Annotated in this window: 49 protein-coding genes and 1 riboswitch (1 of these 50 running past the window's edge); of the genes, 14 read left to right on the forward strand and 35 right to left on the reverse strand. The window is 71.6% G+C overall.

The genetic code is table 11. The features are described from left to right. Positions 1–16 precede the first annotated feature (16 nt). Together ngcE and ACFYPN_RS13860 are read left to right on the forward strand one after the other, a co-directional pair. A complete protein-coding gene (ngcE, locus tag ACFYPN_RS13855) occupies positions 17–1285 on the forward strand; it encodes an N-acetylglucosamine/diacetylchitobiose ABC transporter substrate-binding protein (protein ID WP_389298260.1) in 1269 nt (422 codons plus the stop codon). Positions 1286–1346: 61 nt separating this feature from the next. Further along, positions 1347–2672: an MFS transporter gene (locus ACFYPN_RS13860; RefSeq protein ID WP_389298262.1), complete on the forward strand. Its 1326-nt coding sequence runs from the start codon at positions 1347–1349 to the stop codon at positions 2670–2672. Positions 2673–2876: 204 nt separating this feature from the next. On the opposite strand, the gene ACFYPN_RS13865 is transcribed toward ACFYPN_RS13860, so the two are convergent. Then, positions 2877–3062 carry a PxKF domain-containing protein gene (locus ACFYPN_RS13865; protein WP_389298264.1) on the reverse strand — a complete coding sequence of 62 codons (186 nt, stop codon included), beginning with the start codon at positions 3060–3062 and terminating at the stop codon, positions 2877–2879. Between the two features lie 1172 nt (positions 3063–4234). Here ACFYPN_RS13865 and ACFYPN_RS13870 point away from each other — a divergent pair. From ACFYPN_RS13870 to ACFYPN_RS13880, 3 genes are all read left to right on the forward strand, one after another. Further along, positions 4235–5779, forward strand: a complete 1545-nt coding sequence (locus ACFYPN_RS13870) for an endo-1,4-beta-xylanase (protein ID WP_358760920.1) — start codon at positions 4235–4237, stop codon at positions 5777–5779. A gap of 167 nt (positions 5780–5946) precedes the next feature. Then, a complete protein-coding gene (locus tag ACFYPN_RS13875) occupies positions 5947–8715 on the forward strand; it encodes a glycoside hydrolase family 48 protein (protein ID WP_358760958.1) in 2769 nt (922 codons plus the stop codon). A 310-nt stretch (positions 8716–9025) separates the two neighbouring features. Beyond that, the gene (locus tag ACFYPN_RS13880) at positions 9026–11434 is read left to right on the forward strand and encodes a glycoside hydrolase family 6 protein (RefSeq protein ID WP_389298266.1); all 2409 of its coding nucleotides are present in this window, start codon (positions 9026–9028) and stop codon (positions 11432–11434) included. A 125-nt stretch (positions 11435–11559) separates the two neighbouring features. Here ACFYPN_RS13880 and ACFYPN_RS13885 read toward each other — a convergent pair whose 3' ends face one another. Continuing rightward, complete coding sequence (locus ACFYPN_RS13885) at positions 11560–12381, reverse strand: DUF429 domain-containing protein (protein WP_389298268.1); 822 nt, start codon at positions 12379–12381, stop codon at positions 11560–11562. 413 nt (positions 12382–12794) lie between these two features. Here ACFYPN_RS13885 and ACFYPN_RS13890 point away from each other — a divergent pair, with 413 nt between their 5' ends. Continuing rightward, positions 12795–13751, forward strand: a complete 957-nt coding sequence (locus tag ACFYPN_RS13890) for a DUF389 domain-containing protein (protein ID WP_358760923.1) — start codon at positions 12795–12797, stop codon at positions 13749–13751. Positions 13752–13939: 188 nt separating this feature from the next. Here ACFYPN_RS13890 and ACFYPN_RS13895 read toward each other — a convergent pair whose 3' ends face one another. Beyond that, positions 13940–14119, reverse strand: coding sequence for a hypothetical protein (locus tag ACFYPN_RS13895; RefSeq protein WP_358760924.1), 180 nt, complete (start codon positions 14117–14119; stop codon positions 13940–13942). 91 nt (positions 14120–14210) lie between these two features. Between ACFYPN_RS13895 and ACFYPN_RS13900 the strand changes: the two genes are divergently transcribed. Next, positions 14211–14387, forward strand: coding sequence for a hypothetical protein (locus tag ACFYPN_RS13900; RefSeq protein WP_358760925.1), 177 nt, complete (start codon positions 14211–14213; stop codon positions 14385–14387). Positions 14388–14601: 214 nt separating this feature from the next. On the opposite strand, the gene ACFYPN_RS13905 is transcribed toward ACFYPN_RS13900, so the two are convergent. Next, positions 14602–14793: a hypothetical protein gene (locus ACFYPN_RS13905; RefSeq protein WP_389298271.1), complete on the reverse strand. Its 192-nt coding sequence runs from the start codon at positions 14791–14793 to the stop codon at positions 14602–14604. A gap of 189 nt (positions 14794–14982) precedes the next feature. Between ACFYPN_RS13905 and ACFYPN_RS13910 the strand changes: the two genes are divergently transcribed. Beyond that, entirely contained in the window at positions 14983–15216 is a 234-nt protein-coding gene (locus tag ACFYPN_RS13910) for a hypothetical protein (RefSeq protein ID WP_389298273.1), read from the forward strand. A 613-nt stretch (positions 15217–15829) separates the two neighbouring features. Here ACFYPN_RS13910 and ACFYPN_RS13915 read toward each other — a convergent pair. Together ACFYPN_RS13915 and ACFYPN_RS13920 are read right to left on the reverse strand one after the other, a co-directional pair. Then, entirely contained in the window at positions 15830–16219 is a 390-nt protein-coding gene (locus ACFYPN_RS13915; protein WP_358760928.1) for a VOC family protein, read from the reverse strand. Between the two features lie 314 nt (positions 16220–16533). Continuing rightward, positions 16534–17922 carry a peptidase C39 family protein gene (locus tag ACFYPN_RS13920; RefSeq protein ID WP_389298275.1) on the reverse strand — a complete coding sequence of 463 codons (1389 nt, stop codon included), beginning with the start codon at positions 17920–17922 and terminating at the stop codon, positions 16534–16536. Between the two features lie 282 nt (positions 17923–18204). Between ACFYPN_RS13920 and ACFYPN_RS13925 the strand changes: the two genes are divergently transcribed. Together ACFYPN_RS13925 and ACFYPN_RS13930 are read left to right on the forward strand one after the other, a co-directional pair. Continuing rightward, complete coding sequence (locus ACFYPN_RS13925; RefSeq protein ID WP_389298277.1) at positions 18205–18834, forward strand: uridine kinase; 630 nt, start codon at positions 18205–18207, stop codon at positions 18832–18834. Between the two features lie 346 nt (positions 18835–19180). Beyond that, a complete protein-coding gene (locus tag ACFYPN_RS13930; RefSeq protein ID WP_389298278.1) occupies positions 19181–21088 on the forward strand; it encodes an AAA family ATPase in 1908 nt (635 codons plus the stop codon). 110 nt (positions 21089–21198) lie between these two features. Here the strand turns inward: ACFYPN_RS13930 and ACFYPN_RS13935 are convergent, their stop codons facing one another. The 11 genes from ACFYPN_RS13935 to ACFYPN_RS13985 form a co-directional block, all read right to left on the reverse strand. Further along, entirely contained in the window at positions 21199–22308 is a 1110-nt protein-coding gene (locus ACFYPN_RS13935) for a hemolysin family protein (protein WP_358760932.1), read from the reverse strand. Then, positions 22305–23750, reverse strand: a complete 1446-nt coding sequence (locus ACFYPN_RS13940; RefSeq protein WP_389298280.1) for a hemolysin family protein — start codon at positions 23748–23750, stop codon at positions 22305–22307. The genes ACFYPN_RS13935 and ACFYPN_RS13940 overlap by 4 nt, the downstream gene beginning before the upstream one ends. A gap of 261 nt (positions 23751–24011) precedes the next feature. After that, complete coding sequence (locus ACFYPN_RS13945; protein ID WP_358760934.1) at positions 24012–24482, reverse strand: PH domain-containing protein; 471 nt, start codon at positions 24480–24482, stop codon at positions 24012–24014. Between the two features lie 78 nt (positions 24483–24560). Further along, complete coding sequence (gene hisG / locus ACFYPN_RS13950; RefSeq protein WP_358760935.1) at positions 24561–25409, reverse strand: ATP phosphoribosyltransferase; 849 nt, start codon at positions 25407–25409, stop codon at positions 24561–24563. Between the two features lie 95 nt (positions 25410–25504). Beyond that, entirely contained in the window at positions 25505–25777 is a 273-nt protein-coding gene (locus ACFYPN_RS13955; protein ID WP_328722798.1) for a phosphoribosyl-ATP diphosphatase, read from the reverse strand. 34 nt (positions 25778–25811) lie between these two features. Then, entirely contained in the window at positions 25812–26297 is a 486-nt protein-coding gene (gene ribH, locus ACFYPN_RS13960) for a 6,7-dimethyl-8-ribityllumazine synthase (protein WP_389298283.1), read from the reverse strand. A gap of 64 nt (positions 26298–26361) precedes the next feature. Next, positions 26362–27648, reverse strand: coding sequence for a bifunctional 3,4-dihydroxy-2-butanone-4-phosphate synthase/GTP cyclohydrolase II (locus tag ACFYPN_RS13965; RefSeq protein ID WP_389298285.1), 1287 nt, complete (start codon positions 27646–27648; stop codon positions 26362–26364). After that, positions 27645–28289: a nicotinamide riboside transporter PnuC gene (gene pnuC / locus ACFYPN_RS13970; RefSeq protein ID WP_358760938.1), complete on the reverse strand. Its 645-nt coding sequence runs from the start codon at positions 28287–28289 to the stop codon at positions 27645–27647. Before pnuC ends, ACFYPN_RS13965 begins: the two co-directional genes overlap by 4 nt. Beyond that, positions 28286–28924 (reverse strand): riboflavin synthase, encoded by a 639-nt coding sequence (locus ACFYPN_RS13975; protein ID WP_358760939.1) that lies wholly within the window; start codon positions 28922–28924, stop codon positions 28286–28288. Before ACFYPN_RS13975 ends, pnuC begins: the two co-directional genes overlap by 4 nt. Then, on the reverse strand, positions 28924–30042 hold the full coding sequence (gene ribD, locus ACFYPN_RS13980) for a bifunctional diaminohydroxyphosphoribosylaminopyrimidine deaminase/5-amino-6-(5-phosphoribosylamino)uracil reductase RibD (protein ID WP_389298287.1): 1119 nt from the start codon (positions 30040–30042) through the stop codon (positions 28924–28926). Before ribD ends, ACFYPN_RS13975 begins: the two co-directional genes overlap by 1 nt. Before the next feature lie 164 nt (positions 30043–30206). Then, positions 30207–30337, reverse strand: a riboswitch (FMN riboswitch). 133 nt (positions 30338–30470) lie between these two features. After that, positions 30471–31760 (reverse strand): ROK family transcriptional regulator, encoded by a 1290-nt coding sequence (locus ACFYPN_RS13985; RefSeq protein ID WP_358760941.1) that lies wholly within the window; start codon positions 31758–31760, stop codon positions 30471–30473. 134 nt (positions 31761–31894) lie between these two features. Here ACFYPN_RS13985 and ACFYPN_RS13990 point away from each other — a divergent pair, with 134 nt between their 5' ends. Beyond that, positions 31895–33127, forward strand: a complete 1233-nt coding sequence (locus tag ACFYPN_RS13990) for an MFS transporter (protein WP_358760942.1) — start codon at positions 31895–31897, stop codon at positions 33125–33127. A 44-nt stretch (positions 33128–33171) separates the two neighbouring features. Here ACFYPN_RS13990 and ACFYPN_RS13995 read toward each other — a convergent pair whose 3' ends face one another. After that, positions 33172–34305, reverse strand: coding sequence for a DNA glycosylase AlkZ-like family protein (locus ACFYPN_RS13995; RefSeq protein WP_358760943.1), 1134 nt, complete (start codon positions 34303–34305; stop codon positions 33172–33174). A gap of 140 nt (positions 34306–34445) precedes the next feature. Further along, entirely contained in the window at positions 34446–35816 is a 1371-nt protein-coding gene (locus tag ACFYPN_RS14000) for a uracil-xanthine permease family protein (protein ID WP_389298290.1), read from the reverse strand. Positions 35817–36171: 355 nt separating this feature from the next. On the opposite strand from ACFYPN_RS14000, the gene ACFYPN_RS14005 reads away from it, so the two are divergent. Continuing rightward, entirely contained in the window at positions 36172–36900 is a 729-nt protein-coding gene (locus tag ACFYPN_RS14005; RefSeq protein WP_358760945.1) for a DUF5995 family protein, read from the forward strand. A 16-nt stretch (positions 36901–36916) separates the two neighbouring features. On the opposite strand, the gene ACFYPN_RS14010 is transcribed toward ACFYPN_RS14005, so the two are convergent. The 5 genes from ACFYPN_RS14010 to ACFYPN_RS14030 form a co-directional block, all read right to left on the reverse strand. Next, positions 36917–38608, reverse strand: a complete 1692-nt coding sequence (locus ACFYPN_RS14010; RefSeq protein WP_358760946.1) for an NAD(P)/FAD-dependent oxidoreductase — start codon at positions 38606–38608, stop codon at positions 36917–36919. 55 nt (positions 38609–38663) lie between these two features. Further along, on the reverse strand, positions 38664–39470 hold the full coding sequence (locus ACFYPN_RS14015) for a carbon-nitrogen hydrolase family protein (protein ID WP_389298292.1): 807 nt from the start codon (positions 39468–39470) through the stop codon (positions 38664–38666). 201 nt (positions 39471–39671) lie between these two features. Then, the gene (locus ACFYPN_RS14020) at positions 39672–40130 is read right to left on the reverse strand and encodes an Lrp/AsnC family transcriptional regulator (protein ID WP_358760948.1); all 459 of its coding nucleotides are present in this window, start codon (positions 40128–40130) and stop codon (positions 39672–39674) included. Positions 40131–40261: 131 nt separating this feature from the next. Then, the gene (locus tag ACFYPN_RS14025; RefSeq protein ID WP_358760949.1) at positions 40262–41719 is read right to left on the reverse strand and encodes an aldehyde dehydrogenase family protein; all 1458 of its coding nucleotides are present in this window, start codon (positions 41717–41719) and stop codon (positions 40262–40264) included. A gap of 188 nt (positions 41720–41907) precedes the next feature. After that, the gene (locus ACFYPN_RS14030) at positions 41908–43374 is read right to left on the reverse strand and encodes a GuaB1 family IMP dehydrogenase-related protein (RefSeq protein WP_389298295.1); all 1467 of its coding nucleotides are present in this window, start codon (positions 43372–43374) and stop codon (positions 41908–41910) included. Between the two features lie 329 nt (positions 43375–43703). Between ACFYPN_RS14030 and ACFYPN_RS14035 the strand changes: the two genes are divergently transcribed. Next, the gene (locus ACFYPN_RS14035; protein WP_358760951.1) at positions 43704–44756 is read left to right on the forward strand and encodes a terpene cyclase; all 1053 of its coding nucleotides are present in this window, start codon (positions 43704–43706) and stop codon (positions 44754–44756) included. 81 nt (positions 44757–44837) lie between these two features. Here ACFYPN_RS14035 and ACFYPN_RS14040 read toward each other — a convergent pair whose 3' ends face one another. The 4 genes from ACFYPN_RS14040 to fmt all read right to left on the reverse strand — a co-directional run bounded on the left by ACFYPN_RS14040 (position 44838) and on the right by fmt (position 49327). Then, positions 44838–45833, reverse strand: coding sequence for a sugar-binding domain-containing protein (locus ACFYPN_RS14040; protein WP_358760959.1), 996 nt, complete (start codon positions 45831–45833; stop codon positions 44838–44840). A gap of 132 nt (positions 45834–45965) precedes the next feature. Next, the gene (gene rpe / locus ACFYPN_RS14045; protein ID WP_358760952.1) at positions 45966–46649 is read right to left on the reverse strand and encodes a ribulose-phosphate 3-epimerase; all 684 of its coding nucleotides are present in this window, start codon (positions 46647–46649) and stop codon (positions 45966–45968) included. 171 nt (positions 46650–46820) lie between these two features. Continuing rightward, the gene (locus tag ACFYPN_RS14050; RefSeq protein ID WP_389298297.1) at positions 46821–48254 is read right to left on the reverse strand and encodes an RsmB/NOP family class I SAM-dependent RNA methyltransferase; all 1434 of its coding nucleotides are present in this window, start codon (positions 48252–48254) and stop codon (positions 46821–46823) included. 140 nt (positions 48255–48394) lie between these two features. Further along, positions 48395–49327 carry a methionyl-tRNA formyltransferase gene (fmt, locus tag ACFYPN_RS14055; protein WP_389298299.1) on the reverse strand — a complete coding sequence of 311 codons (933 nt, stop codon included), beginning with the start codon at positions 49325–49327 and terminating at the stop codon, positions 48395–48397. 282 nt (positions 49328–49609) lie between these two features. On the opposite strand from fmt, the gene ACFYPN_RS14060 reads away from it, so the two are divergent. Beyond that, complete coding sequence (locus tag ACFYPN_RS14060; RefSeq protein WP_389298301.1) at positions 49610–50161, forward strand: hypothetical protein; 552 nt, start codon at positions 49610–49612, stop codon at positions 50159–50161. A gap of 205 nt (positions 50162–50366) precedes the next feature. On the opposite strand, the gene ACFYPN_RS14065 is transcribed toward ACFYPN_RS14060, so the two are convergent. The 7 genes from ACFYPN_RS14065 to pyrF form a co-directional block, all read right to left on the reverse strand. Then, positions 50367–52511, reverse strand: a complete 2145-nt coding sequence (locus ACFYPN_RS14065) for a primosomal protein N' (protein WP_389298303.1) — start codon at positions 52509–52511, stop codon at positions 50367–50369. A 132-nt stretch (positions 52512–52643) separates the two neighbouring features. After that, entirely contained in the window at positions 52644–53864 is a 1221-nt protein-coding gene (gene metK, locus ACFYPN_RS14070) for a methionine adenosyltransferase (RefSeq protein WP_358764411.1), read from the reverse strand. Between the two features lie 240 nt (positions 53865–54104). Continuing rightward, positions 54105–55310, reverse strand: a complete 1206-nt coding sequence (coaBC, locus tag ACFYPN_RS14075; RefSeq protein WP_389298305.1) for a bifunctional phosphopantothenoylcysteine decarboxylase/phosphopantothenate--cysteine ligase CoaBC — start codon at positions 55308–55310, stop codon at positions 54105–54107. A 188-nt stretch (positions 55311–55498) separates the two neighbouring features. After that, on the reverse strand, positions 55499–55771 hold the full coding sequence (gene rpoZ / locus ACFYPN_RS14080) for a DNA-directed RNA polymerase subunit omega (RefSeq protein WP_003970369.1): 273 nt from the start codon (positions 55769–55771) through the stop codon (positions 55499–55501). Between the two features lie 123 nt (positions 55772–55894). Next, positions 55895–56512: a guanylate kinase gene (gene gmk, locus ACFYPN_RS14085; protein ID WP_327174682.1), complete on the reverse strand. Its 618-nt coding sequence runs from the start codon at positions 56510–56512 to the stop codon at positions 55895–55897. A gap of 38 nt (positions 56513–56550) precedes the next feature. After that, positions 56551–56874 carry an integration host factor gene (locus ACFYPN_RS14090; protein ID WP_266702292.1) on the reverse strand — a complete coding sequence of 108 codons (324 nt, stop codon included), beginning with the start codon at positions 56872–56874 and terminating at the stop codon, positions 56551–56553. A 249-nt stretch (positions 56875–57123) separates the two neighbouring features. Next, positions 57124–57426, reverse strand: partial view of an orotidine-5'-phosphate decarboxylase gene (gene pyrF, locus ACFYPN_RS14095; RefSeq protein WP_389298307.1) — the 3' end only. The gene runs 534 nt beyond the window's last position; only the last 303 of its 837 coding nucleotides appear in the window; its start codon lies off the right edge, out of view; the stop codon is at positions 57124–57126.

Genomic DNA, 57426 nt, shown 5'->3' on the forward strand with positions numbered 1-57426 from the left:
AAGAGGAGAGAGCGGTATGGACAGTCTGTTCGAGGTACCGGCGAACGCGTCCCTGGAAGTCGTGGCGCACAAGGCCGGCTACGACGACGCCTTCATCAGGCTCGCCGAGTCGATCTACCAGGAGCGCTTTCCGGGCTCCGAAGTCCTGCACACCGGCGTCAACGACGTACCCGCCGCCCTGGAGCCCCGGTTCGTCGCCGGGAACCCGCCGGACCTGGCGAGTTCGTCCGGCCTGGCGATGATGGACCTCGGCAGGCTCTCCCACGAGGGGCAGCTCACGGACCTGACCCCGCTGCTCGAATCGCCCTCGGTGGACGATCCCAGCCGGACCGTCGCCGAGTCGTTGCTGCCCGGCACCCTGGAGATGACCACCTTCGGCGGACGCTGCTACGCGATCAACTACGCGTACAAGGTGTTCGACCTGTTTCACGCCAAGTCCATCTTCGACGAGCACGGTTGGGAGTATCCCAGGACGTGGGAGGGGATGCTGGAGCTGTGCGCAGAGATCAAGAGTGCCGGGATCGCGCCCTGGACGTACGCGGGTGACTTCCTGGCACCGCTCTTCCGGGTCCTGCTGTCGATGGCGACGAAGCTCGCCGGCCCGCACATCGTGCGCGACATCGACAACCTGGAACCGCACGCGTGGCGGGCGGACGCGGTCGTCGCCGCGGCCGAGGCCATGTACGAGCTCGTCCGCCGGGACTACATCCTGCCCGGCACCTCCCGGATGACGTACATGGAGGCGCAGGAGCAGTTCGTACGCGGCAAGGCGGCGTTCATCCCCTGCGGCTCCTGGCTGGAGAGCGAGATGCGCGGCATCACTCCGGCGGGCTTCGAGATGCGGCTCGCCCCCGTGCCCAGCATCGGCACGGCCAACGCCCTCCCCTACGAGGCCGTGATGGCGGTAGCCGGTGAGCCGTTCATGGTGCCGACCAAGGCGAAGAACCCCAACGGGGGCCTGGAGCTGCTGCGCATCATCACCTCGCGTCAGGTCGCCCGCACCTTCTCCGGGAGCACCGAGGAACTCAGTGTGGTGGCCGGAGCGGCGGACGGCCTGCCTCCGGGCGGCAGCCTCGGAGTGGTCCGGGACGTGATCGAGCGCGCCGGCGAGAACACCTTCGCCATCGGCTTCCACCTGCGTTACCGGGACCTGTACAAGGGACTGGGCCGCGTCACGGCCGAGCTGATGACCGGCGACATCACCCCGCGCGAGTGGAGCATCCGCTGCCAGCGGGAGTCCGACCTCATCGCTGCCGACCCCACCATCGCCAAGTACCCACGCTGACCCCGCGGGCCCGGCTCCCGCGGGAGCCGGGCCCGTCGACAAGTCGAAGACCGGAGCCATCATGTGCGCGCAGGACAACAGGACCGACCCGACCGGTGAGGGGGAGTACGGGCCCGGGAGCGCGGGCCGCGAACGACTGCAGCGGCGCACGGTGCGCTCCCTGGCACTCACCCAGATCGTGGCGGGCGTCGGGGTCGCCACCGGCTTCGGCGTGGCCACGCTGATGGCGGCGGACCTGGCCGGCTCTCCGGAGCTGGTCGGGCTGGAGCTGACCGCCTCGACGCTGGGTTCCGCCGCCGCGGCGGCGGTCCTGGCAGCGGTCGCCCACCAGCACGGCCGACGGCGCGCGCTGATGTCCGGGTACTTGGTGGGCGCGGTGGGAGCGGCGGTGTGCGTGGCCGCCGCGCTGTCGGCGAACTTCTGGCTGTTCGTCCTGGGCATGATTCTCTACGGATCGGCTCAGGTGGCGGGATTGCAGGCCCGGTTCGCCGCCGGTGACCTGGCCACGGAGAAGGACCGGGGCCGGGCGGTCTCCTTCGTGCTCTGGGCCTCCACGATCGGCTCGATCACCGGGCCCAACCTGTCCGGCGCGGCAGCCGCCGTCGACCACGCCCTGGACATGCCCGACCTCTCGGGCAACTTCCTGTTCGCCCTGGTCGGATTCCTGACAGCGGTCGGCATGATCGGAATCTGGCTGCGGCCCGATCCGCTGCTGCACTCCCGGCAGGGACTTCGACCGCCCGGCGAGCGCGACAAACCCCGCCGCATCGCCCCCCTCAGCACCTACGCCGCCCCCGACGCCAGACTGAGCCTGGTGGCCCTGTCCACCAGCCACCTCGTGATGGTGTCCCTGATGGCGATGACGATGCTGCACATCAGCCACTCAGGAATGTCCATGGGCTGGGTCGGGTTCGCGTTCAGCCTTCACCTGGCCGGCATGTCGGGGTTCTCTCCGGTCTTCGGCCGGCTGGCCGACCGCATCGGACGTCCCACCACCCTGGTGGTCGGGCTGCTGCTCAGCCTGGTCTCGTTCCTGACGCTCGGGACGTCCCCGGCGACCGTGTCCTGGTCGTCCGCACTGGGCCTGTTCCTGCTCGGTCTCGGCTGGTCGTGCGTCATGGTCACCGGCTCCGTACTCCTGTCGGAGTCGGTGACAGCCGAACACCGGCTGCTCGCCCAAGGAGGCTCCGACACCCTGATGCTGCTGTGCGGAGCCCTGGGCAGCGCGGGCTCCGGTGTCGTCGTCGGCACCTACGGCTTCCCCGCACTCAACGTCATCGCCGCGATCGTGGTGCTGCCCGCCCTCCTGCTCGCCCTGTCATCGGTCAGGAGTTCCCGACGTGGCGACGCCGTGAAGATCGCAGCTGTGGAGGAACCCGCCGGCTGAAAGGCATTCCTGGCCCGGACGGGCGCCCTCCTGGCTGCACTTGGTGAAGACCGGCACGCCGTCGGGCGCCGCATGCGACGACGGGTCGACGGGCCGCCCGTACCCCACGGCTCCGGGGCGAGCGGCCCCCTGCGTGGGAGTGCCGTGGTTACTTGGACCTGGTGACTTGGACCCGGCGACGTGAAGCTGGTGACGTGAACCTGTTTACTCGAACCGGAAGTCGGCGAGGTGGTCGGTGCCGTCGGCAAGGGTCAGACGGCACCTGCGGCAGGTGCCCGCCCACGCCTTCCCGGTTTTCCACACGGAGGAGTTCGTGCCGTCGGCCGCGTGCGGAGCGCTACCGGGGACGATCCTTGCACGGGGCTCACCGGTGGAGTGCTCTTTCTCCACATCCATTCCTGAGTGGCCGGACCGACGGTGCAAGAGGTCGAGCGGGCCCACCGCGGCGCCGGGTTCTCGGCCCGGTTCCGTGTCCCGCCGCCCGGCCCGCCCCTCAGGAAGGAGCCACCGTTGACGGCGGCTCGGCGTTCACCGGGGGGTGCCCGAGCGCACGACAACCCGTTCCACGGGTTCCGCCGCTTGCGCCTCCGGTGGGACGTCGCGACGACATCCACCGCTCCCGCACCGAGCAGTCCTGCGCGAGGAGCACGCGTCGGGGGGCGGCGTGGGCGAGCCCGATCCATCCATGGCCGACAGGTCGGCAGCGGCTCCCGGCAGATCCGGGAGCACGGCTTGGGGGCCCAGTCATCCAAGGCGGTCCGGGGCGCGGGATCCTCGCCGTTGTTCCGTATCCGTGCGCTTCTCTTCCGCAAACCATGAGGGTGCCGCCGGTCATCACGCCGACTGCCCGGCGCCCCGCTGGACGCGACCTGACCACCCCCGGGGGTACGCATGGCGGCCGACACGGACGGCCACACCGCGAGGTGGAGAACCAGCCAGCACGAGCCCGCACGCCTGGACGAGCGAGGCCGGAGCCGCATCAGCCAGGGCCTCCCCTTCGGGAAGCGGCGTCGCGTGCATACTCTCGGTCCGTCGGCCGGGGAAGCACGCAACCGGGCCTGAGCGCAAGCGGCTCCGCATCCACAAGCGTCACCTTTTGACGGTCCCGGAAGCAAAGTTCGACGTTCGCACGCGCCACCTCGACGAGCCCGCTCCGCACGTCGCCGGCAAGGCGAGGCACGACACGATCCACGCCGCGCGAGGGCGATTGGCCACGCGCCGACGGCACGGATCCCGTGCTGCTCTTCCCGCTGTCGAGAACGCTCGCCCGCAGCCGGCACCGCCCCTCCGGTCGCGCGGCACGCCCCTTCGGCGGCGCCAACCGGACTCGCCGGAAAGCCCGTTCAACGTGTGGTCGCGTTAACACGCTCGTAAGGCAGTTGTGATTCAGGTCTTGACAGGTGCGCATCACCGCGCCACCTTGGGAGCGCTCCCACACCTTGTACTCGCACAGTCCACCTCACCCCCTCTTCCCTCCCCGTACCGGGTGGAGAAGAGGGCGTGGCGGGGCGCAGCCGCGCCCTGCCGCGCTCCACGCTGCCCGGCAGAGGAAGGCGTTTGCCATGAGCTCGGTTAAGCGCTGCACACACAGCCGCTCCGGGGGAATCCCGACCCTCCTGGCCGGAGCCCTCACCCTCGCCCTCTCCCTGACGGGTGGGCCGGCGACGGCGGCCCAGCACGGCACACTGCACGAACTCGCCACCGTCCAGGGCAAGTACTTCGGCTCCGCCACGGACAACTCCGAGCTGACCGACGCCGCCTACGCGGCCACCCTGGGGTCCGAGTTCGGACAGATCACCCCTGGCAACTCCATGAAGTGGGACACCACCGAGCCCGTCCAGGGCCAGTTCAACTTCGCCAAGGGTGATGTGATCACCGACTTCGCGGCGCGGCACGACCAGACCGTGCGGGGACACACGCTCGTCTGGCACAACCAGCTGCCGAACTGGGTCGGCGCTCTGCCACCGGCCCAGGTCGAGGCGGCGATGACCCATCACATCACCGAGGAGGCCACGCACTACCGCGGCGCGGTCGCCGCGTGGGACGTGGTGAACGAGCCGTTCAACGAGGACGGGACCTTCCGCACCAGCCCCTTCTACAACGCCATGGGCACCGACTACATCGCCACCGCCCTGCGCGCCGCCCACGCCGCGGACCCGGACGCGAAGCTGTACCTCAACGACTACAACATCGAGGGGCTCGGCGCGAAGAGCGACGCCATGTACGCCCTGGCCACCGAACTGGTCGACGAGGGCGTGCCGCTCGACGGAATCGGGATGCAGGCGCACCTGGCCGTCCAGTACGGCTTCCCCTACCAGATGCAGGCGAACATGAGGCGGTTCGCCGACCTCGGCCTGGACGTGGCCGTCACGGAACTCGATGTCCGCATGCAACTGCCCGCCGACACGGCCAAGTCCGCCACGCAGTCCTCGTACTACCGGCAGGTGGTCGAGGCATGCCTGGCGGTGGAGCGCTGCGTCGGCATCACGGTCTGGGACTACACGGACAAGTACTCCTGGGTCCCGAGCACGTTCCCCGGCGAGGGCGCGGCCAATCTGTACGACGAGAACCTGCTGCCGAAGCCCGCCTACTCCGCCACGCGCGCCGCTCTGGGCGGCGAGGACGGCGGCGGGGACGGCGGGGGCAACGGCGACGCGGGGGCGCTCAAGGCGCTGTACCGGAACAACGACTCGTCGGCGCGCGACAACCAGATCAAGCCCGGCCTCCAAGTGGTGAACACGGGCACGACGGCGGTCAGTCTGTCGGACGTGACGGTCCGGTACTGGTTCACTTCCGGCAACGGGGCCGCCACGTACGGCACTTGGTGCGACTGGTCGCCGATCGGCTGCTCCACCGTGACCCATCGGGTGGTCGCGATGGGCACCCCGGCGGCCGGCGCCGACCACTACCTCGAAGTGGGCTTCGGCAGCGGCACCCTCGCCCCGGGCGCCGCGACGGGCGAGATCCAGCTGCGGCTGAACAAGACGGACTGGTCCGCCTTCGACGAGTCGGACGACTACAGCTACGGCAGCGGCGCCCCGTACGCGGACGCCCCGAAGGTCGCGGTCTACATCGGTGGCGAGCGGGTCTGGGGCATCGAGCCCTGACCCCGGCCGCACCGGCCGCCCCACCCCGCGCATCCCACCGCGCTCCCCCACTCAGCCCCACCCCCCTTCTCTTCCCCCTTCACCCCGCCTTCCCCCCAACGACACCCGCCAGCGGAGGATTTGTGTCGATTTCACGGAGAACGTTCAGCAGCGCCCTGGGTGGCAGCGTGCTCGCCATCGGCATGGCGCAGGGCGTCGCCGTCGCCAAGACCGCGTCCCCGGCGGCCGGCACCGGTGCCTCTGCGACCGGGGCCACGGCCGCGGCCGACGACCCCTACACGCAGGCCTTCCTGACCCAGTACGGCAAGATCAAGGCGGCCGCCAACGGCTACTTCAGCCCGGACGGCCTGCCCTACCACTCCGTCGAGACCCTGATGGTCGAGGCCCCCGACCACGGTCACCAGACCACCTCGGAGGCGGTCAGCTTCTGGATGTGGCTGGAGGCCGCGTACGGCAGGGTCACCGGGAACTGGGCGCCCTTCAACGCGGCCTGGGCCGTGGCCGAGAAGACCATCATTCCCCAGCACGCGGACCAGTCGACCGCCGACAGCTACAACCCGTCGGCTCCCGCGACCTACGCCCCGGAGCACCCGCTGCCCAGCGGCTACCCCTCCGCCCTGAACGGCACGGTCAAGTCCGGCGCGGACCCCCTCGCCACCGAACTCGCCTCGTCCTACGGGACGATGGACGTCTACGGCATGCACTGGCTGATGGACCTGGACAACGTCTACGGCTACGGCAACAAGCCGGGCACCGGCGGCGAGTCGGGGCCCGGCGCGGGGGCCTCCTTCATCAACACCTACCAGCGCGGTGCTCAGGAATCGGTGTGGGAAACGGTTCCGCAGCCCACCACGGACCTGTTCAAGTACGGCGGCCCCAACGGCTACCTCGATCTCTTCGTCGGCGATTCCAGCTACTCCAAGCAGTGGAAGTACACCAACGCGCCGGACGCCGACGCCCGCGCGGTGCAGGCCGCCTACTGGGCGTACCGCTGGGCCACGGCCCAGGGCAAGGCGAGTGAGGTCGCGGGTTCGCTCGCGAAAGCCGCCAAGATGGGCGACTACCTCCGGTACGCCATGTTCGACAAGTACTTCAAGCGGGTCGGCGACTGCACCGACCCGGTCTCCTGCCCGGCCGCCTCCGGCCGTGACTCCCAGCACTACCTGCTCTCCTGGTACTACGCCTGGGGCGGTGCCGCGGCGGGCAGCGGCGGCGGATGGGCCTGGCGCATCGGCGACAGCGCCTCCCACCAGGGCTACCAGAACCCGCTGGCAGCTTGGGCGTTGTCCAACGTACCGGCGCTGACTCCCAAGTCGGCCACGGCCAGGGGCGACTGGTCCAAGAGCCTGACCCGCCAGCTGGAGTTCCTGACCTGGCTCCAGTCGAGCGAGGGAGCGTTCGCCGGCGGCTGCACCAACAGCTGGGAGGGGAGTTACAGCAAGCCGCCGGCCGGCACGCCGACCTTCTACGGCATGGCGTACGACTGGCAGCCGGTCTACCACGACCCGGCGAGCAACAACTGGTTCGGCTTCCAGGCGTGGGGCATGGAGCGCCTCGCGGCGTACTACCACGAGACGGGCAACGCGTCCGCGAAGGCCGTGCTCTCCAAGTGGGTTGCCTGGGCCTCGTCCGAGACGACGGTGGGCGCCGACGGCAGCTTCCGGTTCCCCTCCACACTCAACTGGTCCGGCCAGCCCGACACCTGGAACGCGGCGTCCCCCGGGACCAACGCGGGCCTGCACGTCACGGTGGTGGACTACGCCAACGACGTCGGTGTGGGCGCCGCGTACGTCAAGACCCTCACCTACTACGCCGCCAAGTCGGGTGACAAGAACGCCGCGGCGCTCGCCAAGGCGCTGCTGGACGCGATGGCGCTGAACGCCACCACCAAGGGCATCTCGGTGCCGGAGACGCGGCGCGACTACAACCGGTTCGACGACGAGGTGTACATCCCCGCCGGCTGGTCGGGCAAGATGCCGAACGGCGACCCCGTCAAGCCGGGTTCGACCTTCATCAGCATCCGCAGCTGGTACAAGAACGACCCGGACTGGCCGAAGGTGCAGGCCTACCTGGACGGCGGCGCCGCGCCCACGTTCACCTACCACCGGTTCTGGGCGCAGGCGGCGCTCGCGCTGGCCTTCGCGATCTACGCGGAACTGCTGGTGGAGGGCGGCGGCGTGCCCAGCGGGGACACCCAGGCGCCGACGGTCCCGGCCGGCCTCATCGTGACGGCGACGACCGCGAACAGCGTCTCGCTCTCCTGGTCGGCGGCCACCGACAACGTCGCCGTGACCGGCTACGACGTGTACCGCAACGGGGTCCTGGCGGGGAACGCCACCACCACGACCTTCACGGACCCGGGCCTCGCCGCCGCCACCGCGTACAGCTACGCGGTCGCCGCCCGGGACGCGGGGGGCAACACCTCGGCGCTGTCGGCCGCGGTGAACGCCACCACGAAGGCGGGTGGCTCGACCGGCACCGGCGCGGTGAAGGTCCAGTACAAGAACAGCGACTCCTCGGCCGGCGACAACCAGATCAGGCTGGGCCTCCAGGTGGTCAACACGGGCAGCGCCCCGATCGACCTCTCGACCGTGAAGCTGCGGTACTGGTTCTCCTCCGACGGCGGCCCCAGCACCTTCGGAACGTACTGCGACTACGCCGCGCTCGGCTCGTCCAACATCACCCACGCGGTGGTCGCCGCATCCGCCCCGAAGACGGGCGCCGACCGCTATCTGGAGGTCGGCTTCACCGGCGGCGCCGGCACCCTGGCCGCCGGCGCCTCGACGGGCGAGCTCCAGTTGCGGCTCAACAAGAGCGACTGGTCGAACTTCAACGAGAGCGACGACTACAGCCGCGGCACCAACACGGCGTACGCGGACTCCTCCAAGGTCGGCGCCTACGTCGCCGGCTCCCTCGCCTGGGGGGTCGCCCCGTGACCGCCCGCCCCGCGTTCCACCCCACCGTGACCGGCCACTGACCACGCCGGCCACCCCACACACTCCCGATGGCGGGTCACCCACCGCCCCGCCGTACCCGCCATCGGGTAGCACCACCGTCCTCGCGACACCGCCGTCCTCCTGACACCCGTGTCCTGAAGACAGCACCCACGCACCGCAGGCCCCCGTCCCCACCGACGGGGCCTGACGGGAGCGGTGAACCCTCCACGGGGCCACCTCTCTCGGTCAACCCCCCACGAACCGTCAGCGGGGAGCACCCGCAGGCGTACGAGAGGAGCACGGAGCCGCAATGAGTACCAGAGGCACCATCAAGAACGGGCTGCGCCGGAGACTGGCCGCAGTCTCCGCCCTGGCCATGGGAGCGGCACTGGCCGTGGCCCTCCCCGCCCCGGCCTCGGCCGCGGCCGCGGCCCGGGTCGACAACCCCTACGTGGGCGCCACGGCCTACGTGAACCCCGACTGGTCCGCCAAGGCCGCGGCCGAACCGGGCGGCGCCGCCATCGCCAACACGCCGGCCTTCGTCTGGATGGACCGCATCGCGGCCATCCAGGGCTCCTCCGAGGCGAGGGGCCTGCGGGCGCACCTCGACACGGCGCTGGCCCAGGGCGCGAACCTGTTCCAGGTCGTCATCTACGACCTGCCGGGACGGGACTGCGCCGCGCTGGCGTCCAACGGTGAGCTCGGTCCCACGGAGCTCGGCCGGTACGAGAGCGAGTACATCGACCCGATCTCCGACATCCTCGCCGACCCGGCGTACGCGAGCCTGCGCATCGTCACGATCATCGAGCCCGACTCGCTGCCCAACATCGTCACCAACGCGGGTGGCACGGCCGGTTCGACCGACGCCTGCGCGACGATGAAGGCGAACGGCAACTACGAGAAGGGGATCGGCTACGCCCTGCACACCCTGGGCGCCATCCCCAACGTCTACAACTACATCGACGCCGCGCACCACGGCTGGCTGGGCTGGGACACCAACATGAGCCCGGCCGCGGCCGAGTTCAAGAAGGCCGCCACGTCCGAGGGCGCCACGGTCAACGACGTCGCGGGCTTCATCGTCAACACGGCCAACTACTCGGCTCTCAAGGAGCCGAACATCAAGATCACCGACTCGGTGAACGGCACCACGGTGCGCCAGTCCAAGTGGATCGACTGGAACTACTACACCGACGAGTTGACGTTCGCCCAGGCGCTGCGCACCCTGCTGGTGAGCCAGGGCTTCAACTCCAACATCGGCATGCTGATCGACACGGCCCGCAACGGCTGGGGCGGCACCGCCCGGCCCACCGCCCCCGGTCCGCTGACCAGCGTGGACGCCTATGTGGACGGCGGCCGGGTCGACCGGCGCATCCACGCGGGCAACTGGTGCAACCAGAGCGGCGCCGGCATCGGCGAGCGTCCCACCGCCGCCCCGGAGCCCGGCATCGACGCGTACGTCTGGGCCAAGCCCCCGGGCGAGTCGGACGGCAACAGCGCCCCCGTCGCGAACGACGAGGGCAAGGGCTTCGACCGGATGTGCGACCCCACGTACACCGGTAACGGCCGCAACGGCAACAGCATGACCGGCGCCCTGCCGAACTCCCCGCTCGCGGGTCACTGGTTCTCCGCACAGTTCCAGGAGCTCGTGCGCAACGCCTACCCGCCGATCACCGGCGGCGGCACCGGAGGCGACACCCAGGCGCCGACCGCCCCGACCGGCCTGACGTCGTCGGCGAAGACCAGCAGCAGCGTCTCGCTCTCCTGGACCGCGTCGACCGACAACACCGCCGTGACCGGCTACGACGTGTTCCGCGGCGGAGTGAAGGTGGGCTCCTCCACCACCACCTCGTACACGGACACCGGCCTCACCGCCTCGACCGCCTACAGCTACACGGTCAAGGCCAAGGACGCCGCCGGTAACGTCTCGGCCGCCTCCAGCGCCCTCTCCGTCACCACCTCGGCGGGCACCGGCACCGGCACCGACACCCAGGCGCCGACCGCCCCGACCGGCCTGACGTCGTCGGCGAAGACCAGCAGCAGCGTCTCGCTCTCCTGGACCGCGTCGACCGACAACACCGCCGTGACCGGCTACGACGTATTCCGCGGCGGAGTGAAGGTGGGCTCCTCCACCACCACCTCGTACACGGACACCGGCCTCACCGCCTCGACCGCCTACAGCTACACGGTCAAGGCCAAGGACGCCGCCGGTAACGTCTCGGCCGCCTCCAGCGCCCTCTCCGTCACCACCTCGGCGGGCACCGGCACCGGCACGGGCACCCTCAAGGTCCAGTACAAGAACACGGACTCCTCCGCCACCGACAACCAGATCCGGATGTCCCTCCAGGTGGTCAACACCGGCACCACCGCGGTGAACCTGTCCACGGTGAAGCTGCGCTACTGGTTCACCCCCGAGGCGGGGGCCTCCACCTTCGGCACCGCATGCGACTACGCGGTCATCGGCTGTGGCTCTCTGACTCTCGGTGTGACGGGCGGCGGCTCCGCGGCCGGCGCCAGCCACTACCTGGACGTCAGCTTCGGCAGCGGCACCCTGGCCGCCGGCGCCTCCACCGGTGAGATCCAGCTCCGGCTGAACAAGAGCGACTGGTCCAACTTCAGCGAGGCGGACGACTACAGCCGCTCGACGAACACGTCCTTCGCCGACGCTTCGAAGATCGGCGCGTACGTGGGCGGCACGCTCTCCTGGGGCACCGCCCCTTGATCCAGCGGCCCACTCCCCCGCCACCGTGGTGACGCGGTGACGGCCCCGGGCCATGGATAGCCTGCGACGACGACCCGCCCCCCGCCGGATGTCCGGCGGGGGGCGGGTCGTGTCGTGACCGCGGCTCAGGAAGTCGCTCCGGCCCGTACGGCGGCGAGCGGAAGGCCCCGTCCCGGCAGGTGCATCCACCCCTCCACCGCGGCCAGGGCACGCTCCTCGTCGGTGGCCGGCGCATGGGTCATCCCGCACGCGGCGGCCCGTGCGACGACCGCAGAGATCAGGGCGTCCAGGTCGTGGTCACTGCGCGTGCACCGGTCGCGCTCCCGCTCACCGACATCGAGCCCCAAGCCGTCGACGAGCCCGGCGAGGATGCCGGCCCGCGCGAGGAGGGCGGCCGGCTTGGCGTTCTTGTAGCTGTCCTTGCTCGCGAGCCCCCACATGATCAGCGCGAACGCCGGATAGACCTCCACGACCGGACCGGAGCCGTCCCGCGGGACGACGGGACCCTCCTCCGACAGGCGTTCCAGGAGATCCACCGCCCGCATGGCGACGACGCCCAGCTTGTCGGCGGCGACCGAGAGGGGGCGCTGCCTGCCCGCCCCGGTGCGCTTCCACGCCACGTCGTCGGTGAGACGGTGGGTGAACCGGCCCAGCCCGTCACGGCCGTCGACGTGCGGCAGGTAGCGGGACCGCAGGGGCAGCTTCGTGCCGGCTCGGTGGGCGGCGAGCAGGGAGGTGAACGCCACCGGCCAGCCGAGGGGCGCATCGAGGCCGGTCTTGTCGGCGCTGCGCATCGCCGCCAACAGGTCCTCGTCGTTCCTCGCGTCGAGGATCTCGACGACCGGTCTCTCCGCCCAGGTGACCCGGCAGACCCCGGTCGTTCCGGTGTAGCCGGCCAGGTCGATGCCGACCGTCACCATGGGCGGGCGGTCCACCACGTTCCGCACTCCGGGGCTTCCGTTCCTTCGGGGCGCCGGAGGGGACGACGCCGACAGCGGTTGGCCTCCGACCGTGGCGAGAGAGACCCGGGGCGCGGCAGGAGCTCCGGCCGTGACGTCCCGTCCGGCGGGCCGGGACTGCCGGTGCGTCAGTCGCGTCGCCCATTCTATTTCCTGCCGGACCCTTGATCTGCAGGCCCCTTCACGCCGTGTGGACGAGGCGGCGCACGGGACGCACACGCGCAGCCGTGACGGACCGACCGTCCGCACGCCGGCGGCAGGACGCCGGTCGTCCGTCCGGCGCGGCCTCGTGGCACCCTGGTACCGGCCCGGACCGCGAGGTCCCGCGGCTGTCGTCTCGTCATCTCTGCCGGCCCGGCCGACTTCTCGCCCCCGGCCGGTCGCTGAGAGGGTGTCCCCCTGTGCTGCATCTCCGTCTGATCGTGCCGGCCGACCGTACGGACGAGGTGGTCCGGCTGCTCGACGACAGCGTGGGCACCACCCACCTCGCCGTCCTGCCGGGTGCGGCCAGGTCACCGGCGGGTGACCTGGTGCTGTGCGACGTCGCCCGGGAGGCGGGGGACGAACTCATCGGCGAGCTGCGCCGGCTCGGGATCGACCGCACCGGTGCCGTCACGGTGGAGAACGTGGACCTCACGCTCTCGAAGCACGCTGACAGGGCCGAGGAGGAGGCGCCGGGCGAGGGCGCCGACGCGGTGCTGTGGGAGGAGCTGGAGGAGGTCACCCACGAGGAATCGACGTTCAGCGTCACCTATGTCGCCTTCCTGACGATCGCCACGATGCTCGCGGCGGTCGGCGTGATGCTGGACAACGCGATCCTGATCGTCGGCGCGATGGCGGTGGGGCCCGAGTTCGGGCCCCTGGCCGGTGTCTCCACCGCCCTGGTGCAGCGGGCGCCCCGGTTGGTGGTCCGTTCGCTGGCTGCTCTGATCGGCGGGTTCGCGGCGGCGATGGTGCTGACGGCCGGGTTCGCGTGGCTGCTGGACGCCTGCGGCCTGTTCACGAGGACGATGGTGGAGGCGGACCGGCCGAACACCTCCTTCATCTGGCAGCCGGACTGGATGTCGTTCATCGTGGCGTTCCTCGCGGGCATCGCCGGAACACTGTCGCTGACCTCGTCGAAGTCGGCCGCGCTGATCGGGGTGACGATCTCGGTGACGACCGTGCCGGCCGCGGCCAACGCCGCGGTGGCGTTCAGCTACTCCGACTACGCGCAGACCACGGGCTCCTCGCAGCAACTCCTCGCCAACCTCGGCGGCATCGTGCTCGCCGGCACCCTCACGCTCCTCGCCCAGAAGGCACTCTGGGCCCACCGGCAACGACAGGACGCCACCGCCGGGGGCCGGGACCTCGGCTGACCGCCCGCCCGTCCTCGCCCACGGAGCGAAGGACGCCCACGAAACACGCGGCACCGCGATCCACTCGCCGGTGAGCAGCCCCGAGGGCTGTCCCGCAACTCCGGATGGAGGTGCGGCAACGGCACCACGTCCCGAGTCCCGCCAGTCCGAGCGACTTGAGAACGCGGTGACCCCTGGCCAGAGAGCTGTTACGCACCAGGAAACCGGCGCATCGAATCGACCGCGGCGGCGCCGAGCGCCCGGCTCAGCACGGACCGGCGAGCAGTCCGGCCAGTGGCACGCCGGGTCGCCCACCAGATGCCGGTAGGTGTCGCCGCCCAGGGGCTGGTGTAGATGGGTCGGGTGCCGTGCACGGTCCATTCGCTCATCGTCGTCTCCTGTGCCTCGCCCACCAAGATCGCGCCATCGTAGGCGGGGCACCCTGGGCTTCCGTCAGTCCCTGCCCGTAGTCTGGTGGGCATGCCCCCGACTTCGTGTGACGCTGCTGCGCGCCCGCTGACCCTGGTGAACGCGGATATCCGCGCACTGTGGCAGCGGGGCGGCGGCCGGTTGTCCCCTGAGGGGCGCCGGGAGTATGAGCGGCTGCTCGCGGAGTGGGCGGCGGCTGTGCGGGGGGACGTCGCCGAGGTGGCGTGACCACATGGTCGGTGCCGCCAACGTGATGGCCCGACTTGCGGGTTCGTCACTCTGTGAGCGCCACGGCTTGGACGCTCGGCGCATGCTCGGTGTCCTCACTCCTGCCCGTTGAGGGTTTCTCGCTCGGTGCGCCAGGTGCCGGAGTTCTGGCAGTGCTCAACGTGCTGCTGGTTCTCGGTCCCACGGGACTTGCAGAGCCACATGGTCGTAGCCCTCACTTCTCGGCGGCGTCGAGCTTGTCGGCTTCCGCACGGAGTGCTGCGGCCTTGTCCAGCCACCTGTGTTCGTCGTCAGTGTACGGGCCCGCGAGGGTGGGCTTCACTCTCTTCTCCAGCTTGGCGGCCCGGGTGCGGAGGTCGTCCGCGGCCGGCATGGTCTGCCTGGTGCGGCTGGTTCCGGCGCCCATCAGCCCGTCACCATCGAAGTCGGCTCCGAGGGTGACGGCGGGCGGGGGGAGACACGCAGCTTGGGTGATGAATCGGCCAGGTCGCCGGAGACCGTGCTGCGCCCGGCGGCGGGCGGGTTCGCGGCGGGCATTCCCATCGCCAATAACATTGGCCTAGCAACTTGGCCAAGCTAGTGGCAAGATGAGGGCATGGACACAGCCAAGCTCCAACTTGCAGCCCAGCGATACCGGGAGGCCGAGGCGGCACTGGATGCCGCCAGGGCAGATCTCCGCGCCGAAGCCGTCGCCGCTCTGCAGCAGGACCCCAAGCGCGGCGACCAGAGCGAGGTCGTCCGCATCACCGGCTGGACCCGCGAACAGATCCGCACGATCATGAAGACCGCCGGAGGGCTAGCGGATGAGATGGCCACCCCCGCACCCTAGAGTCGAACGCGTGCGGCCTGTCGCCCGACCTGCCGCGCCTCCCCCACCCCACTGGGGCATTACCCGGCACGTGCTCGGCTCCCCCATCATCGAGACCCACCGAGGCGCCTGCCGGACCGACGACGGGCACATGGAGGGCATCGGCCGAGAACAGGCGATCGCAGAGCTGAGGAACGGGTCTCAGCCCTGCGACGCCCTGCCGAGCCGCACAGATACTTCACCAGGCGCCATGCCTCCTGCGGCACGGCAGACGCGAGTTCTCCAGCACCGCGGCCAGGACTGGCACTGCTGGAACTGCGGGCCGTGGAAGCGGTGGCCGACCACGGGGAGAACGTCCGGCCGCGGTTCTGCTGCGAGGACCATCCCGCGTTGTGGGTGACCGAGCGGGGCGGCCGCATCAAGCCGGCGGAAATCAACGCCTCATTCTTCGCTCCCACAGGTCAGGACGACGATGCCGACCTCGGCCCACGCGCAAGTGTCTCTCCGCCACCATGGCCTTCATCATCACGACCGGCGTCGGGAAGTCGAACGCAAAGACGCTGACTGCGATCCTCGGCCAAGCAGCAGTCCAGGGCCGCACCCCGACGCAGGGTGCGGCCCTCGGCTCCTGCGCTTACGACGGCCAGCCGCCATACGGCACGGTAATGAGCTCCATGGCGTGGCCGACCGGGTCCATGAAGTACACGCCGCGTCCGCCGTCGTTGTGGTTGATCGCGCCGGGGTGTTGCCGGTGCGGGTCGGCGTAGTGCTCGATGCCGCGCTGTGTGATCCGCGAGTACGCCGCATCAAACTCCGCCTCGGAGACCAGGAAGGCGTAGTGCTGCGGGGTGATTCTGTCCGCGGGGATCGCGGCGAAGTCCAGCGTGACGCCATTACTCAGATCGACCGCGAGGAACGGACCCCACTCTGCGGTGATCTCCAGGTCCAGCAGGTCCGCGAAGAACTCGGCAGACTCCCGGTTGTCCCGGGCATGGACGATCGTGTGGTTCAACTCAACCGACAAGGAATGCCTCCGCGGGCACCTCCCGACACCTCCATGCCTCACCCAGCCGGCGACCGGCACGCGATGTCGCTGTGGATCTTAGCCGTCGTTCCGGCGCAGTGGTGGGCGATCAGGACTGCTGGGGCATTCAGACAGTTTCCATGCCCGACGTCACCCTTACCGATGATGCCGGAGGCGGATGGCCGGGGCCCGGGCCACGATGCAAGCGGTTCGATGGATTTCCGTAGAAGATCTCCCCAGCCGCTCCCCGGCTTTCGGGCGAGACGCGAGAAGGCGCCCCTTCCACAACCTCGGAGGGGGCGCCCTTCTTGCTGCTACAAAAGCCCGAGAGGGCGAAGGACCCGCCTCTGAGCTGCACTTACCTGGGTCGGCCAGTAGAGGTAGCAGACCCCGCCCGTACCGCTCCTGACCTTGCCGGTCGCGTCGTACCGCTTGGTCCGCAGCCAGATCTGTTCCCACTCGGTCCGCGAGTAGATCCGGCGCACCGCGTCGTCGTCCTTCGAGGCGGGGTCGTTGGCGATGATGTCGCCGTCCTCGGTGAAGCCGATCACCGTCATCAGGTGGCCCGACGTGCCGTAACCGGCCCCCGTCAGCTCCTCCTTGAGGAAGGACTGCGAGGTGATGACGGGGATGCCGGCCCGGACGAGGCTCTCCACGTCGGCGAGGGAGTCGAGCCGGGTGACGGCGGCGGACATGTCCCGGTAGGTGGCGGCGTAGGCGGCGTTGAAGGGCCAGTTGCCGCAGCCCTCGTACTGGTAGTCGAAGGTGTAGCGCGCCGCGTGGCAGATCTGGGGGTCGGGGAGGTCCGGCTCGACCCAGGCGAGCTGTTCGGCCGTGGGCTTGCGGCCCCAGTACTCGATGATCATCTGCGATGAGGTGGGGCTGCACCATGCCTCACCGCCGTTGTCGTACTCGGGGTACTGCCCCGCGTGGAGGTTCTGCGAGTAGCGGGGCACCGCGAGTTCGTGGCCCCGGCCCACGCCGGGGGTGCTCGCCGGGACGGTGAAACGGTCCGGGACGTCGGAGGCCATGGCGCCGACGCGCCACACCGTCGGGGTGAGGCGGGTGCCGGGCGTGCGGTGAAGGGTGAGGCGGAGCCGGTAGTGCGTCAGGCGCAGGCCGCTCGCGGCGTCGTCGACGGAGAAGGTGTCGGTCCAGATGGAGCTCTTCCCGTCCGTCTGGTCGTCCACCGAGGTGCGGCGGATGTCCTGGTCACCCGCCGCCCAGCGGCCCATCACGTACCAGGGGGTGTCCGTACCGTCCGAGTAGCGGCCGAGCAGCTCGATCTGGATCCAGGTGCCGGCGGGGGTGTCCGCGTTCCAGGAGGCGATCACCTCGGTGGCCGGTACGGCGCTGTGGTGGAAGGGGGAGGTCCAGGTGGCGTACTCCCACGGGGCGGTCGCCGCGGTGTGCGGGTCGGTGTACTCGAGGGTCCCTGCGGGGGCGGCGATGACCAGGCCGGGCCTGCGGCCTGCGACCGCGCGGGTTCCGGCGGCGGAACCGGAGCGCCAGTCGGTGTACGTCGTCCAGAAGTGGTTCTCCACAGCGGTGTCCGGGACCGGAGAGGGGGAGGCGCCCGGGCGGGACGCGCCGGAGGCGGAGCGTGCGGCGGCGGACGCGGGTCCGGTGGAGGTCACCGCGGAGGCGGCGGCGACGGCCGCGAGGGCGGCGAGGACGGTCCTGCGGTTGTGCGGTCCGGTCATGGGAGGCTCCCGAGTCGTTGGCGGACGAGGGTGTACGGCGGGTGCGGGGTACAGCAGGAGCGGGGTCCAGCGGGTGCGGGACGGGGCGGAGGCGGCGGGGCGTGTGCTGCGCGGGTGTTCGACTTCGATCAGTGGGCCAACTATCGCGGGTCCCGGCCTCGCCGGGCCAGTGATTCGCCCCGCGCGGACGGAGCAACATTGGACTGGTCCACTGGCACGGCCCTGGGCACCCGCACCGGCGTGACCTGCGGTGGCCGGAGCCGCTGCCCGTACCCTGGGGTGATGAACGACCTGGCCGGACGCGCCCACGGCCTCCTCACCCTCTCCCCCTCCCTCGGCCCGGTGCGCCTCGTGGCGATCGACGGGCACGCCGGCTCGGGGAAGAGCACCCTGGCGACCCGGCTCGCCGCCGCCCTCGGTGCCGCCCCGGTCCTGCGGCTGGACGATCTGGCCACCCACGAGGAGCTGTTCGCCTGGACGGACCGGCTCCACGCGCAGGTGCTCCTGCCGCTGTCGCGCGGGGAGCGGGCGCGCTACGCCCCGTACGACTGGACCGCTCGGCGCTTCGGGCCGGAACGGACCCTGGATCCCGCGCCGGTGGTGCTGATCGAGGGGGTGGGGGCCGGACGCCGGTTCCTGCGGCCCTGGTTGGCGGCGCTGTGGTGGATGGAGCTGGACCGCGAAACCTCCTGGGCCCGGGGCCGTCGGCGGGACGGACCGGCGCTCAACGGCTTCTGGGACAGCTGGACGGTCGCGGAGGACGAACACTTCGCCGAGGACCCCTCCCGCCCGTACGCGGATTCGCTGGTACGCCAGTTGTCCGAGGGTTACGAGTGGCTGACGGGGCCTCACGCGACTCCGGCGGCGAGTCGTGAAACTACGGAGGGTGAAGGCGGCAGGTCATCCGGTTGAGCCACCGGAAATCGCCAGACGCATGTTCCAACTCGGCTTGACCGGCGGGGCTTAGAGGTCTTACGTTCTCAATGTGCGGCTTTTCGGAGCCCCCCAGGACACGAAGCCCCCGGTTGTTCCCCCGTGATCGGGGGCTTCGTTCTGTCCACCGTCCCCCTCCGCGCACACCACACAGGCCCTCCCCTTCACCGTCCGTCACCAGCGACACCGATCCGTGGGTTTTCCGGCGTGGGTACGATGCTCGACGGCTCGGTCAATTCCCGCCCGCGAAACGGTGATTCCGTGCGCATCCGTGGGCATGCTGTGCGGGCGGGACATCCTGGGGCACAGTCGTGTGGGGGACCTGATGGACATCGGCACGCAGGGCGCGCACGCCCCTGCCGAACTGGCCTGGTTGCGGGGCATCGACGCCTACACCATGGGCGCGTACCCGCACGCCGAGGAAGAATTCCGGACCGCGGTGCGGCTCGATCCCGGCATGGCGGACGCCTGGCTGGGTCTCCACGCGCTGCGGATCGACACCACCACCGCCCTGCTGAGCATGTACCGGCATCGCGACCGCTTCGGCGAGCAGCGCACCCGGCACAAACGCACGCTCAACTCCTGGTACTGGCTCGGCTGGTGGGTGCAGCCGGTGCTGGAGTCGCCGCGCGACCTGCTGCTGGCACACGCCTCGCACTGGCTGGACGGGCGCCATGTGCCGGAACTGGACCGCGCGTTGGCCGGGCTGCCGCCGGTGGACACCGATCCGCAGGTACGGTTCCTGCACGCGTGCCGGGCCTATCTCGCCAAGGACTGGGAGCAGTTGGTCCGTCATACCGAACGCCTCGTCGACGATCCGCTGCTCGGGATCGAGGCGCGGCTCTTCGGCGGGATGGCCCGGGTCCGGCTGGAGATGTTCGGGCAGGCCGAACCCCTGCTCTCCGCGGCGCTGATGCGCTGTCGCAGCGAGCAGCCGCAGCGCAAGGAGCTGCGGTACTGGCTGGCGCGGGCGCACGAGGGGACGGGGCGCAGCGCCGCCGCGCTGCCTCTCTACCGGGCGGTGCACCGGGTGGACCCCTCGTTCATGGACACCTCGGCCCGGCTCGCGGCCATCACCGATCACGACGGCTTCGACGATCCGGGCGGGCTGGCCCCGGCCACCCTGAGCGGTTACGGCGCGGACGAGGCGGGCGCCGGGTCCCAGCCGGACGGTGACGCGCTCCTCGGTACGGACCTGGTGGACGGCCGCGATCCGTGGCTGGGCGGTGATCCGCTCGGCCCCGTCGCCCCGGTGGTCACGACCGCCCCGGAGGGCGCACGGGTCAAGCGGGCCGGGTCGGGCCGTACGGGACGTCCGGTGCTGCCCGCCGGCCCGAGCGATCCCGCGCTGCTGGCCGACGCGCTCGCCGAGCTGGAGCGGATGGTCGGGCTCGATCCGGTGAAGCGGCAGGTCAAGGCGCTCTCCGCGCAGCTGAACATGGCGCGGCTCCGGTCCGAACAGGGGCTTCCCGTGCAGCCGCCCAAACGGCACTTCGTGTTCTCCGGCCCCTCGGGCACCGGGAAGACGACGGTCGCCCGCATCCTGGGCCGGGTCTTCTACGCCCTGGGCCTCCTCGGCGGCGATCACCTGGTGGAAGCGCAACGCTCCGATCTGGTGGGCGAATTCCTCGGCCAGACGGCGGTCAAGGCCAATGAGCTGATCGACTCCGCCTTGGGCGGGGTCCTCTTCGTGGACGAGGCGTACAGCCTCGCCAACTCCGGCTACAGCAAGGGCGACGCGTACGGCGACGAGGCGCTCCAGGTGCTGCTGAAGCGGGCCGAGGACAACCGGGACCATCTGGTGGTCATCCTCGCCGGCTACCCGGAGGGCATGGACCGGTTGCTGGCCACCAATCCGGGGCTCTCCTCGCGGTTCACCAGCCGGGTCGACTTCCCGAGCTACCGCCCCCTCGAGCTCAGCGCGATCGGCGGGGTGCTGGCCGCCGCCAACGGCGACCTGTGGGACGAGGAGGCGCTGGACGAGCTGCGCAGCATCAGCGGTCATGTGGTCGAGCAGGGGTGGATCGACGAACTGGGCAACGGCCGCTTCCTGCGCACCCTGTACGAGAAGAGCTGCGCCTACCGCGATCTGCGGCTCTCCGGTTACGCCACGCCGCCGGGGCGCGCCGATCTGGCGACGCTGCGGCTGCCGGACCTGATGCAGGCGTACGGCGAAGTGCTCTCCGGCCGGGGCCCGGTGGGCAGGGGCCAGACGGAGGCACCCGGCGCGTAGGACCCGTCCTGGAGAACGGCGCCCCCGCATCTCCCCTGAGGAGCGCGACGGGGTGCGCCGGACGGCCCGGTCTCCCAGGCCGTCCGGCGCACTCCGTCCGGCGTACCGGTTCAGCCGATGTCGGCCATGGCCTTCGGCTCGTGCGCGGGGTGCTCGGGGGGCACGTCGGCCGTCCGGCGCGGTACCGAGACCCGGTGGGCGGGGTCGCGGACCTCGCCGACCAGCTTCTCCAGCACGTCCTCCAGGGCGACGAGTCCGAGGACCTTGCCCTGGGCGTCGGCGACCTGCGCCAGATGGGTCGCGGCCCGGCGCATCACGGTGAGGGCGTCGTCCAGCGGGAGTTCGGCCCGTACGGTCGCCATCGGGCGCCAGACGTGCTGGGGTACGGCACGCTCACCGTCCTCCAGGTCGAGGACGTCCTTGACGTGCAGGTAGCCCATGAATGGCCCGCCGCGCTCGGCACGGACCGGGAAGCGCGAGAACCCGGTCCGTACGGTGAGTTCCTCGACCCGGCGCGGGGTCACGGACGGGTCGACCGTCACCAGCGAGCCGTTGTCCAGGAGCACGTCCGTGACGGGCCTGCTCCCGAGTTCGAGGGCGTCCTCCAGGCGTTCCTGTGCCTCGGGCTCCAGGAGCCCGGCCTGGCCGGAGTCCTCCACCAGCCGGTTCAGCTGCTCGCTGGTGAAGACGGCTTCGACCTCGTCCTTGGGCTCGACCCGGAAGAGCCTCAGCACGAGCCGGGCGCAGGCGCCGAGCGCCACGGTGACCGGGCGGCAGAGCCGGGCGAAGCCCACCAGGGCGGGGCTGAGCCAGAGGGCCGTCTTCTCCGGGGCGGCCATCGCCAGGTTCTTCGGGACCATCTCACCGATGACGAGGTGGAGGACGACCACGAAGACGAGGGCGAGGGCGTAGCCGAGCGGGTGGACGAACCCCTCGGGGACGTGTGCCGTGTGGAAGACGGGTTCCAGGAGGTGGGCGACGGTCGGTTCGGCGACGGCGCCCAGGGTGAGCGAGCAGACGGTGATGCCGAACTGTGCGGCGGCCATCATCTGCGGGAGGTTCTCCAGGCCGTACAGCACCTGGCGGGCGCGGGCGGAGCCGCTCGCGGCGAGCGGCTCGACCTGGCTGCGGCGGACCGAGACCAGGGCGAACTCGGCGCCGACGAAGAAGCCGTTCGCGAGGACGAGGAGCCCCGCGAAGATCAGCTGGACCAGGCTCATCGGGTGGCCTCCTGCAGGGTCCGGCCGGGGGCCGCGAGGCGGTCGCCGTCCAGGGAGTCTTCCAGGCGGTCGTCCGGGCGGTCGTCCGGATGGTCGTCCGGGCGGTCGGTGCCGCCCGGGTGCCCGGCCACGTCCGCGGTGCGGACGAAGCGGACCTGTTCGGCCCGGTAGTGGCCCACCTGGCGGACGGAGATCCGCCAGCCGGGGAGTTCGGTGCGGTCTCCGGGGGCGGGGATGCGTCCGAGGAGGTCGGCGACGAGTCCGGCGACGGTCTCGTACGGTCCGTCGGGTACGTCGAGGCCTATCCGGCGGAGGCTGAGGACTCGGCAGCTGCCGTCCGCGTCCCAGGTGGGACGGCCGTCCTCGCCGGAGACGGAGATGAGTTCGGGCCGGTCGGCACCTTCGGCATCATGCTCGTCGCGGACCTCGCCGACGAGTTCCTCGATGATGTCCTCCAGAGTGACGACACCGGCGGTACCGCCGTACTCGTCCACGACGACGGCTATCGGCTGCTCGTTGCGGAGCCGCTGGAGCAGTTGTTCGACGGGCAAGGACTCGGGGACCAGCAGCGGCGGGACGGCGATCCGGCCGGCCGGGGTGCGCAGCCGCTCGGCGGCCGGCACCGCGAGGGCGTCCTTGAGGTGGACCATGCCGACGACCTCGTCGATGCGTTCCCGGTAGACCGGGAAGCGGGAGAGGCCGGTGGCGCGGGTCAGATTGAGGACGTCCGCCGCGGTTGCGGACGACTGGAGGGCGCTGACCCGGACCCGGGGGGTCATGACGTGCTGGGCGGTGAGACCCCCCAGCGACAGGGTCCGTACGAAGAGGTCGGCGGTGTCCTGTTCCAGGGTGCCGGCCTCCGCGGAGTGCCGGGCCAGGGAGACCAGCTCTCCCGGGGTACGGGCGGAGGCGAGTTCGTCGGTGGGCTCGACGCCCAGCAGCCGGACCAGCCGGTTGGCGAGCGTGTTCAGCGCCGTGATCACCGGGCGGAACGCGGTGGTGAAGCGGTGCTGGGGGCCGGCGACGAACCGGGCGACCTGGAGGGGCTTGGAGACGGCCCAGTTCTTGGGCACCAGCTCACCGATGACCATCTGCACGGCGGAGGCGACCAGCATGCCGATCACCACGCTGACGGTGGGCACGGCCCCGGCGGGCAGGCCGGTGGCGGTCAGCGGTCCGGTGAGGAGCTGGGCGAGAGCCGGTTCGGCGAGCATGCCGACGACCAGCGAGGTGATGGTGATGCCGAGCTGGGTGCCGGAGAGCTGGAAGGAGAGCTCGCGCAGCGCGTCGACGACGGTGCGCGCGCGCCGGTCGCCTTCTTCCGCCGCGCGTTCGGCTTCGGCTTTCTCGACGGTGACGAGGCCGAATTCGGCCGCCACGAAGAAACCGTTGGCCAGGATGAGAAGGAATGCCGCGATGAGCAGCAGCAGGGGGGTGGTCATGCCGCCGCCTCCGGGGAAGGGGCGGCGCAGATACTACCGGACGATCCGTCCATTGCTGGAAGGAGTCACTCCTCGGGTCGCAGGAAAAGCCCCGCCGGTCTGCGGACCGTCTGGGCGGGGCGGGGCGCCACTCGACGCCGCCGAACACCAGAGTAGTCAAGAATCGGCGTGTCCGGGCAGGGGCTCACGACCATCGGCCGGACGCCCCTTCGCACGCCTGGGCGCGCGGGCCTGAAATAGCGTCGGGGCCGGAGGCGGCGGTCAGCCGGCTTCGGCCCCGCTGCCGCTGCCGCGCGACGCGACGAGCCTGCGGAGCTCGCCGGCGTCCCGTACGGCCTGCTGCTTGGAGAGACCGGGCTGGATGCCGAGAGCGGGCAGGCTGGTGCCGTCGCTGAGGCCGAGGAAGAGCCAGGGGTCCCCGACCCTCAGGTTGACCTGGAGGATCTGTGCCCAGGCGAGCCGTCGGGTCCGGGTGATGTTGACCACGGTCACCCCGTTCTCGTCGGCGACGATCCTCGGCCGGGCGAGCAGGACCAGCACCCCGGAGAAGAGGACCGCGAAGAGGATGAAGGTCACCCGGTCACCCGGACCGAGGCTCTCCAGCATCAGCGCCACGACGGTGATGGTGACGAAGAGCGCCAGCGCGATGGTGAGCAGGACCAGCCGGGTGAGACGCGGCCGGAACGTCACCGGAAGGGCCGGCTGCCCGGTCCGGGGGGTGGGGGCGGACATCGGTTCCTCTGTCCTCTGCTCAGGGTGCGAAGGAGGGTACGAAGGGCACACGGCGTACCCGGGTGCGGGCGTCGGCGGTCAGAGCCGGCAGGCGTGGATCGCCGTGGTGAGGATGGCGCGGGCGCCGAGCTCGTACAGGTCGTCCATGATCCGCTGCGCCTCGCGGGACGCGACCATGGAGCGGACGGCGACCCAGCCCTCGTGGTGCAGCGGGGAGACGGTCGGCGATTCCAGGCCCGGGGTGAGGGCGACCGCCCGCTCCAGGTGCTCGACGCGGCAGTCGTAGTCCATCATCACGTACGTCCGGGCGACCAGGACGCCCTGGAGGCGGCGGAGGAACTGCTGGACCTTGGGCTCGTCGGTGTCGGCGCCGGTGCGACGGATGACGACGGCCTCGGACTTCATGATCGGCTCGCCGATCACCTCGAGCCCGGCGTTCCGCATGCTGGTCCCGGTCTCGACCACGTCGGCGATGACCTGGGCGACCCCGAGCTCGATGGCGGTCTCGACCGCTCCGTCGAGGTGGACGACGGAGGCGCTGACGCCGTTGTCGGCGAGGTGCTTGGCGACGATGCCCTCGTAGGAGGTGGCGATCGTCATGCCGTCGAAGTCCTGCGGGCCCGCGGCGGTACCGGGCTTGGTGGCGTACCGGAAGGTCGAGCGGGCGAAACCGAGCTGGAGGATCTCCTCGGCGTCGGCCCCGGAGTCGAGCAGCAGGTCGCGGCCGGTGATGCCGATGTCGAGACGGCCGGAACTCACGTAGATCGCGATGTCCCGGGGGCGCAGGTAGAAGAACTCGACCTCGTTGACGGGGTCGACGAGGACGAGTTCCTTCGACTCCTTGCGCTGCTGGTATCCGGCCTCATGGAGCATCGCCATCGCAGGCCCGGAGAGTGAACCCTTGTTGGGGACGGCGATGCGCAGCATGAGCTCGGGTTTCCTTTGTACGGAGGAGCGTGCGGACGGTTCTGCTGGTCGTGCGGAAGGGACTGCGGTGGTGCGGGTGCGGCGGTGAGGCGGGCTCAGAGGTGGGAGTACACGTCGTCGAGGGAGATCCCGCGGGCGACCATCATCACCTGGACGTGGTAGAGCAGCTGCGAGATCTCCTCGGCTGCGGCTTCCTTGCCCTCGTACTCGGCGGCCATCCAGACCTCGGCGGCCTCCTCGACGACCTTCTTGCCGATGGCATGGACTCCCTTGCCCACCAGTTCGGCGGTGCGCGAGGTGGAGGGGTCGCCGTCCGCGGCCTTGAGCGTCAGCTCGGCGAAGAGTTCTTCGAAGGTTTTGTTGGCCATGATGGTCCTTAGAATACGGGGTCGGCGCCCGCACTCAGCGCCAGGGTTCGCTGACGGACCGCAGCGTGGTGGCGGTGGCGACGGCGGCGGTGACCGCTTCGTGGCCCTTGTCCTCGGAGGATCCCTCCAGGCCGGCCCGGTCCAGCGCCTGCTCCTCGGTGTCACAGGTGAGGACGCCGAATCCGACGGGGACGCCGGTGTCGACGGTGACCTGGGTGAGCCCGACGGTGACGCCCTGGGAGACGTACTCGAAGTGCGGGGTGCCGCCGCGGATGATCACGCCGAGGGCGACGACCGCGTCGTAGCCGCGTCCGGCGAGGACCTTGGCGACGACCGGCAGTTCGAAGCTGCCGGGGACGCGGAGCAGGGTCGGTTCCTGGATGCCGAGTTCGCCGAGCGCGCGCAGGGCGCCGTCGACGAGTCCGTCCATGATCTTCTGGTGCCACTGGGCGGCGACGACCGCCACACGGAGGTCCTCGCAGTTGCTCACGGACAGTACGGGTGCGCCCTTGCCGCTCATGTTCTCTCCTACCGTTCTTTCAGGTCTGTCGGGTCTGCCGCTGTCGGGACCCCTGCTGTCGGGACTACTGGTTGCCGCAGGTGGAGGCGGACACGCCGTCGAGCCACGGCAGGTCGTGGCCCATCCGGTCCCGCTTGGTGCGCAGGTAGCGAAGGTTGTGCTCGCCGGCCTCGACGGGCATCGGCTCGCGGCCGTTGACGACGAGGCCGTGCCGGACGACGGCGGCGGTCTTGTCGGGGTTGTTGGTCATCAGCCGGAGGCTGTGCACCCCGAGGTCCCGCAGTATCCGGGCGCCGGCCGCGTAGTCGCGGGCGTCGGCGGGCAGGCCGAGTTCCAGGTTGGCGTCGAGGGTGTCGGAGCCGCGCTCCTGGAGTTCGTACGCGCGCAGTTTCTGGAGCAGGCCGATGCCCCGGCCCTCGTGCCCGCGGAGGTAGACGACGACGCCCCGGCCCTCGCCGGTCACCCGTTCCATGGATGCCTGTAGCTGGGGGCCGCAGTCGCAGCGCTGGGACTGGAAGATGTCGCCGGTCAGGCATTCGGAGTGGATGCGGACGAGGACGTCCTCGCCGTCGCCGATGTCCCCGTGCACCAGGGCGACGTGTTCGACGCCGTCGGTGAGGGAGCGGTATCCGTACGCGGTGAAGTCACCGAAGGCGGTCGGCAGCCGTACCTCGGCTTCGCGCCGGACGGTCGGTTCGGCACTGCGGCGGTAGGCGATCAGGTCCTCGATGGAGATGATCGTGAGCCCGTGCTTGCGCGCGAACGGCACGAGTTCGGGCAGCCGCAGCATGACGCCGTCCTCGCCCGCGATCTCGACGATCGCGCCGACCGGGTTGAGCCCTGCGAGCCGGGCGAGGTCGACGGCGGCCTCGGTGTGGCCGTTGCGGACGAGCACCCCGCCGGGCCGGGCGCGCAGCGGGAAGACGTGGCCGGGCCGGACGAGGTCACCGGGCCCGGCGGTGCCGCCGGCGAGCATCCGCAGGGTGGTGGCGCGGTCGGCGGCGGAGATGCCGGTGGTGACGCCGTACGCGGCGGAGGCGTCCACCGAGACGGTGAAGGCGGTCTTCATCGACTCGGTGTTGTGCTGGACCATCTGCGGGAGTTCGAGCCGGTCGAGTTCGTCGGCCTCCATGGGGGCGCAGATCAGGCCGCGGCACTCGCTCATCATGAACGCGATGACTTCGGGCGTGGCCTTCTCGGCGGCGATGACGAGGTCGCCCTCGTTCTCGCGGTCCTCGTCGTCGACGACCACCACGGGGCGGCCGGCGGCGATGTCACGGATCGCCTGTTCGACGGGGTCGAGAGCGAGTTCACGGTCGTGGTGCGTCGGTGTGGCGGGCTGGGCCGTCATGCCGTGGCTCCTTCCAGACCGGGGGTGCGGGTACGCAGCCACCAGTCGCGCATGCCCCACAGGACCAGGGCGCCGTAGATGACGTAGACGAATCCCGAGAAGGCGAAGCCGTTGGCGAAGTTCAGCGGGACACCGACCAGGTCGACCAGCAGCCAGGCGAACCAGAACTCGACCATGCCGCGCGCCTGGGCGTACATCGCCACGATGGTGCCGACGAAGACGTACGCGTCCGGCCACGGGTCCCAGGACAGTTCGGGGAAGGCGGTGAAGAGGCCGCCGACGGCGAGGGTACCGACGACGGCGCCCCCGAAGAGCACCCCGCGTTCGCGCCAGGTGGCGAACCGTACGGCGATGGAGCCGTCCTGGGCCCGCTGCTTGCCCCGGGTCCAGGAGTACCAGCCGAGCAGCGAGACGACGATGACCACGAGCTGCTTGCCCGCGCTGCCCGACAGGTGGGCGGAGGCGAACGCGAAGAGCAGGATCACGCCGGAGAGGAGTTGGGCGGGCCAGGTCAGCACGGAGCGCTTCCAGCCGAGGGCCAGGGCTATCAGACCGATCGTGTTGCCGATCATGTCCGACCACTTGATGTGCTGGTCGAGGATGGTGAACGCCTCGGAGTTGAGCCAGTCGGCGATGTTCACTTCGCGCTCTCCTCGTCCGTGTGGCTCGGGTGGCTCTGGTGGTCGGAACGGTCGCCGAGCAGGCGCTCGACGTACTTCGCGATCACGTCCACCTCCAGGTTGACCGGGTCGCCGGGCTGCTTGAGGCCGAGCGTGGTCAGGGCGAGGGTGGTGGGGATGAGGCTGACGGTGAAGTGGTCGGGGCCGGCGTCGACGACGGTCAGGCTCACTCCGTCGACGGTGATCGAGCCCTTCTCCACCACGTAGCGGGTCAGGGCTGCGGGCAGCGAGACCTTGACGATCTCCCAGTTCTCCGAGGGGGTGCGGGCGAGGATGTGGCCGGTGCCGTCCACGTGCCCCTGCACGATGTGGCCACCGAGCCGGCCGCCGAGCGCCATCGGGCGCTCCAGGTTGACCCGGGAGCCGGCGGTGAGGGCGCCGAGACTGGAGCGGTTGAGCGTCTCGGCCATGACGTCGGCGGTGAACTCGTGCTCGCCGGTCTCCACGACCGTCAGGCAGACGCCGTTGACGGCGATCGAGTCGCCGTGCTTGGCACCCTCGGTGACGACGGGGCCGCGCAGCCGGAAGCGGGAGGCGTCGTCGAGTACCTCGACGGCGGTGACCTCACCCAGTTCTTCGACAATTCCGGTGAACACTAGTTTCCCTTCCGAGCGGTGGAATACGCGGCAGCGGTGGTGGGGACGGCGGTGATGCGGAGATCGGGGCCGATGCGTACGGTCTCGGTCACATCGAGCCGCAACGCCCGGGCGATGGTGGTGATTCCGGCGTCGGCGAGCGCGGCGGGGCCCGAGCCGAGGAGGACCGGGGCGAGGTAGCCGACGACCCGGTCGACGACCCCGGCGGCGACGAAGGCACCCGCCAGGGTGGGGCCGCCTTCGAGGAGCACGGAGCGGACGGACCGCTCGTGGAGGGCCGCGAGGAGGGCGGTGACGTCCAGGCCGGTTCCCGTCGCGGAGCGCGGCAGCCGGAGCACCATCTCCTCGGGCAGGTGGCGTGCGTCGGCGTCCTCGGCGACCGCGACCAGGGTCGGCGCGGTGGCGTCGAGGACCCGCGCTCCGGGGCGTACGGCGGTGGCGGTGGTGTCCACGACGACGCGCAACGGCTGTGTGGCGCCTTCGACGCCCCGCGCCGCGAGCTGCGGGTCGTCGGTCCGGGCGGTGCCGGAACCGACGATCACGGCGTCGGCCTCGGCGCGCAGCCGGTGCACGTCGGCGCGGGACTCGGGCGAGGTGAGCCAGCGGCTGGTGCCGTCGGCGGCGGCGATCCGGCCGTCGAGGGTGGCGGCGTACTTCCAGAGGACGTAGGGGCGGCTGCGGCGCACCGAGGTGAGCCAGGCGATGTTGCCGGCTTCGGCCTCGGCGGCGAGGAGCCCGCTCTCGACGTGGACCCCGGCGGCGCGCAGGGTTCCGGCACCGCCGGTCGCCCGGGGGTCCGGGTCGCCGACGGCGTGGACGACGCGGGCGACGCCTGCCTCGATGAGCGCCTGGGCGCAGGGACCGGTGCGTCCGGTGTGGTTGCAGGGTTCGAGGGTGACGTACGCGGTGCCGCCGCGGGCCCGGTCACCCGCCTCGCGCAGGGCGTGGATCTCGGCGTGCGGTCCGCCGGCGCGCTGGTGGAAGCCTTCACCGGCCGGTGCTCCGGCGGCGTCGGTGATCACGCATCCGACGACCGGGTTGGGGCTGGTGGAGCCGAGACCGCGGGCGGCGAGCTCGATCGCTCGGCGCATGGCGGTGATGTCGGCTGCGGTTGCCACCGGGTCCTCCTGCCTCTGGGGGCACGGACTCCGGGGCCTGTCGATGACGACAGTAGGAGCGGAACGCAACGGGGGACGACGCTCGGACCGTGGACAGGGACGCGTCGCCCGGAGTTCTCCGGAACACACGTCCGCCCACGGGCGGCGTACCCCATGACGGCCCGCCGCGCACTGCCTCCCATCCGGACTTTCACCGTCGGTCCAGGAATCTCACCTGGTCAACCGGCCGCTGGATGCGGACGGGTCGCGGACTATAACCGCCGGTTCGGAATTACACCGACCCCGGAGTGCGCTGCTGCTGGTACCCCAACAGTCTGCCACGACTTGCTACCGGCCAGCAGGGGGGTAGCTGTGCGGTGGCTCACAGCGCACGTTCCGTGACCGGGCCCGCGGTCGCGCGGAGCAGACCGGGTCCCCGGGGAGTCGGGTCAGGGGGCCGCGGGGGCGAAGAGCGCGTCCTGTGCCGCCTCCCGGGCGGTGAAGAGCGCGCCGCGCAGGATCGCCGTGCCGCCCAGTTCGCCCGCCCGGACCTCGGTGCGCAGCGGTGACATCAGGGCCAGCCGCTCCTCCACCAGGGCCGCGAGTCCCGCTCCCCCGGCGTGGCCCACCTCGCCGGCGAGCACCAGGCAGCCGGGGTCCAGGACCGAGACGACGGAGGCGGCGCCGAGGGCGATCCGGTGGGCGAGGGCGCCGAGGAACGGCTCACCGCCGGCCGCTCCGGCGAGCGCGTCCCGGACGTACGCGGCGGCCGCGTGCCCCTGCTCGGCGCCGGCGGTCGCGCACCGCGGTTCCGTACCGCCACCGACACCGCCGTCGTCGCCCTCGCCTTCGCCCTTCCGGTCGGCCCCGTTCTCGCTCTCGCTGTCGGCGCGGCTCCGCGGTGGCTCCATGCCGTGCGAGGCGGCGAGGGCGCAGATGGCCTCCGAGCCCACGAGCGAGTGGAAGCCGCCTTCGCAGGTGGCCGCGGAGAGGGTGCCGACCGCGCCGGGGACGGGCATGAAGCCGATCTCCCCGGCGCCGCCGGAGGCGCCCCGGCGCAGGGTGCCGTCCAGCATCAGGGCGGCCCCGATGGCGTGGCCGAGCCAGAACAGGGCGAAGGTCGACCGGTCGCGGGCGGCTCCGACGCGGTGCTCGGCGACGGCGGCGAGGTTGGTCTCGTTCTCCACGAGGACCCCGGCGGGCAGTCGCCGCTGGAGGGAGGTCACCAACTCCCGGTGCCAGGCGGGCAGTCCGACGGTGATACGGAGTTCGCCGGTGGCGGGGTCGATCAGCCCCGGGGCTCCGATGCCGACGCTGTGCAGGGGGGCGTCGCCCGCCTCGCGGGCGGTGCGTTCCAGCAGGGCGACCGCCCGTTCGACGGCGGGCCCGGTGCCGGTGTCACTGCCGATGGGCACGCTGGCCTCGGCGAGCGTCCTGCCGAGGAGGTCGGCGACGATCACGGAGACGCTGCCGGTACGGACGTCGAGTGCCGCGAGGTGGGCGCGGTTCGCGACGATTCCGTACAACCGGGCGTTCGGGCCCCGGCGTTCGGCACCGGCTTCGCCGACGACCTCGATGAGACCGGCTTCCTGCAGCCGTTCGACCAGGTCGGCGACGGTCGGGCGGGAGAGCCCGGTCGACGTTTTGAGCTGGGTGGCCGTCAAGGGGCCGTCCTGCTGGAGGAGACGCAGGGCGAGCCGGTCGTTGATGGCCCGGGCGGTGCTCGGAGAGGCGGGCATGCCGGAATCCTTCCAGATCACGGTCGTGCACTCTGACGCGGCTTTTTTATCAGGCAAGGTTCCTGATAGTTTACGGCTCGATCCTGGACAGGAACACCGGCCGCTCGGCGGCGCCATGGGGAGGGAACCTCGCAATGTCATCGGAATCGACCGCCACGGTCTTCGGCACCGCGCAGGTGAAACGCGCCAGATACGCGATCGCCGCGGTGTTCACCGTGCACGGCGCCGTCACCGGCAGCTTCGCCACCCGGGTCCCCTGGATCCAGGAGCACGCCGGGGTGAGCGCCGGTCAGCTGGGCCTCGCCCTGGCCTTTCCGGCGATCGGCGCCTCGCTCGCGATGCCGTTGGCCGGCCGGATCAGCCACCGGTTCGGCGCCCGCAACACGCTGCGCGGACTGCTCGCCCTGTGGACGCTGGCGCTGATCCTGCCCTCGCTCGCACCCAACCTGCTGACGCTCTGCGCGGCCCTCTTCGTCTACGGCGCCTCGGCCGGCATGTCCGACGTGGCGATGAACGCGCTCGGCGTGGAGGTGGAGAACCGCCTCGACCGGTCGATCATGTCCGGCCTGCACGGCATGTGGAGCGCCGGTGCGCTGATCGGCTCCGCGGCGGGCACGGTCGCGGCCCACATCGGCGCCGACGCGCGCCTCCACCACACCGTGGCCGCACTGACCCTGACCGTGCTGGGCCTCATCGCCTGCCAGGGGGTGCTGGACCTGCGCAGCGAGGCGGACGAGGAGCCGCCGCCGCGCTTCACCCTCCCGCCCAGGTCGGCGCTGGTGATCGGCGCGATCGGCTTCTGCGCCGTCTTCGCCGAGGGCGCCAGCATGGACTGGTCGGCCGTCTACCTGCGGGACGTCGTCGACACGTCGGCGGGTGTCGCGGCGGCCTCCACCACGGCGTTCGCGCTGACGATGACGGTGGCGCGCCTCGCCGGCGACCGGCTCGTCGACCGCTTCGGAGCGGTCAGGTCGGTCCGGGCGGGCGGAGTGCTCGCCACGCTGGGCGGGGCCCTGGTGGTCCTCGCCCCCGGCGCCCCGGGGGTCTTGTGCGGCTTCGGCCTGCTCGGCCTCGGGGTCGCGGTCGTCGTGCCGCTGGCCTTCGCGGCTGCCGGACGCAGCGGTCCCAACCCGAGCCAGGCCATCGCCGGCGTCGCCACGATCACCTACACCTCGGGGCTGGTCGCGCCGTCCGCGATCGGTTCGCTGGCGGAGGCGACCTCGCTGGTCGTGTCGTTCGGCCTGGTGACGGTGCTCGCCTTCGGCCTGGTGCTCGGGGCCGGTGTACTGCGGGGCGCCGACCGCAAGGTCGCCGAGCGCCTGCCCGCGCCGGGCGGCGTGGTGGCGAAGAGCCCCTCCGAGGGCTGATCCACCAGATCCACCACGGTGTGGCGGTACGGAGCCGTCATCCGTCAGCTCAGGTGCAGGCGGGCCTCGTCGGCGCCCCGCGCGGCGGCCACCGCGGCGGCCTCCTCCTCCAGGGCCCGGCGCACCGGGGCGGCGAGCGGGGCGAACGGGGCTACGGTGATGCCGACCGCGCGGCCGGCCGCCTGGGCCCGCCAGGTTCCGGCGGGCTCGGCGCCGACCAGCAGCACGCCCGGCCCGCCCATCGCCCGCCAGATCTCCTTGCGCCGGGCCGCGTCGGGGACGAGGAGTTCACGGTCGCGGCCCTGGAGGAACGGGTCGCCCGGAGGCAGCAGCCGTACCGTCCCGCCCACGTCCGGCGGGGGCGGCCCGGCGTCCGGCCCCTCGAGCCAGACGGTCTTCCCGCCGGTCCCCGCGCCGGTCACCTCGACCTCCACCAGACCTTCGGGCCAGACCGACCGGACGACCGGGGTGCGCACACCGAGGTACCGCGCCACCTCCGTGGGGCCCGCCGGACCGTGCAGCCGCAGGTAGGCGCGGACCAGGGCGTCGGTACCGTGCGCGGCCTCCGGGAGCGCGAACCCGGTTTCCAGCGGCGCGAGCGTCGTACCGCCCCCGGTGGTGACACCCACCGCGCCGAAGATCCCGGCCTGCTGGAAGAGGAGGCCGGAGATGTGCCGCGCCCCGCAGGTGGCGCAGTCGAAGGTGAGCGAGCGGTCCACCAGGGCGCTCACCGCCGCGCTCACCACCCCCTTGGGCTTCGGCCCGGTCACCACGGTCCGCAGGGCCTCGGCGGTCGTCCGGAAGGCGCGCAGACCGAGCTTCGCGCCCTCCTTGATGACCGTCGTACGGATACGGGCCTCGGCGTCGGCGTCGTCCAGCGGCCAGAGCGCCTCGGCCAGCGCGGGCAGCGCGTCGGGGCGGTGCAGATGCGGGGCGCCCCGGAACGTCCAGACCCGCGCCAGTCCCTCGGGCGGGACTCCGCGCGCGGCGAGCGCGAGCCGCGCCGAGCCGGCCGGGGTGTCCTGCACTCCGAGCACACCCAGCGCGCCGAGGCCCGGCACGGCGGAGGAACGGTCCAGCCCGTGGGCCGCGAAGCGGCGGGCGAGGACCTGCGCCCGGTCCATCCCGATCGCGGGCGTGGAACGCCCGCTCCCCGACGATCCGCTCCTGCTCGTCATGACCCCGCCGTCCGCCGCGCTCCCGTGGTGGCCCCATCATCGCCCGGCCCCGGCACCCCCGCGGGCGAACGACGCTCCCCCGCGTCCGTCCCGCACGGCTCGCTGGGCCGATTGCCGCCCGACGGGCGTTCACCGCGGCTTCAGCCCCGGTCGTACCCCGGGTTCTCCGGCTCGCGCAGCGGCGGTTCGCCGGTCATGTGGGCCGGGGCCAGGACCCGCAGGGCGTGGTAGCCCAGGACCACGATCAGGGTCCCGAGCGCGATGCCGCTCAGCTCGAAGTTGTCGGTGAAGGTCAGGCTGACGTTGCCGATCCCGACGATGAGTCCGGCCGCCACCGGCACGAGGTGCAGCGGGTTGGCGAGGTCGACGCCGGCGCGGACCCAGATCTGGGCGCCCAGCAGGCCGATCATGCCGTAGAGGATGACGGTGATGCCGCCGAGGACCCCGCCGGGGATCGCCGCGACGAAGGCGCCGAACTTGGGGCAGAGTCCGAAGAGGATCGCGAACCCGGCCGCGCACCAGTAGGCGGCGGTGGAGTAGACGCGGGTGGCGGCCATCACCCCGATGTTCTCCGCGTACGTGGTGGTGGCGGGACCGCCCACGGAGGTGGCGACCATGGTGGCCGCGCCGTCCGCCATGATCGCCGTGCCGAGCTGGTCGTCCAGCGGGTCGCCGGTCATCTCGCCGACGGCCTTGACGTGTCCGGCGTTCTCCGCGATGAGGGCGATGACCACGGGCAGGGCGACCAGGATCGCCGATCCGGAGAAGCTCGGGGCGTGGAAGTCCGGCAGGCCGATCCAGCTCGCGTGGCCGACCCCGGAGAGGTCGAGGCGCCAGTGGTCCACGGCCTCGGCGCCGCCCGCCGGGGAGTGGATGCGGCCGAAGATCCGGTCCAGCACCCAGGAGAAGACGTAACCGAAGGCCAGCCCGAGGAAGATCGCGATGCGCGACCAGAAGCCGCGCAGCACCACGAGCGCGAACCCGGTGAAGACCATGGTGGCCAGCGCGGTCCACTGGTCCTGCGGCCAGTAGGTGCCGGCCGTCACCGGGGCGAGGTTGAAGCCGATGAGCATGACGACCGCGCCGGTGACCACCGGCGGCAGCACCAGGTGGATGATCCGCGCCCCGAGTGCGCGCACCACCGCTCCGCAGAGGAAGAGGACGGCTCCGACGACCAGCAGCGCGCCGGTGAGGGTCGACGCGTCGCCGCCCTGGCTCGCGATCACGGCGGCCACACCGACGAACGACAGGCTGCTCCCCAGGTAGCTGGGGATACGGCCGCGGGTGATCAGCAGGAACATGATGGTGGCGACACCCGAGGCCATGACGGCGAGGTTGGCGTCCAGGCCCATCAGCACCGGCGCGACGAAACACGCGCCGATCATGGAGACCACGTGCTGGGCACCGAGGCCGGTCGTCCGGCCCCAGGTCAGCCGTTCACCGGGCTTGACGACCTCTCCGGGCCGGAGGTGCTTCCCGTCGCCGTGCAGCTTCCAGCCGAAGCCCGCCATGATCACTCCTCAGCTCGTGTCACCCCTCCGCGCGCGGGGAACGACGGCGCAAAAGAACATGTCTAGCTGAAATCACACCTGGTAGCCAAAACGTTCATCCTCGCGTACGGGTGACTGGGACGACCTGCGGGGCAACACATCCGGGTCGACGTCGGAGGTGCCGGGCTGCGGGCGGCGCGCCGTTCCGTACGGCCGGCACCCCAAGCCGGCCCAGGTGCTTCCCCGGACGCGACGGGACTTCGCGGACGCGGTCCGGTACGCCGCACCCTCCTTCCGGGACGCCGGGATTCGTCCGATCCGATGAACTCCGGCCCGGTCGCCGTCGCCCCGGGACTACGGCTGGGACGCTGCTGCCATGGCGCAGTCGGAGCAGATCGCGGACGAGGCCCCGCCGGGCCCGGACCCGGCCGTGGAAACGGCACCCACCACCATCACCGACGTGATCGAACGCATGCGGGTCCTCGGGGCACTCTGCCCCGACGGGGACGGCGTAGGGGTCTTCAACCAGGTCTATCTGGCGGTCACCGAGGCCATCGGCGAGGAGTTCGACGCGGGCGGCTTCACCGACCGTGCGGCCACGTCGGTGCTGGACGTCCGGTTCGCCGAGCACTACCTGAGCGCGATCACCACCGCGGAGCGGGGCGGCCCCGCTCCGGAGTGCTGGCGCCCGCTCCTCCAGTTCCGGCGTCACCCCGGCGTACGCCCGATTCAGTTCGCCCTCGCGGGCATCAACGCGCACATCGGCCACGATCTCGCGCTGGCCGTGGTGGACACGTGCCGTACGCTCGGCTGCGCTCCGCCGGACCTGGAGGACGAGTTCGAGCGCGTGGGCGACCTCCTCGTGCTGTTGGAGGAGCGCATCCGCGAGGAGCTGATGCCCGGACCCGATCTGCTGGAGATCGCCGACCCGCTGACCCATCTGCTGACGTCCTGGAGCCTCCAGCGGGCCCGGGAGGGCGCCTGGTCGGCGGCGAAGGTGCTCTGGAGGCTGCGGGCGGTCCCGCCGCTCGCCGAGGAGTTCCGGCAGCGCACGGACGCGGCGGTCGGCCTGGTCGGGCGTTTCCTGCTGACGCCCTGCCGCTGATCCGTCGCTCCCCGGGTCAGTCCTCCGGCAGTTCCACCGGGGCGATCTCGTCGAAGAGGTCGCCGGGGCCGGGGTTGGCCGGGTCGGTGGAGCCGCCGAACTGGTTCATCACGCCCCACACGGCGTTCAGCGCGGTCTGCACCGCACCCTCGGCCCAGCCGGCCGTCCAGGAGATGTCGTCGCCGGCCAGGAAGATCCCCCGCTTGTCGGCGGGCAGCCGGTCCTGCATGAAGTGGGTGAACAGCCGCCGCTGGTAGCGGTAGTGGCCCGGCAGGTTCGCCTTGAACGCGCCCATGAAGAAGGGCTCGTTCTCCCAGGAGACGGTCACCGGGTTGCCGATGACGTGCTTGCGGATGTCGACGTTCGGGTAGATCTCGCCGAGCGACTTCAGCATGACGTCCATCCGCTCCTTCGGGGAGAGCGGCAGCCACTTCAGGCTGTCGTCGCACCAGGTGTACGAGAGGCAGATGACGGCCGGCTTGTCGGGCCCGTCGTCCAGCAGGTACGTACCCCGGGTCATCCGGTCGGTCAGCGTCATCGACATGGTGTCGCGGCCGGTGGTCCCGTCCTTGTCCAGCCAGAAGGGGCGGTCGACGGGCACGAACAGCTTGGACGACTCCATGTAGTGGGTGCGCTCCATCGCCGTCCAGTGGTCGATCGGGAAGAGCTCGTCGTCGCAGGCGATCTTGGAGAGCAGCAGCCAGGACTGCCCGGTGAAGACGACGGCACGGTAGGTGCGGATGTCGCCGTCCGCGTCGGTGACCGTGACGCGGTTGCCCGCGGTGCGGTCGAGGCGGGTGACGGCGGGCCGGGGGTCGCCGCCGTGCAAGGAGGAGAGCGAGGTGCCGAGCGGCCAGTGGACCATTTTCACCGGTTCGCGGTCCCACAGGCGCAGCGGCAGCTGCTGGCTGCCTCCGACGATCCCCCGGTGGTGGTCGTCGGCCTCGGTGTAGACGACCCGCAGGATCTCCAGGATGGAGTTGGGGAAGTCGGTGTCCCAGCCGCCGGTGCCGAAGCCGACCTGGCCGAAGATCTCGCGGTGGCGGAAGGACGTGAAGGACTCCGACGCGCACAGGAAGCCGTAGAAGGTCTGGTTGTCGAGCTGCTCCACGAGCCGGGCCCAGATCTCGCGGATGCGCGGGACGTCCCGCTCGCGCAGGGCCCGGTTCATGTCGGAGAAGTCGGCGCCCTCCTCCAGGCAGGCGTTCCAGGCGGCCGCGACGTCGCGGTAGACCTGGGGCAGGTCGTCGATGGTGCGGGCGTAGTGCGACTCGCCCTTGAGGTCAACGACGGTGGAGGGGGTCGTCGGGGAGAGCGGGTTGGGGAACGGCCGCGTCTCCAGGTCCACCAGGTCGATGTAGTGCTGGAGCGCGGTGGACGAGGGCGGGAAGCGCATCGCGCCCATCTCGGCGGTGAGCGACGGGTCGCAGCCGTCGAAGCCCACGGTGCGCAGCCGGCCACCGATCCGGTCGGCCTCGTAGACGACCGGGCGCAGGCCCATCTTCATCAGCTCGTAGGCGGTGATGATACCGGAGAGACCGCCGCCGATGACCGCGACCTCCTGCCCGTGTTCGGTGGCGGGGATCTGGCCGAGCCCCGCCGGGTGGGCGAGGAAGTCGTCGTACGCGTACGGGAAGTCCGGGCCGAACATGGTGATCGGCGGCGTGGTGTCGGCGTGCGGGACGGCGTTGGGCACCGTGGACGTCATGGGGTACGGACTCCTTGCGGGTACGAGCGGGAGGTGCGGGAGAAGCGGCAGGTGCTCACGCGGGGCGGGCGAGCGGGCCGTACAGCTCCGGGCGCCGGTCGGCGAGGTAGGGGTTGGCGGCGCGCGAGGCGGCGAGGAGGGCGGGGTCCACGTCCCCGGTGACGAGTTCCTCGCCGCGTCCGGCCCGGGCGCGCACCGCGCCGTCGGGTCCGGCCAGGCAGCTCAGGCCGACGAACTCGAACTCGCCTTCCCGGCCGGTCCTGTTGACGTAGGCGATGTACATCTGGCTTTCGAAGGCGCGGACCGGTACGACGGACTCCGCGACGAAGTGGAAGGGGTGCATCTGCGCCGTGGGCACGACCAGCAGGTCGGTGCCGGCGAGGGCGTGCGCCCGGACGTTCTCCGGGAACTCCACGTCGTAGCAGATCAGCAGGCCGACACGGACGCCGTCCACTTCGGCCTGGACGACGGACTGCTCGCCGGGGGTGAACCAGGTGTGCTCGAAGTCGCCGAAGAGGTGGGTCTTGCGGTAGTGGGCGAGGTCGGCGCCGTCGGGGCCGACGAGGCGGGTGGCGTTGTGGATCAGCTCACCGGCGCGCTCCGGATAGCCGTACAGGACGGCGATCCGGTGCCGGGCGGCGAGGGCGGCGACGGCCCGCGCGCCGGGGCCGTCGGCGGGTTCGGCGAGGCGGGGCACGGCGTCGCCGATCGCGTAGCCGGTGAGGTACATCTCGGCTGTCACCAGCAGGTTGGCCCCGGAGGCGGCGGCGCGCGCGGCCGCGGCGTCGAGTGCATCGAGATTCGCGGCCACGTCTCCGGGTGTGCCGGAGCTCTGGAACAGGGCGGTGCGCAACGACGGCATGGCTGACCTCGGGCGGGGCGGCGGGGGACGTATCCGAAGGTACGTTTCGCGCACACCCCCGACAAGGCACGAGCGTTGCGCACCGACCGTCGATCCGTTGCGTGGGACAGCCCTCGGACGGCGATTCGTTGCGTGGGGGGTTCCCGCAGGTCAGGAGGGTGACTCAGGTCTCGGCCCGGAGGGCGGATGGCGGGACGTCAGTCAGTCGGCCGGTGCGCCGGACACGTACCGGCGCACCAGCGGGGAGAGCACCAGGACGGACTTCGTCCGCTCCACGTAGGGCTCGCTCGCGATGCGTTCGAGCACCTGCTCGAAATGGCGCATGTCGGCCGCGAAGACCTGCACGACGGCGTCCGCCTCACCGGTGACGGTGGAGGCGGCGGCGATCTCGGGGTAGCGGGAGAGGCCGCTCCTGATCGCCTCGGGAGAGGTGTTGCGGCTGCAGTAGATCTCGATGAAGCCCTCGGTCTCCCACCCCAGCGCGGAGGGATCGACACGCACGGTGAACGCCGTGATCGCCCCTTGGTCGCGGAGCCGGTCGACGCGGCGTTTCACGGCGGGCGCGGACAGGCCGACGAGGGCGCCGATGTCGGCGTAGGAGCGTCGGGCGTCTTCGGCGAGGGCGTGGACGATGCGTTCGTCGAGGTCGTTCAGGCGCACGTCGGGCGGTTCACTTCTCTGCGAGGGGCTGGTGCGGGGGCGGCGGTGCCGCCCCCGCAGTAGACCATGTGCGCCCCTCGCCGGGGCGCCCACCGCGTGGCGGAGGGATCCGGTGCGGTACTCCGGAGGGGTCAGAAGGGGAACTGCGTGCGGCCCCGCTGGATCGAGATCCACTTCTGGGTGGTGAAGGAGTCGATCGTCGCCTCGCCGTTGAGGCGGCCGAGGCCCGAGTTCTTCACGCCACCGAACGGGACGATGGGCTCGTCGTTCACGGTGCCGTCGTTGATGTGGATCATGCCGGTGTGGATGCGCTGCCCGACGCGGACGCCGCGCTCGATGTCCCCGGTGTGCACGGCGCCGCTGAGGCCGTACGGGGTGTCGTTGGCGATCCGGACGGCCTCGTCCTCGCCGTCGAAGGGCACGATCAGCGCGACCGGCCCGAAGATCTCCTGCTGGAGCACCGGCGAGTCGGGGGAGAGACCGGTGAGCACGGACGGGCTGACCAGGTTGCCGTCCGTGGTGCCCCGCAGCAGCGCGGTGGCGCCGCCCGCGACGGTCTGCTCGACCAGCTTGGTGACGGCCTCGGCCTGCGTGGAGTTGATCAGCGGGCCGATCTGGGTGGCCGGGTCGGCCGGGTCGCCGACGGTCAGGGAGGCGACCTTGGCGACGAACTTCGCGGTGAACTCGGCTTCGACGGACCGGTCGACCAGGATGCGGTTGGCAGCCATGCAGACCTGGCCCTGGTGGACGAAGCGGCTGAAGACCGCGGCGTCGACGGCGTACTCCACGTCGGCGTCGTCGAGGACGATGAGCGCGCTGTTGCCGCCGAGCTCCAGGACGACCCGCTTGAGGTGGGCGGCACCGACGGTGGCCACGTGCCGGCCGACCTTGTCGGAGCCGGTGAAGGAGATGACCTGCGGGACCGGGTGTTCCAGGAGGGCGTCGCCGATCTCGGCGATGTCGGTGACGACGACGTTCAGCAGACCGGCGGGCAGACCGGCGTCCTCGAAGATCTTGGCGATGAGCGTGCCGCCGACGATCGGGGTGTTCTGGTGCGGCTTGAGGACGACCGCGTTGCCGAGCGCGAGCGCCGGGGCGACCGACTTCAGGGAGAGCAGGAAGGGGAAGTTGAACGGGCTGATGACGCCCACCACGCCGACCGGCTCGCGGTAGACGCGGTTCTCCTTGCCCTCGACCGGCGAGGGCAGCAGCTGGCCGGTGGGGCGGAGCGCGATCTGGACGGCCTCGCGGAGGAACTCCTTGGCGAGGTGCAGCTCGAAGGCCGCCTTGAGGCGGGTGCCGCCCAGCTCGGCCACGATCGCGTCACCGATCTCCGGCTCGCGCTCCTCGACGATCCGGAGCGCCTTCTCCAGCACCCCGCGCCGGGTGTACGCGTTGGTCTCGGCCCACGTCCGCTGGGCGCGCTCGGCCGCCCGGTAGGCCTGGTCCACTTCTTCGGCCGTGGCGACCGGGATGGAAGCGAGCTTCTCCCCGTCGAACGGGTTGAAGTCGATGATGTCCCAGGAGCCCTTGCCGGGCCGCCACTCACCGTCGATGTACTGGTGGGCCAGGTCAGTGAAGAAGGACATGAGATCCCTTACCGCAGAGTGGGCGGGTGACTGAACGGGGCTCATATTACTTACGTCGTAGACGAGTTGAAGCAACAGACCGGCCAGACAGGGGCCTTGGCCGGACAACGGGCGTACGACCGTGCCCCCCGCGGTCGATCACCGCGGGGGGCACAGGAGTTGCCGGGATGCCCGACGGACCGGCCGGGTCAGTTCCAGCTGGCGTGGAGGGGCTTGCCCTCCGCGTATCCGGCGGCGCTCTGCACGCCCACGACGGCCTTCTCGGCGAACTCCTCCAGGGAAGCGGCGCCGGCGTAGGTGCAGGACGAGCGGACGCCCGCGATGATCGAGTCGATCAGGTCCTCGACGCCGGGGCGCGAGGGGTCCAGGAACATCCGCGAGGTGGAGATGCCCTCCTCGAAGAGCGCCTTGCGGGCCCGGTCGTAGGCCGACTCGTCGGACGTACGGTTCTTCACCGCGCGGGCCGAGGCCATGCCGAACGACTCCTTGTAGTACCGGCCGTCGGCCGACTGCTGGAGGTCTCCGGGCGACTCGTACGTACCGGCGAACCAGGAGCCGATCATCACGTTGGACGCGCCGGCCGCGAGGGCCATGGCCACGTCGCGCGGGTGGCGGACACCGCCGTCCGCCCAGACGTGCTTGCCGTACTTCTTCGCCTCGGCGGCGCACTCCAGGACCGCGGAGAACTGCGGCCGGCCCACACCGGTCATCATCCGCGTGGTGCACATGGCGCCCGGGCCGACGCCGACCTTGATGATGTCGGCGCCCGCCTCGATGAGGTCGCGCACACCCTCGGCCGCGACGATGTTGCCCGCGACGATCGGGACGCGCGGGTCGAGGGCGCGCACCGCGCGGACCGCGCTGATCATGGATTCCTGGTGGCCGTGGGCGGTGTCCACGACGAGCGTGTCCACCCCTGCGTCCAGGAGCTGCTTGGCCTTGCCCGCGACGTCTCCGTTGATCCCCACGGCGGCGGCGACACGCAGCCGGCCGCGGGCGTCCGTGGCGGGCGTGTAGAGGGTGGCGCGCAGCGCGGCCTTGCGGGTGAGGATGCCGACGAGGCGCCCCTCCGCGTCGACGGCGGGGGCGAGCTTGCGGTTGGCGTTGTCGAGGCGGTTGAAGGCCTCGCGGGGGTCGATGTCCGCGTCCAGTACGACCAGGTCCCTGGACATGACCTCGGAGAGCTGCGTGAAGCGGTCCACACCGGTCAGGTCGTGGTCGGTGACGACGCCGACCGGCTTGCCGTCCTCGTCCACCACGACACCGGCGCCGTGGGCGCGCTTGGGCAGCAGCGAGAGGGCGTCCGCGACGGTCTGGCCGGGGGCCAGCACGATCGGGGTGTCGAGAACGAGGTGGCGCGTCTTGACCCAGGAGATGACCTCGGTGACGACCTCGATCGGGATGTCCTGCGGGATGACGACGAGGCCGCCGCGACGGGCGACTGTCTCGGCCATCCGCCGGCCGGCGATGGCGGTCATGTTGGCCACCACCAGCGGGATGGTCGTCCCGGTGCCGTCGGGTGCGGAGAGATCCACTCCTTGGCGCGATCCGACCGCCGAACGCCCCGGGACCATGAAGACGTCGTCGTACGTGAGGTCGTACGGGACGGAGGGGGTGTCTGAGTAGCGGCCGGTGCCAGGTTCGAGAAAACGCATGACACCCATCGTTCCACGGGAATCGCCGCAGGTCGCCCCGGAAAAGGCACAGCGATGGCCACCAACGCTCGTAGATTCCTACGAGAGCGCAGGGCGGCCGCCGGCCGGGTCACATCCCGACCGGCGGAACCTACCCCGATCCGACGGCGCGCACACACCACCCCCAGACAATCGAACACGATTCGAATACCCGGTGATCCTCCAGGCTGGACCAGGTGACAAGCAGTCAGGTAGTTTCACCATCCGCAGGTCTTGGGGGTGCCCGGGACGCAGATGGAACGTTCTGGCCGCCCGTCACGCGAATGACCGGAGAGGACCCGGATCCGCCCGTGGAAAGTGAACTGCCGGACATTTACTGCCCGTTCCCCCAGCGCACGAATCCGCATGTCGGGCACACCCGAGAGCACCTCGACAGCTGGACGCGCAGTACCGGGCTGGTCCACCGCGAGTCCGCGCGCGAGCGGTTCGAACAGGCCGACTTCGCGGCGTTCGTCGGCATGGTCCACCCCACGGCGGACCCCGCCCAGCTGGATCTGGTGGCCGACTGGTTCGTCTGGCTGTTCCTCGTCGACGACCAGCTCGACGACGGCCATCTGGGCCGCGACCCCGAACGGGTGCGGGACGTGGTCGCCCGGATGCGTGCCGTGGTGGACGGCACCGCCCCGGCTCCGGAGGCGGGCGAGGAGCTGCCCCGAGCCGTCGTGGCCCTGGCGGATCTGTGGGAACGCACGACTCCGCAGCGGGCCCCGCACTGGCGCAGCCGCTTCGCCTACCACCTGCTGGCGTACCTCAACACGGCCACGACCTGGGAGGCCGGGAACCGCGCGGACCACGTCGTCCCGTCCGAGGAGACGTACATCGCCAAGCGGCGTCACACCGGGGCGATACAGGTCTGCATGGACCTCATAGAGATCGTCGCCGGGATCGAGGCGCCGGAATCGATCCACAACGACCCCCGGTTCATCACCGCACTCGAAGCCTCGTGCAACGTCGTGTGCTGGGCCAACGACATCTACTCCTACGAGAAGGAGCAGGTGCTCGGCGAGATCCACAACCTCGTCCACCTGGTCCGCCACCACCGCGGGCTCGGCGAGCAGGAGGCGCTGGACCTGGTCGCGGAGCGGATCGCCACGGAGACGGAGCGATTCCTGACCGCGGAGGACGAACTCCTGGAGCTGTACCCCACGCTCACCGGCATGCTGGTGCCCTATCTGGACGGCATGCGCAGCTGGATGCGCGGCAACCTCGACTGGTCCATGCAGACGCCCCGGTACAACCCCGCCGACGTCAGCCAGTACGAGGAGCCCGGGCAGTACCTGGAGGAGACGGTGCTCGGCATCGCGGCCGACCACGCGGGCCACGCGGGCCACACGCGGGGCTGAGCGGATCTCCGTCCCGGCACGGCGAAGAGGCCGGCTACCCCGTGACGGGGTTGCCGGCCTCTTCCCGCGTACGGGAGTCCGTCACTGGCCGTCGGGGTCGGCCCGTTCCAGGGCGGGCCGGATTCCGGCGGCGGACTCGGTCAGCAGGTAGTCGGCGGCGGCCGTGTCCGTCACGAGGCTGGTCACCAGGCCGGAGCGGAGCACGGCTCCGATCGCCGCCGCCTTGCGCTGGCCGCCCGCGATGGCGACGACCTCCGGGATGCGGCGCAGCCGGTCGGCCTCCACGGTGATGCAGCGCTCGCCGAGATCCCGGCCGACCCGGCGCCCGTCGGCGTCGAAGAGGTGGGCGGACATCTCCGCCGCGACGCCGAGGGAGGCGTAGTGGGCGCGTTCCTCGTCCGAGAGCATGTCGTGGACGGTGGAGATGCCCGGCTCCCAGGAGCCGATGGAGACGGCCGCGACGGTGACCTTGTCGAAGTAGTCGAAGGCGCGCGCGATCCCCGTCTGGTTGCGGAGCGCGGCGGCGGTGGCCGGGTCCGGCAGCAGCATCGGGGCGTAGATGGGGTGCGCCTCGCCACCGGAGACCTGGGCGGCCCTGCGGACCGCTTCCACCGATCCGCGCTCGGCCGTTCCCGCGTCGTACACGCCCGTCAGCTGGACCACCGTGCACGGCGGCAGCTGGTCGAGTGCCGCCGCCATGTGGATCGTGGACCGGCCCCAGGCCAGTCCGAGGACATCGCCCTCGGTCACCAGTTCGCCGAGCAGATCGGCCGCGACCTCACCCAGGTTCTCCGGGTCGGGGGCGTCGTCCTGCTCCTCCGCCGGCGACTCCACGACGACCGCGTGGCGCAGCCCGTACCGGGACCGCAGCGCGTCGGAGCGCTCCGCGTCCAGCTCGGCCGGCACCCGGATCTCGATGCGCACGAGATCACGTTCGAGAGCCGTCTCCAGGACCCGGGCCACCTTGAAGCGGCTGACGCCGAACTCCTCGGCGATCTGGATCTTGGACTTGCCCTCCAGATAGAACCGTCGAGCCATGGCCGCCGCCTGCACGAGCTCCGCGGGGCCCATCCGCATGGCTGACCGACCCGCCGAGATGCCAGACACCGCGATCTCCTCACTGCTGTTCACAAGCCCGCTACGCCGTTCATCCTGTCAGATCCGGCGACCTGGATCGGCCTCGTCGGGCCGCGTTCATCTGCCCTTGGCTCAGTGGCCGCATGCCCAGGGGGCGGAGGCCGTCGCCGTCTCCGCCTTCGCCCGCAGCGCGCGCACCGCCTCGGCCGGGTCGGACGCCCCGTACACCGCCGAACCCGCGACGAACACGTCGGCGCCCGCCTCGGCACAACGCTCGATGGTCTCCGCGGAGACCCCGCCGTCGATCTGCAGCCACAGGTCGAGACCGTGCTTGGAGATCAGGTCCCGGGTGCGACGGATCTTCGGCAGCATGATGTCGAGGAACGCCTGCCCGCCGAAGCCCGGCTCCACGGTCATGATCAGCAACATGTCGAGCTCGGGGAGCAGGTCCTCGTACGGCTCGATGGGCGTGGCCGGCTTGAGCGCCATCGACGCGCGTGCGCCCTTGGCCCGGATCTCCCGCGCGAGCCGGACCGGGGCCGCCGCCGCTTCCACGTGGAAGGTGACGGAGCCGGCCCCCGCCTCGACGTAACCCGGCGCCCAGCGGTCCGGGTCCTCGATCATGAGGTGGCAGTCGAGCGGGGTGTCGGTGGCCCGGCTCAGCGACTCCACGATGGGCAGACCGAGGGTCAGGTTGGGCACGAAGTGGTTGTCCATCACGTCGACGTGGAGCCAGTCGGCGCCCTGCACCGCCTTCGCCTCATCGGCGAGACGGGCGAAGTCGGCGGAGAGAATGCTGGGGTTGATCTGGGCCATGCCCCAAGCCTGCCATGCTCCGGACCGCTTCCCCGCCACGGGGAGCCCCAAAGCCTCACGGGGTGGTCACGGTTCGGGCAACGCACGCCGTTCGCGCTCCCGTATGCCGGAAGGGGCACCGCCCGGATCGCGCTCGGGGCGCGCCCCGTCGCCCGGGGCGCGTCCGGCCGGTCAGCCGGTACGCCGCAGCACCGCGAGGTACATCGCGTCGGTGCCGTGCAGATGGGGCCAGAGCTGGACGTCGGGGCCGTCGCCCAGCGCGGGGACACCGGGCATCAGGGGGCGGGCGTCCACCCACTCGGCCTCGACCGGGTCGCCGCCTCGCCCCTTCAGGACGTCCTCCACCACGGTCCGGGTTTCGGCGAGGTGGGGCGAGCAGGTCGCGTAGCCGACGACTCCGCCGACCCGTACCGCCTTGAGCGCCTCGCGCAGCAGTCCGCGCTGGAGCGGGGCGAAGCTCTCCAGGTCCTCGGGCCGGCGGCGCCAGCGTGCCTCGGGGCGGCGGCGCAGGGCGCCCAGGCCCGAGCACGGCACGTCCATCAGGATGCGGTCGAAGGTGCCGGGCAGCCACGGCGGGCGGGTGCCGTCGGCGGTGATCACCTGGTACGGACCCGGGTTGCCGGCCAGTGTCCGCTCCACGAGCCGCGCACGGTGCGGCTGCTTCTCGGCGGCGAGCAGGGCGGCGCCCCGCCCGGCGGCGAGCGCGGCCAGCAGCGCGGCCTTGCCGCCGGGACCGGCGCAGCCGTCGAGCCAGCGGGTGTCGTCGCCCTCCAGCGGTGCGTTGGCGAGGGCGGCGGCCACGAGCTGGCTGCCCTCGTCCTGCACACCGGCCCGGCCGTCCCGTACGGCGGCCAGCGCGCCGGGCTCGCCGCCCTCGGCCATGCGTACGGCGTAGGGCGACCAGCGGCCCGGGAGCGACTGGTCCTCGCCCAGGGCTTCCACGAGCTCGGCGGTGGTGGACCGGCCGGGGCGGGCGACCAGAGTGACCTCGGGGCGTTCGTTGTCGGCTTCGAGGAGGTCCTCGATCCCGGCCCGGCCGCCGCCGAGGGAGTCCCACAGGGCGGAGACCACCCAGCGCGGGTGCGAGTGGACCACGGCCAGGTGGGCCTCGGCGTCCTCGTCGAAGGGCGGCGCGACCTGGTCGAGCCAGGCGTTCAGGTCCTTCGCGGTGACCTTGCGCAGCACCGCGTTGACGAACTTGGCCCGCCCCTCCCCCAGCACCACGCGCGCCAGCTCGACGCTGGCGGAGACGGCGGCGTGGGTGGGGATGCGGGTGCCGAGCAGCTGGTGCACGCCCATGTTGAGCACGTCGAGCACCGGCGGGTCGACCTCGCGCAACGGCCGGTCGATGCAAGCCGCGAGGATCGCGTCGTACGTGCCCTGCCGGCGCAGCGTCCCGTAGACCAGCTCCGTCGCCAGCGCCGCGTCGCGGCTGTCGAAGTCGCCCTTTCCACGGGCCTTCTTCAGCAGCGGGGGCAGGACGAGGTTGGCGTAGGCGTCGCGCTCGTCCACCGCCCGCAGGGCCTCGAACGCCAGGAACCGCACCGGGTCCTTCTTGGGGCGGCGGTGGGGCTGGGCGGGACGGCGACGCGGCTGGTCGTTCACGTGAAAGGTGCTCCGCTGATGGTGAGAGGACGAACCCGACCAGCCTACGTCGCCACCGGCCGGGTGAGGGAACGAGCCAGGTGGTGTCCGCCGGATCAAGGCCATGATCCGGCGGACACCACCTGGGGCCTGTACAGGCCCTAATCCCCGAGCAGCTCACCGGGGGCGATGCGGACCCCGCGCGCCCAGTCGGCGGCCTGCATGGGCTTCTTGCCCTGGGGCTGCACCCAGAGCAGCTCCACGGCGTGCGAGCCGGTGCCCACGTACACGTTCTTCTTGGCGGCGGAGATCTCGCCCGGGGCGAGGTCGCGGCGGTCGAGCACGGGGGTGGCCTGGACGATCTTGAGGCGCTCGCCGCGGAAGAGCGTCCAAGCGCCGGGTGCGGGAGTGCAACCGCGCACGATCCGGTCGACCCGCAGCGCGGGCGCCGACCACTGGACCTGGGCGTCCTCGACGGTGATCTTCGGGGCCAGGGTGACCCCTTCGGCCGGCTGGGGCACTGCGTGCAGGGTGCCGTCCTCGATGCCGTCCATCGTCGCGACGAGCAGCCCCGACCCGGCGAAGGCGAGCCGGGTCAGCAGATCCCCGCTGGTGTCGGTGGGGCGGACCTCCTCGGTCAGCACCCCGTAGACGGGGCCGGAGTCGAGCCCCTCCTCGATCAGGAAGGTGGACGCCCCGGTGACCTCGTCCCCCGCCATCACGGAGTGCTGCACGGGGGCGGCGCCGCGCCAGGCGGGGAGCAGCGAGAAGTGCAGGTTGACCCAGCCCCGGGCGGGGATCTCCAGGGCCGCCTTCGGCAGCAGTGCCCCGTAGGCGACGACCGGGCAGCAGTCCGGGGCGATCTCCCGGAGCCGCGCCAGGAAGTCCTCGTCGCGCGGCCGGACCGGCTTGAGGACCTCGATCCCGGCCTCCTCGGCGCGCTCGGCGACCGGGCTGGCGACCAGCCGCCGCCCCCGGCCCGCCGGTGCGTCGGGCCGCGTGACGACGGCGGCCACCTCGTGGCGCCCGGAGGCGATCAGGGCGTCCAGGGCGTGGACTGCGACCTCGGGGGTGCCTGCGAAGACGAGCTTCATGGCTGGCTGACTGCCTCTCGGGGCGTGCGGTGACGAGCAGCGCACCAGTCTATGACCCCCCGCTCCCGGATCCTCCGCGTGGCGGCGGCAGCGCCGGTCACCCGGCCGAGCGGATCTCCACCGGGGGCGCACACGCGGCGTACGCCCGGCGCACATGTGGAAACGGCCGGAGAGCGTGACCCCAAGGGCGGCTCGGGCGTTGGTCAAAGGAGATTGACCGAAGCGAGTCGCCGCAGTGCGGCGGCCCGATCCCTTTCAACGCCGGTTCGAGAGGCTTCATCCATGGCCGACCACGCAACGCACGACGCCCAAGCGCGGGCCAGTCTGCATCTCCTGGTACGGGACATCGAGCGGGTCAGGCGGCAGGTTGACGCGCTGCGCACCCTCACCGCGCAGCTGGGCAACGTCTACCGTCCGCGCCGCTCGGGCCCCTCCGCGGGCTTCGTGGTCTACGGACGGGCCCCCGCCCCCACGGTCCGTCTGGCCCAGGAGCTGCGGGACAGCGTCGAGACGCTCGTCACCGCGGCGGTCGACTTCGACCGCTCGCTGGGCTTCTCCTGGGACGCGGTGGGCTCGGCCCTGGGCGTCACCAAGCAGGCGGTGCACCGCCGTTACGGCGCGCGTCGTACGACTCCGCAGCCCGCCGGGGAGGCCGCCGAGGCCACGGCCGGGCGCTCCGCACCGCCCACCGCCGAACCCGGGCCCCCGCACGGCGCGGGAACGCCGATGCCGACCGTGCCCGCGGCCCGGTCGATGCCTCCGCAGCCCGCCCCGGGCGCACCGCTGCGCGCGGAGATGCGGCCGGGCGTCTTCCCCGGCCCGCGCAACGGCTGACGCACCACCGGCCGGCACGCCAGTCGGCGGGCACTCCCCCGGCCGGCGCACCCACCGGCCGACGCACCAGCGACCGGCGCGCCCTCAGCCGACAGACCATCGACCGACCCGCACACGCGTTCCCCCGGGCCGGACGCACCGCCACGCGCACCGGCCCGTACACACCCTCGCGGTCCGCCCCGGGAACGCCCGGAACCGCCCGGCCTCAGCCGATGTCGGGCGGATCGATCCTGATGCGTACGGGCTCCGCACCGCCCCTGGCCGTCCGCGCGGCCTGAGCCGTCTTCAGCGCGGCGGCGAGCGCGGCACCACGCCCGGGGACCACCCGGATCAGCAGCCTCTCCCAGGTCTCGCCCTGCGGCGCGTCCCCGGCCCGGCGCCCTCGCCCCGGTCCGGCGGAGGGCACTGGTACCGGCCCGAGGATCTCGGCCTCCGGCGGCAGGCTCGCGCTCTCCAGGAAGGCGGTGAGCGCCCCGGGCGAGCCGGTCACCGAGGCCATCCGGGAGACGGGCGGGAAGCCGAGTTCGGCCCGCTCGGCCAGCTCCCGGCGGGCGAACCCGGCCGGGTCCCACCGCACCAGGGCCTGGACGGGGCCGAGTGTCGGTTCGGCCACGACGACCACGGCGCCGCCCTCCTCCTGGCCCCGGACCAACGAGGCGGCGGCGATCCAGCGGCGCAGCGCCTCCTCGCCCGCCCGGAGGTCGGGCCGGCCGAGCATGGCCCAGCCGTCGAGCAGCAGGGCCGCCGCGTAGCCGCCCTCGGCGACGGGCTCGGCGCCGGGTGTGCTCACCACGAGGGCCGGTTCGTCCGGCACCTCGTCCAGGATGTGATCGCGTCCCGAGGTGCGGACCGGCACCTTGGGGAAGGCGCGGCCGAGCTCGTCCGCCGTCCGCCGGGCCCCGACGATCTGCGCGCGCAGCCGATGGGCCCCGCATGCGGCGCAGTGCCACGCGTGCTCGGGCCGCCCGCACCAGGCGCAGTCGAGTTCCCGCTGGTCCTGGGCCTGGAGCGGTCCGGCGCAGTGCCGGCAGCGGGCCGGGGTCCGGCAGCGCTCGCAGGCGAGCCGGGGGGCGTACCCCCGGCGCGGGACCTGCACCAGTACCGGGCCTTCGCGCAGCCCGTCGCGCGCCGTCTGCCAGGCCAGGCTCGGCAGCCGGGCGGTGCGCGCGGCGCTGTCCCGGGCGAGCTGTTCGTCGCCGATCGTGCGGATCAGGGGGGCGACACGCCGTACGTGGTCGCGGGGGGCGGTCAGGGGCAGGGCCCAGCCGGTCTCGACCAGCTGCGCGGCCTCCACCGTGCAGCCGGTGGCGCCGAGGAGGAACCCGCACCGCCCGTGGGAGGCCCGGAGTTCCAGCACCTCCCGGACATGGGGGAAGGGGGCGTTGTCGTCGCTGTGGCTGGAGTCCCCGTCGTCCCAGATCACGACGAGCCCGAGGGACACGACGGGCGCGAACATCGCCGCCCGGGTCCCGACCACCGCCCGCACCGAGCCGCGCCGGACGGCGAGCCATTCGCGGTACCGCTTCTCCGGGCCGGATTCCGCGGTGAGCAGGGCGTGCAGGCCGGGGCCGAGCAGAGCGGTCAGGGCCGCGTCGACCCGTCCGGCCGTCCTGCCGTCCGGGACGACGACGAGGGCGCCGCGACCCGAGGCGAGGGCGGCCGCGACGGCGCGGGCGATCTCGTGCGCCCACTGCGGTCCGGGCAGGGCGGTCCACACCGCCCGGGGTGCGCCGCCCTCGGCGAGCGCGCGCAGGAAGCCGGGTCCCTGGGCGTACCGCTCCCAGCTGCCGGGCGCGGGGGGCGGGGGCGGCGGCAGCGGGAGGGGCGAGGGTTTGCCCTCGGCGCGGCCGTTGCGCGGCGGCACCGCCAGCTGGAGCACGTCGGCGAGGCTGCCGGCGTACCGGTCGGCGACCGCTCGTGCCAGCCCCAGCAGCTCCGGCCCGAGGACCGGCTCCGGCGAGACGACGTAGGCGAGCGCGGCCAGCGTGCCCTGGTAGTCGGACTCGGCCCGCCGCTCGACCAGGAATCCGTCGATCAGCCCGCCGCCCTCGCGCCGGCCGCCCCTGACCTGGCGTCCGCCGGCCCCGAAGCGGACCCGGACGCGGACGCCGGGCTGTGCCTGGGCGTCGAGTTCCTCGGGCACGGCGTAGTCGAAGTACTGGTCGAGATGGAGGACGCCCTTGTTCACCAGGACGCGGGCGACGGGCAGCTCGGCGGCGAGCGGCGCTCCGCGCCAGGTACGCGGCTTGGCGCGCGGCACCTTCGCCCGGCGCACGGTCTCCCGGATGAGCGCAAGCTGCTCCGGCATGCCGTCCCCGGGCTCGTCCGCCCGCTCGTCCTCGCTGCTCACAGCCACATTCCTACCAGAGGGGACCGACAGCGCCCGGGGGACGACGGACGGCCGGGGTCCGGACACCGTGCTGGTGTCCGGACCCCGGCCGTTTCATGACCGTGCGGGTCCGCCATGACGGACCGGCGGTGATCAGAGACCGGCGGCCGCGCGCAGCGCGTCGATCCGGTCGGTGCGCTCCCAGGTGAAGTCGGGGAGCTCGCGGCCGAAGTGGCCGTACGCCGCCGTCTGGGCATAGATCGGGCGCAGCAGGTCCAGGTCGCGGATGATCGCGGCCGGACGGAGGTCGAAGACCTCGCCGATGGCGTGCTCGATCTTGTCGATGTCGACCGCGGCGGTGCCGAAGGTCTCGACGAACAGACCGACCGGCTCGGCCTTGCCGATCGCGTAGGCGACCTGTACCTCGCAGCGGGCGGCGAGGCCGGCCGCGACGACGTTCTTGGCCACCCAGCGCATGGCGTACGCGGCCGAACGGTCCACCTTCGACGGGTCCTTGCCCGAGAAGGCACCGCCGCCGTGGCGGGCCATGCCGCCGTAGGTGTCGATGATGATCTTGCGACCGGTGAGGCCGGCGTCGCCCATCGGGCCGCCGATCTCGAAGCGGCCGGTCGGGTTCACCAGGAGGCGGTAGCCCTCCGTGTCGAGCTTGATGCCGTCCTCGATGAGCTGCGCCAGCACGTGCTCGACGACGAACTCGCGGATGTCGGGGGCGAGCAGCGAGTCGAGGTCGATGTCCGAGGCGTGCTGCGAGGAGACCACGACCGTGTCGAGCCGGACGGCCTTGTCACCGTCGTACTCGATGGTGACCTGCGTCTTGCCGTCGGGGCGCAGGTAGGGGATGGTGCCGTTCTTGCGGACGTCGGAGAGACGGCGGGAGAGCCGGTGCGCCAGGTAGATCGGGAGCGGCATCAGCTCGGGGGTCTCGTCGCAGGCGTAGCCGAACATCAGCCCCTGGTCGCCCGCGCCCTGCTTGTCGAGTTCGTCGTCCTCGACGGCCGCCGCACCGAGCACCCGCTTCTCGTACGCGGTGTCGACGCCCTGGGCGATGTCCGGCGACTGCGCTCCGATGGACACCGAGACGCCGCAGGAGGCACCGTCGAAGCCCTTCTTGGAGGAGTCGTAGCCGATCTCCAGGATCTTGTTGCGCACGAGGTTGGGGATGTCGGCGTAGGCCTTGGTCGTGACCTCACCCGCGACATGCACCAGACCAGTGGTGATCAAGGTCTCGACGGCGACGCGCGAGGTGGGGTCCTCGCGCAGGAGCGCGTCGAGAATCGTGTCGCTGATCTGGTCAGCGATCTTGTCGGGGTGACCCTCGGTGACGGACTCCGAGGTGAAGAGGCGGCGGGACACATCGCTCCCTGGGGTTGCAGCGGCTGCTGGCTGATCATGGGTGGAACGGTCGGGAGCTGCGCCCGGCACGTTCCGCGAGCAGTTTATCGGTCGCTTCCGACGGTTGGGCCACACGTCTCGCCCCTTGGGAGCGCTGTGACGTGCGGCACCGACTTTTCCGGGCGGCGGACCCTCCCGCGGAAGCACGGTGGAGACCCATTTTCTCCCCACCCGCATCCGCGGGTGCGGGTGGGGGTGAATCTACTCCGGGAAGCGGGCGGCTACCAGGTCCCACACGGCGTCGGCGAGGCCCTCCTTGGGCCCGTGCGGCACGGCCGTCTCGCCGCCGTCCGCGGCCAGCACCACCGCTTCGTTCTCCTCCGAACCGAAGGTCCTGCGCTCCCCCACCTCGTTCACGACGAGGAGGTCACACCCCTTGCGGCGGAGCTTCTCGCGGCCATGGGCGAGCACGTCGTCGGTCTCCGCGGCGAACCCCACGACCACCTGACCGGGCGCGGCCCGTTCGGCGGAGAGCTCGGCGAGGATGTCCGGATTACGTACGAGTTCGATGACCGGATCCACCCGGTCGTCGCGCTTCTTGATCTTCCCGGTGGCGTACACGGCCGGCCGGAAGTCGGCGACGGCGGCGGCCATCACCACCACGTCCGCGTCGGCCGCCGCCTTCAGCACGGCCTCCCGCAGCTGGACCGCGGTCCCCACGTGGAGCACGTCGGCGCCCGCCGGGTCCGGCAGCCCGGTGTTCGCCTCGATCAGGGTGACCCTGGCCCCCCGGGCGACGGCCGTGCGCGCGAGGGCGTACCCCTGCTTGCCGGAGGAACGGTTGCCCAGGTAGCGGACCGGGTCGAGCGGCTCGCGGGTGCCTCCGGCGCTGACCACCACGTGGCGGCCGGCGAGATCGGGTGCCGCGACGCCCCGCGACAGCACCCGGCGGCAGATCTCGAAGATCTCGGCGGGGTCGGGGAGACGTCCCTTGCCGGTGTCGACGCCGGTGAGCCGGCCGACCGCGGGCTCGACGACCACGGCACCCCGGCGGCGCAGGGTGGCGACGTTCTCCCGGGTGGCGGGGTGCTCCCACATCTCGGTGTGCATCGCGGGCGCGAACACGACCGGACAGCGCGCCGTGAGCAGGGTATTGGTGAGCAGGTCGTCGGCGAGCCCGTGGGCGGCCTTGGCGAGCATGTCGGCGGTGGCCGGGGCGACCACGACGAGGTCGGCCCCCTGCCCGGTGCGTACGTGGGGGACCTCGTGGACGTCGTCCCAGACCTCGGTGGAGACCGGGTGCCCGGAGAGCGCGGACCAGGTGGCGGCGCCGACGAAGTGCAGCGATGCCTCGGTGGGCACCACGCGTACGTCGTGCCCGGACTCGGTGAGCCGGCGCAGCAGCTCGCACGCCTTGTACGCGGCGATGCCACCGCTGACCCCCAGAACGACCTTCGGTTTCTGCACTGCGTCTCCCCGCACTCGGCTCGGTGTCCTTCCATGCTGCCCCAGCACCGCCGCCCGCCGTCCGGCGGGCCGGGGTGGGTCCGTCCGGGGCGGGCGCCTGCCCCGGACACACCCCGGGCCCGGCGGATGTTTCCGCCGGGCCCGGGGTGAAGGTGCGTTTCTCCCGTCTGCGCGGGAGGTGTGGCTGCTTACTGCGCGGGGCCCTCGATGGCCTCGGAGGTCAGCAGGCCGGCGTTGATCTCGCGGAGCGCGATCGACAGCGGCTTCTCGTGGACGTGGGTGTCGACGAGCGGACCGACGTACTCGAGGAGGCCTTCACCGAGCTGCGAGTAGTACGCGTTGATCTGGCGCGCGCGCTTGGCGGCGTAGATCACGAGGCTGTACTTCGAGTCGGTGGCCTCAAGGAGCTCATCAATCGGCGGGTTGATGATGCCCTCGGGCGTGGTGATGGAAGAGGACACTCTCTGCCTTCCGAAGGGGGTGTAGATCAAAGAGATCTTTGATGCTGCGGCTGCCGACCGATGGTGATCCGTGCGGTGCGGCTGACACTCCGCGTCGGCCGTGAGGCCATTCGCGTCGGTTCGTCAGTCGCTCGTGGCACGGTGGTCGGAAGCCTGAAGCATCAAGGCTAGCAGCTCGCGCGCCACGTCCTCGACGGAGGTGTTGACGAGGGTGGTGTCGAACTCGGCCTCGGCGGCCAGTTCGACCCGGGCGGCGGCGAGCCTGCGCTCGATCACCTCGGGCGGTTCGGTGCCCCGGCCGGTGAGCCGGCGGACCAGCTCGTCCCAGCTCGGCGGGGCCAGGAAGACGAGCCGCGCGTCGGACATCGACTCGCGGACCAGCCGGGCACCCTGGAGGTCGATCTCCAGCAGCACCGGCTCCCCGTTCTCCAGCCGGTCGAGAACGGCCCGGCGGGGGGTGCCGTAGCGGTTGCCCGCGAACTCCGCCCATTCGAGCAGCTCGCCGTTGGCGATCAGCTTGTCGAACTCCTGGTCGTCCACGAAGAAGTAGTGGACGCCGTTGCTCTCGCCGGGTCGCGGCTTGCGGGTCGTCGCCGACACCGAGAGCCAGACTTCGGGGTGGACCTTGCGCATATGCGCGACGACCGTGCTCTTGCCGACCCCGGAGGGGCCGGAGAGCACGGTCAGCCGCGGACGTACGTCCGGGGGTACGGGGGACGTCCCCCGGGATGTTGCAGCCATGCAGCGATTATCCAGGTTCTCAGAGGTGCCTGAGAACGTCAGGCGGCCGAGCCGCCGAACTCTCGCTCCAAGGATGCGATCTGATTGGAGCCGAGACCCCGGACTCTGCGGCTCTCGGAGATCCCGAGCCGCTCCATGATCTGCTTGGCACGGACCTTGCCCACGCCCGGCAGGGACTCAAGGAGTGCGGAGACCTTCATCTTTCCGATGACGTCGTTCTCCCGACCCTGCTTGATGACCTCGTGGAGCGAGGCGCCGGAGTGCTTGAGTCGATTCTTTACCTCGGCCCGCTCCCGGCGAGCCGCGGCGGCCTTTTCGAGCGCGGCAGCGCGCTGTTCAGGGGTAAGGGGCGGAAGAGCCACGCCTACGTCACCTCGGATGTCGATCTGTCGGATACGGACCGGTGAGGAACCTTGTGCCCCACACCTGGCGAGCCACGAACAACAACCTGTGCTCGTTGGCTCTCGACGGAGACTAGCGGCCAACCGCTCCGGAGTCAGCGAGAACGAACGAAAAGTCCTGGTCAGCCTTGGCCGACTGGGACATTTACCGCATAAAGACCGGTATTTTGCTCAGGAATTCGTCAACGCGCTGTTATGTGTCGCATTCAACTATCCGTGAAGGGCCGTTCGGACCTCGTCGGCGAAGCGGTCGGCGGCCCCGCGCAGCGCCGTGACGTCCGGACCGTGACGCAGAACACCCCGGCTCACGCTCGGGACCACGTTGCCCACCGAAGAGCCGAACACGGCGGGCAGATCGGCCGGAGTGGCGCCCTGGGCGCCGATCCCAGGAGCGAGCAGCGGACCGTTGATCGCCAGATCCACGCCGGCGTCCCCGAGGGTCGCGCCGACCACCGCGCCGACCGAGCCCAGCGGTTCGGCCCCGGCGTTCTCGGCGGCCATGTGGTCGAGCAT

It is taken from the genome of Streptomyces sp. NPDC005576 (assembly GCF_042871745.1).
In the GTDB taxonomy this organism is placed as follows: Bacteria; Actinomycetota; Actinomycetes; order Streptomycetales; family Streptomycetaceae; genus Streptomyces.

Bases quoted from the DNA above. Each gene is read 5' to 3' on its own strand.
- rpe (WP_358760952.1), bottom strand. From the start codon at position 46,649: ATGGCCCAGATCAACCCCAGCATTCTCTCCGCCGACTTCGCCCGTCTC.
- gmk (WP_327174682.1), bottom strand. From the start codon at position 56,512: ATGGCTGCAACATCCCGGGGGACGTCCCCCGTACCCCCGGACGTACGT.
- ACFYPN_RS13920 (WP_389298275.1), bottom strand. From the start codon at position 17,922: ATGACCGGACCGCACAACCGCAGGACCGTCCTCGCCGCCCTCGCGGCC.
- ACFYPN_RS14000 (WP_389298290.1), bottom strand. From the start codon at position 35,816: ATGGCGGGCTTCGGCTGGAAGCTGCACGGCGACGGGAAGCACCTCCGG.
- ACFYPN_RS13930 (WP_389298278.1), top strand. From the start codon at position 19,181: ATGGACATCGGCACGCAGGGCGCGCACGCCCCTGCCGAACTGGCCTGG.
- ACFYPN_RS13925 (WP_389298277.1), top strand. From the start codon at position 18,205: ATGAACGACCTGGCCGGACGCGCCCACGGCCTCCTCACCCTCTCCCCC.
- ACFYPN_RS13955 (WP_328722798.1), bottom strand. From the start codon at position 25,777: ATGGCCAACAAAACCTTCGAAGAACTCTTCGCCGAGCTGACGCTCAAG.
- ACFYPN_RS14005 (WP_358760945.1), top strand. From the start codon at position 36,172: ATGGCGCAGTCGGAGCAGATCGCGGACGAGGCCCCGCCGGGCCCGGAC.
- ACFYPN_RS14015 (WP_389298292.1), bottom strand. From the start codon at position 39,470: ATGCCGTCGTTGCGCACCGCCCTGTTCCAGAGCTCCGGCACACCCGGA.
- fmt (WP_389298299.1), bottom strand. From the start codon at position 49,327: ATGAAGCTCGTCTTCGCAGGCACCCCCGAGGTCGCAGTCCACGCCCTG.
- ribH (WP_389298283.1), bottom strand. From the start codon at position 26,297: ATGAGCGGCAAGGGCGCACCCGTACTGTCCGTGAGCAACTGCGAGGAC.
- ACFYPN_RS13990 (WP_358760942.1), top strand. From the start codon at position 31,895: ATGTCATCGGAATCGACCGCCACGGTCTTCGGCACCGCGCAGGTGAAA.
- ACFYPN_RS14025 (WP_358760949.1), bottom strand. From the start codon at position 41,719: ATGTCCTTCTTCACTGACCTGGCCCACCAGTACATCGACGGTGAGTGG.
- ACFYPN_RS13940 (WP_389298280.1), bottom strand. From the start codon at position 23,750: ATGACCACCCCCCTGCTGCTGCTCATCGCGGCATTCCTTCTCATCCTG.
- ACFYPN_RS14060 (WP_389298301.1), top strand. From the start codon at position 49,610: ATGGCCGACCACGCAACGCACGACGCCCAAGCGCGGGCCAGTCTGCAT.
- ACFYPN_RS14010 (WP_358760946.1), bottom strand. From the start codon at position 38,608: ATGACGTCCACGGTGCCCAACGCCGTCCCGCACGCCGACACCACGCCG.
- hisG (WP_358760935.1), bottom strand. From the start codon at position 25,409: ATGCTGCGCATCGCCGTCCCCAACAAGGGTTCACTCTCCGGGCCTGCG.
- ngcE (WP_389298260.1), top strand. From the start codon at position 17: ATGGACAGTCTGTTCGAGGTACCGGCGAACGCGTCCCTGGAAGTCGTG.
- ACFYPN_RS13965 (WP_389298285.1), bottom strand. From the start codon at position 27,648: ATGACGGCCCAGCCCGCCACACCGACGCACCACGACCGTGAACTCGCT.
- ACFYPN_RS13945 (WP_358760934.1), bottom strand. From the start codon at position 24,482: ATGTCCGCCCCCACCCCCCGGACCGGGCAGCCGGCCCTTCCGGTGACG.
- ACFYPN_RS14040 (WP_358760959.1), bottom strand. From the start codon at position 45,833: ATGCGGATGGGCCCCGCGGAGCTCGTGCAGGCGGCGGCCATGGCTCGA.
- ACFYPN_RS13985 (WP_358760941.1), bottom strand. From the start codon at position 31,760: ATGCCCGCCTCTCCGAGCACCGCCCGGGCCATCAACGACCGGCTCGCC.
- ACFYPN_RS13900 (WP_358760925.1), top strand. From the start codon at position 14,211: ATGCCCCCGACTTCGTGTGACGCTGCTGCGCGCCCGCTGACCCTGGTG.
- ACFYPN_RS13895 (WP_358760924.1), bottom strand. From the start codon at position 14,119: ATGAGCGAATGGACCGTGCACGGCACCCGACCCATCTACACCAGCCCC.
- ACFYPN_RS13910 (WP_389298273.1), top strand. From the start codon at position 14,983: ATGGACACAGCCAAGCTCCAACTTGCAGCCCAGCGATACCGGGAGGCC.
- ACFYPN_RS13995 (WP_358760943.1), bottom strand. From the start codon at position 34,305: ATGACGAGCAGGAGCGGATCGTCGGGGAGCGGGCGTTCCACGCCCGCG.
- ACFYPN_RS13870 (WP_358760920.1), top strand. From the start codon at position 4,235: ATGAGCTCGGTTAAGCGCTGCACACACAGCCGCTCCGGGGGAATCCCG.
- ACFYPN_RS13935 (WP_358760932.1), bottom strand. From the start codon at position 22,308: ATGAGCCTGGTCCAGCTGATCTTCGCGGGGCTCCTCGTCCTCGCGAAC.
- ACFYPN_RS13905 (WP_389298271.1), bottom strand. From the start codon at position 14,793: ATGGGCGCCGGAACCAGCCGCACCAGGCAGACCATGCCGGCCGCGGAC.
- ACFYPN_RS13880 (WP_389298266.1), top strand. From the start codon at position 9,026: ATGAGTACCAGAGGCACCATCAAGAACGGGCTGCGCCGGAGACTGGCC.
- ACFYPN_RS14030 (WP_389298295.1), bottom strand. From the start codon at position 43,374: ATGCGTTTTCTCGAACCTGGCACCGGCCGCTACTCAGACACCCCCTCC.
- ACFYPN_RS13860 (WP_389298262.1), top strand. From the start codon at position 1,347: ATGTGCGCGCAGGACAACAGGACCGACCCGACCGGTGAGGGGGAGTAC.